This window comes from Psychrobacter sp. CX21 (assembly GCF_057396255.1).
Genome location: NZ_JBXYJG010000003.1, coordinates 173,014 through 230,684, shown reverse-complemented (window position 1 = coordinate 230,684; position 57,671 = coordinate 173,014). Strand labels below are relative to the sequence as shown.

52 protein-coding genes and 1 tRNA gene (2 of these 53 only partly in view) are annotated in these 57,671 nt (G+C 41.5%); 23 read left to right on the top strand and 30 right to left on the bottom strand.

Annotated elements, in window-relative coordinates; translation table 11 throughout:
• The 5 genes from AC2SLP_RS03430 to AC2SLP_RS03410 form a co-directional block, all read left to right on the top strand.
• On the top strand, positions 1–1,180 hold the 3' portion of the coding sequence (locus AC2SLP_RS03430; RefSeq protein ID WP_486535232.1) for an ABC-F family ATP-binding cassette domain-containing protein. It extends 815 nt beyond the left edge of the window; the window shows 1,180 of its 1,995 coding nt (coding positions 816–1,995); the start codon falls outside the window, past its left edge; its stop codon occupies positions 1,178–1,180.
• Between the two features lie 333 nt (positions 1,181–1,513).
• Complete coding sequence (locus AC2SLP_RS03425) at positions 1,514–2,005, top strand: DUF3015 family protein (RefSeq protein ID WP_486535231.1); 492 nt, start codon at positions 1,514–1,516, stop codon at positions 2,003–2,005.
• A gap of 338 nt (positions 2,006–2,343) precedes the next feature.
• Positions 2,344–4,470: an Lnb N-terminal periplasmic domain-containing protein gene (locus tag AC2SLP_RS03420; protein ID WP_486535230.1), complete on the top strand. Its 2,127-nt coding sequence runs from the start codon at positions 2,344–2,346 to the stop codon at positions 4,468–4,470.
• A gap of 150 nt (positions 4,471–4,620) precedes the next feature.
• Positions 4,621–5,655 (top strand): DnaJ C-terminal domain-containing protein, encoded by a 1,035-nt coding sequence (locus AC2SLP_RS03415; protein ID WP_486535229.1) that lies wholly within the window; start codon positions 4,621–4,623, stop codon positions 5,653–5,655.
• Between the two features lie 68 nt (positions 5,656–5,723).
• Positions 5,724–6,050 carry a chaperone modulator CbpM gene (locus tag AC2SLP_RS03410; protein ID WP_486535228.1) on the top strand — a complete coding sequence of 109 codons (327 nt, stop codon included), beginning with the start codon at positions 5,724–5,726 and terminating at the stop codon, positions 6,048–6,050.
• Between the two features lie 286 nt (positions 6,051–6,336).
• On the opposite strand, the gene sstT is transcribed toward AC2SLP_RS03410, so the two are convergent.
• The 3 genes from sstT to AC2SLP_RS03395 all read right to left on the bottom strand — a co-directional run bounded on the left by sstT (position 6,337) and on the right by AC2SLP_RS03395 (position 10,361).
• Positions 6,337–7,548: a serine/threonine transporter SstT gene (gene sstT / locus AC2SLP_RS03405; protein ID WP_486535227.1), complete on the bottom strand. Its 1,212-nt coding sequence runs from the start codon at positions 7,546–7,548 to the stop codon at positions 6,337–6,339.
• 432 nt (positions 7,549–7,980) lie between these two features.
• Positions 7,981–8,592, bottom strand: a complete 612-nt coding sequence (locus tag AC2SLP_RS03400; RefSeq protein WP_486535226.1) for a DNA polymerase III subunit chi — start codon at positions 8,590–8,592, stop codon at positions 7,981–7,983.
• A 95-nt stretch (positions 8,593–8,687) separates the two neighbouring features.
• Positions 8,688–10,361: a leucyl aminopeptidase gene (locus tag AC2SLP_RS03395; protein ID WP_486535225.1), complete on the bottom strand. Its 1,674-nt coding sequence runs from the start codon at positions 10,359–10,361 to the stop codon at positions 8,688–8,690.
• Positions 10,362–11,210: 849 nt separating this feature from the next.
• Here AC2SLP_RS03395 and AC2SLP_RS03390 point away from each other — a divergent pair.
• Positions 11,211–12,803, top strand: a complete 1,593-nt coding sequence (locus tag AC2SLP_RS03390; protein ID WP_486535224.1) for an LptF/LptG family permease — start codon at positions 11,211–11,213, stop codon at positions 12,801–12,803.
• Positions 12,800–14,299 carry an LptF/LptG family permease gene (locus AC2SLP_RS03385; protein WP_486535223.1) on the top strand — a complete coding sequence of 500 codons (1,500 nt, stop codon included), beginning with the start codon at positions 12,800–12,802 and terminating at the stop codon, positions 14,297–14,299. The genes AC2SLP_RS03390 and AC2SLP_RS03385 overlap by 4 nt, the downstream gene beginning before the upstream one ends.
• A 321-nt stretch (positions 14,300–14,620) precedes the next feature.
• Here the strand turns inward: AC2SLP_RS03385 and AC2SLP_RS03380 are convergent, their stop codons facing one another.
• The 5 genes from AC2SLP_RS03380 to AC2SLP_RS03360 form a co-directional block, all read right to left on the bottom strand.
• The gene (locus AC2SLP_RS03380) at positions 14,621–15,229 is read right to left on the bottom strand and encodes a class I SAM-dependent methyltransferase (RefSeq protein ID WP_486535266.1); all 609 of its coding nucleotides are present in this window, start codon (positions 15,227–15,229) and stop codon (positions 14,621–14,623) included.
• 122 nt (positions 15,230–15,351) lie between these two features.
• Positions 15,352–16,044, bottom strand: coding sequence for a phosphoglycolate phosphatase (locus AC2SLP_RS03375; protein ID WP_486535222.1), 693 nt, complete (start codon positions 16,042–16,044; stop codon positions 15,352–15,354).
• 130 nt (positions 16,045–16,174) lie between these two features.
• Positions 16,175–16,675: a DUF4385 domain-containing protein gene (locus AC2SLP_RS03370; RefSeq protein WP_486535221.1), complete on the bottom strand. Its 501-nt coding sequence runs from the start codon at positions 16,673–16,675 to the stop codon at positions 16,175–16,177.
• A gap of 197 nt (positions 16,676–16,872) precedes the next feature.
• Positions 16,873–16,948 (bottom strand) — tRNA-Phe (locus tag AC2SLP_RS03365).
• Positions 16,949–17,150: 202 nt separating this feature from the next.
• A complete protein-coding gene (locus AC2SLP_RS03360; RefSeq protein WP_486535220.1) occupies positions 17,151–17,585 on the bottom strand; it encodes a hypothetical protein in 435 nt (144 codons plus the stop codon).
• A gap of 314 nt (positions 17,586–17,899) precedes the next feature.
• Here AC2SLP_RS03360 and hisB point away from each other — a divergent pair, with 314 nt between their 5' ends.
• From hisB to AC2SLP_RS03340, 4 genes are all read left to right on the top strand, one after another.
• Positions 17,900–18,526, top strand: coding sequence for an imidazoleglycerol-phosphate dehydratase HisB (gene hisB / locus AC2SLP_RS03355; RefSeq protein ID WP_486535219.1), 627 nt, complete (start codon positions 17,900–17,902; stop codon positions 18,524–18,526).
• Between the two features lie 3 nt (positions 18,527–18,529).
• Entirely contained in the window at positions 18,530–19,165 is a 636-nt protein-coding gene (hisH, locus tag AC2SLP_RS03350; protein ID WP_486535218.1) for an imidazole glycerol phosphate synthase subunit HisH, read from the top strand.
• Positions 19,166–19,250: 85 nt separating this feature from the next.
• Positions 19,251–19,493 carry a hypothetical protein gene (locus AC2SLP_RS03345; protein WP_486535217.1) on the top strand — a complete coding sequence of 81 codons (243 nt, stop codon included), beginning with the start codon at positions 19,251–19,253 and terminating at the stop codon, positions 19,491–19,493.
• A gap of 218 nt (positions 19,494–19,711) precedes the next feature.
• Positions 19,712–20,449 carry an SDR family NAD(P)-dependent oxidoreductase gene (locus AC2SLP_RS03340; RefSeq protein WP_486535216.1) on the top strand — a complete coding sequence of 246 codons (738 nt, stop codon included), beginning with the start codon at positions 19,712–19,714 and terminating at the stop codon, positions 20,447–20,449.
• Between the two features lie 289 nt (positions 20,450–20,738).
• Here AC2SLP_RS03340 and AC2SLP_RS03335 read toward each other — a convergent pair whose 3' ends face one another.
• The gene (locus AC2SLP_RS03335; RefSeq protein WP_486535215.1) at positions 20,739–21,716 is read right to left on the bottom strand and encodes a DMT family transporter; all 978 of its coding nucleotides are present in this window, start codon (positions 21,714–21,716) and stop codon (positions 20,739–20,741) included.
• A gap of 354 nt (positions 21,717–22,070) precedes the next feature.
• Between AC2SLP_RS03335 and AC2SLP_RS03330 the strand changes: the two genes are divergently transcribed.
• Positions 22,071–22,403: a hypothetical protein gene (locus AC2SLP_RS03330; RefSeq protein WP_486535214.1), complete on the top strand. Its 333-nt coding sequence runs from the start codon at positions 22,071–22,073 to the stop codon at positions 22,401–22,403.
• A gap of 77 nt (positions 22,404–22,480) precedes the next feature.
• Positions 22,481–22,900 (top strand): PACE efflux transporter, encoded by a 420-nt coding sequence (locus AC2SLP_RS03325; RefSeq protein WP_486535213.1) that lies wholly within the window; start codon positions 22,481–22,483, stop codon positions 22,898–22,900.
• Between the two features lie 131 nt (positions 22,901–23,031).
• Here AC2SLP_RS03325 and acnA read toward each other — a convergent pair whose 3' ends face one another.
• The gene (gene acnA / locus AC2SLP_RS03320) at positions 23,032–25,866 is read right to left on the bottom strand and encodes an aconitate hydratase AcnA (RefSeq protein ID WP_486535212.1); all 2,835 of its coding nucleotides are present in this window, start codon (positions 25,864–25,866) and stop codon (positions 23,032–23,034) included.
• Positions 25,867–26,507: 641 nt separating this feature from the next.
• On the opposite strand from acnA, the gene AC2SLP_RS03315 reads away from it, so the two are divergent.
• A complete protein-coding gene (locus AC2SLP_RS03315) occupies positions 26,508–28,118 on the top strand; it encodes a GMC oxidoreductase (RefSeq protein WP_486535211.1) in 1,611 nt (536 codons plus the stop codon).
• Between the two features lie 47 nt (positions 28,119–28,165).
• Here AC2SLP_RS03315 and AC2SLP_RS03310 read toward each other — a convergent pair whose 3' ends face one another.
• A complete protein-coding gene (locus AC2SLP_RS03310; protein WP_486535210.1) occupies positions 28,166–28,339 on the bottom strand; it encodes a hypothetical protein in 174 nt (57 codons plus the stop codon).
• 276 nt (positions 28,340–28,615) lie between these two features.
• Entirely contained in the window at positions 28,616–28,984 is a 369-nt protein-coding gene (locus AC2SLP_RS03305; RefSeq protein WP_486535209.1) for a hypothetical protein, read from the bottom strand.
• A 171-nt stretch (positions 28,985–29,155) separates the two neighbouring features.
• Here AC2SLP_RS03305 and lplA point away from each other — a divergent pair, with 171 nt between their 5' ends.
• The gene (gene lplA / locus AC2SLP_RS03300) at positions 29,156–30,160 is read left to right on the top strand and encodes a lipoate--protein ligase (protein WP_486535208.1); all 1,005 of its coding nucleotides are present in this window, start codon (positions 29,156–29,158) and stop codon (positions 30,158–30,160) included.
• Between the two features lie 254 nt (positions 30,161–30,414).
• The gene (locus tag AC2SLP_RS03295) at positions 30,415–30,795 is read left to right on the top strand and encodes a hypothetical protein (RefSeq protein ID WP_486535207.1); all 381 of its coding nucleotides are present in this window, start codon (positions 30,415–30,417) and stop codon (positions 30,793–30,795) included.
• Positions 30,796–30,901: 106 nt separating this feature from the next.
• Here AC2SLP_RS03295 and AC2SLP_RS03290 read toward each other — a convergent pair whose 3' ends face one another.
• Positions 30,902–32,221 carry a hypothetical protein gene (locus tag AC2SLP_RS03290; RefSeq protein ID WP_486535206.1) on the bottom strand — a complete coding sequence of 440 codons (1,320 nt, stop codon included), beginning with the start codon at positions 32,219–32,221 and terminating at the stop codon, positions 30,902–30,904.
• A gap of 858 nt (positions 32,222–33,079) precedes the next feature.
• On the opposite strand from AC2SLP_RS03290, the gene AC2SLP_RS03285 reads away from it, so the two are divergent.
• The 3 genes from AC2SLP_RS03285 (at position 33,080) to AC2SLP_RS03275 (ending at position 35,908) form a co-directional block, all read left to right on the top strand.
• On the top strand, positions 33,080–34,213 hold the full coding sequence (locus AC2SLP_RS03285) for a hypothetical protein (RefSeq protein ID WP_486535205.1): 1,134 nt from the start codon (positions 33,080–33,082) through the stop codon (positions 34,211–34,213).
• A 352-nt stretch (positions 34,214–34,565) separates the two neighbouring features.
• Entirely contained in the window at positions 34,566–35,231 is a 666-nt protein-coding gene (locus AC2SLP_RS03280) for a PIN-like domain-containing protein (RefSeq protein WP_486535204.1), read from the top strand.
• On the top strand, positions 35,132–35,908 hold the full coding sequence (locus AC2SLP_RS03275) for a PIN-like domain-containing protein (RefSeq protein WP_486535265.1): 777 nt from the start codon (positions 35,132–35,134) through the stop codon (positions 35,906–35,908). Before AC2SLP_RS03280 ends, AC2SLP_RS03275 begins: the two co-directional genes overlap by 100 nt.
• 278 nt (positions 35,909–36,186) lie before the next feature.
• Here AC2SLP_RS03275 and AC2SLP_RS03270 read toward each other — a convergent pair whose 3' ends face one another.
• Positions 36,187–38,934: an ABC transporter permease gene (locus AC2SLP_RS03270; protein ID WP_486535203.1), complete on the bottom strand. Its 2,748-nt coding sequence runs from the start codon at positions 38,932–38,934 to the stop codon at positions 36,187–36,189.
• Between the two features lie 322 nt (positions 38,935–39,256).
• Here AC2SLP_RS03270 and AC2SLP_RS03265 point away from each other — a divergent pair, with 322 nt between their 5' ends.
• Complete coding sequence (locus tag AC2SLP_RS03265; protein WP_486535202.1) at positions 39,257–39,664, top strand: endonuclease domain-containing protein; 408 nt, start codon at positions 39,257–39,259, stop codon at positions 39,662–39,664.
• 53 nt (positions 39,665–39,717) lie between these two features.
• Here AC2SLP_RS03265 and AC2SLP_RS03260 read toward each other — a convergent pair whose 3' ends face one another.
• Positions 39,718–40,071, bottom strand: a complete 354-nt coding sequence (locus AC2SLP_RS03260) for a DUF1622 domain-containing protein (RefSeq protein ID WP_486535201.1) — start codon at positions 40,069–40,071, stop codon at positions 39,718–39,720.
• Between the two features lie 137 nt (positions 40,072–40,208).
• On the opposite strand from AC2SLP_RS03260, the gene AC2SLP_RS03255 reads away from it, so the two are divergent.
• Positions 40,209–40,778, top strand: a complete 570-nt coding sequence (locus AC2SLP_RS03255) for a GNAT family N-acetyltransferase (protein WP_486535200.1) — start codon at positions 40,209–40,211, stop codon at positions 40,776–40,778.
• A 95-nt stretch (positions 40,779–40,873) separates the two neighbouring features.
• Here AC2SLP_RS03255 and AC2SLP_RS03250 read toward each other — a convergent pair whose 3' ends face one another.
• Entirely contained in the window at positions 40,874–41,650 is a 777-nt protein-coding gene (locus AC2SLP_RS03250; RefSeq protein WP_486535199.1) for an SDR family oxidoreductase, read from the bottom strand.
• Positions 41,651–41,758: 108 nt separating this feature from the next.
• On the opposite strand from AC2SLP_RS03250, the gene AC2SLP_RS03245 reads away from it, so the two are divergent.
• Positions 41,759–42,118 (top strand): VOC family protein, encoded by a 360-nt coding sequence (locus AC2SLP_RS03245; RefSeq protein WP_486535198.1) that lies wholly within the window; start codon positions 41,759–41,761, stop codon positions 42,116–42,118.
• 258 nt (positions 42,119–42,376) lie between these two features.
• On the opposite strand, the gene AC2SLP_RS03240 is transcribed toward AC2SLP_RS03245, so the two are convergent.
• The 4 genes from AC2SLP_RS03240 to AC2SLP_RS03225 form a co-directional block, all read right to left on the bottom strand.
• Entirely contained in the window at positions 42,377–42,970 is a 594-nt protein-coding gene (locus tag AC2SLP_RS03240) for an HAD-IB family hydrolase (protein ID WP_486535197.1), read from the bottom strand.
• A gap of 50 nt (positions 42,971–43,020) precedes the next feature.
• Positions 43,021–44,901 carry an amidohydrolase gene (locus AC2SLP_RS03235; RefSeq protein ID WP_486535196.1) on the bottom strand — a complete coding sequence of 627 codons (1,881 nt, stop codon included), beginning with the start codon at positions 44,899–44,901 and terminating at the stop codon, positions 43,021–43,023.
• A 171-nt stretch (positions 44,902–45,072) separates the two neighbouring features.
• Positions 45,073–45,789, bottom strand: coding sequence for an ABC transporter ATP-binding protein (locus AC2SLP_RS03230; RefSeq protein ID WP_486535195.1), 717 nt, complete (start codon positions 45,787–45,789; stop codon positions 45,073–45,075).
• A complete protein-coding gene (locus AC2SLP_RS03225) occupies positions 45,786–46,628 on the bottom strand; it encodes an arylesterase (RefSeq protein WP_486535194.1) in 843 nt (280 codons plus the stop codon). Before AC2SLP_RS03225 ends, AC2SLP_RS03230 begins: the two co-directional genes overlap by 4 nt.
• A 155-nt stretch (positions 46,629–46,783) precedes the next feature.
• Here AC2SLP_RS03225 and AC2SLP_RS03220 point away from each other — a divergent pair, with 155 nt between their 5' ends.
• Positions 46,784–47,299: a hypothetical protein gene (locus tag AC2SLP_RS03220; RefSeq protein WP_486535193.1), complete on the top strand. Its 516-nt coding sequence runs from the start codon at positions 46,784–46,786 to the stop codon at positions 47,297–47,299.
• A gap of 156 nt (positions 47,300–47,455) precedes the next feature.
• On the opposite strand, the gene AC2SLP_RS03215 is transcribed toward AC2SLP_RS03220, so the two are convergent.
• From AC2SLP_RS03215 to AC2SLP_RS03170, 10 genes are all read right to left on the bottom strand, one after another.
• A complete protein-coding gene (locus AC2SLP_RS03215) occupies positions 47,456–48,760 on the bottom strand; it encodes a valine--pyruvate transaminase (RefSeq protein ID WP_486535192.1) in 1,305 nt (434 codons plus the stop codon).
• An 86-nt stretch (positions 48,761–48,846) separates the two neighbouring features.
• Positions 48,847–50,097, bottom strand: a complete 1,251-nt coding sequence (locus AC2SLP_RS03210) for an MFS transporter (RefSeq protein ID WP_486535191.1) — start codon at positions 50,095–50,097, stop codon at positions 48,847–48,849.
• 245 nt (positions 50,098–50,342) lie between these two features.
• Positions 50,343–50,588: a (Na+)-NQR maturation NqrM gene (nqrM, locus tag AC2SLP_RS03205; protein WP_486535190.1), complete on the bottom strand. Its 246-nt coding sequence runs from the start codon at positions 50,586–50,588 to the stop codon at positions 50,343–50,345.
• Between the two features lie 409 nt (positions 50,589–50,997).
• Entirely contained in the window at positions 50,998–52,503 is a 1,506-nt protein-coding gene (nhaD, locus tag AC2SLP_RS03200; protein WP_486535189.1) for a sodium:proton antiporter NhaD, read from the bottom strand.
• 120 nt (positions 52,504–52,623) lie between these two features.
• Complete coding sequence (locus AC2SLP_RS03195; RefSeq protein WP_486535188.1) at positions 52,624–53,808, bottom strand: FAD:protein FMN transferase; 1,185 nt, start codon at positions 53,806–53,808, stop codon at positions 52,624–52,626.
• A gap of 229 nt (positions 53,809–54,037) precedes the next feature.
• Complete coding sequence (gene nqrF, locus AC2SLP_RS03190) at positions 54,038–55,276, bottom strand: NADH:ubiquinone reductase (Na(+)-transporting) subunit F (RefSeq protein WP_486535187.1); 1,239 nt, start codon at positions 55,274–55,276, stop codon at positions 54,038–54,040.
• 65 nt (positions 55,277–55,341) lie between these two features.
• Positions 55,342–55,950, bottom strand: a complete 609-nt coding sequence (gene nqrE, locus AC2SLP_RS03185) for an NADH:ubiquinone reductase (Na(+)-transporting) subunit E (protein WP_486535186.1) — start codon at positions 55,948–55,950, stop codon at positions 55,342–55,344.
• Positions 55,950–56,624: an NADH:ubiquinone reductase (Na(+)-transporting) subunit D gene (locus AC2SLP_RS03180; protein WP_486535185.1), complete on the bottom strand. Its 675-nt coding sequence runs from the start codon at positions 56,622–56,624 to the stop codon at positions 55,950–55,952. Before AC2SLP_RS03180 ends, nqrE begins: the two co-directional genes overlap by 1 nt.
• Position 56,625: 1 nt before the next feature.
• A complete protein-coding gene (locus AC2SLP_RS03175) occupies positions 56,626–57,495 on the bottom strand; it encodes a Na(+)-translocating NADH-quinone reductase subunit C (protein ID WP_486535184.1) in 870 nt (289 codons plus the stop codon).
• Positions 57,479–57,671, bottom strand: partial view of an NADH:ubiquinone reductase (Na(+)-transporting) subunit B gene (locus AC2SLP_RS03170; RefSeq protein ID WP_486535183.1) — the 3' portion only. The gene runs 1,040 nt beyond the window's last position; the window shows 193 of its 1,233 coding nt (coding positions 1,041–1,233); its start codon lies beyond the right edge, outside the window; the stop codon is at positions 57,479–57,481. Before AC2SLP_RS03170 ends, AC2SLP_RS03175 begins: the two co-directional genes overlap by 17 nt.

Sequence of the window (57,671 nt, the reverse complement as noted above, 5' to 3'; positions counted from 1 at the left end):
CTTTAGAGCTAAAGCGTCCAAGGCTAAGCAGGCACAAAGCCGTATAAAGCAATTAGAACGTATGGCTGACCTCTCCCCCGTTATGGCCGACAATCCGTTTAGCTTTAGGTTTTATGAACCAAGTCATATGAGCTCACCGCTCATTTCATTGAAGTCAGCTGATATTGGCTACAGCGACACGCCTATCTTAACGAATGTGAATGTAGAGATTACGCCAGATACCCGATTGGGGTTGCTTGGTATGAATGGGGCGGGTAAGTCGACCTTAATCAAGGCCTTAGTAGGAGAGCTTGCGCCTTTATCAGGCACTTATAAAGTATCTGATACCCTGCACATTGGTTATTTTAACCAGCATCAAATGGACAGCTTGGATGCGCAAGCGTCCCCGATGATTATGATGCGACGTATTGCTGGCAAAACCTCAGATGCTGAGCTGCGTTCGTTCTTGGGTAGTTTTGACTTTCGTGGTGATCGTATTGATACCCCCAGTAAACTGTTTTCAGGGGGTGAACGTGCCCGTTTAACGCTCGCTTTGATCGTATGGCAACAACCTAACGTTCTGATTCTTGATGAGCCTACCAACCATTTAGACTTACAAATGCGCCAAGCACTAACCATGGCACTGCAAGGATTTGCAGGGGCAGTTGTGCTGGTATCGCATGACCGTGAATTGATCGCTAATGTGTGCGATGAATTGTATTTGGTACACAATGGCAAACTACAAGAGTTTGAAGGTGATGTCTCTGACTATGGTAAATGGCTGTCCGAGCAGCGTAAGTCAGATGCCAAAGAAGCGGCCAAAGAGACGCGGGATGCCAAAGCTGTATCAAATGAAGCTGCCAAGCAAGCAGAAGCGGCTAAAAAAGTAGCAGAAGCCAAGGCTCAAGCAGAGGCCCCACAGTTAAGCAAAGAAGAGCGGCGCAAATTGGCTGCCGAACAGCGCAAGTTGACCGCTCCTATACGCAAACGTATAGAGCAAGCAGAAAAAAAACTGGATAACGTGGCGGCTAGTTTGAACGAGTTGGAAGAAAAGCTTACCGATACATCGCTATATGATGAGGACAATAAGAAAAAACTACTCAAGCTATTAGAGGAGCAAGCAAGCTTTCAGCTGCAGCAAGCACAGTTAGAAGAGTCGCTTCTTGGGGCTATGACTGAGCTTGAACAGTATGATAGCTAGTATATGGTTGGCATTTTAATATTGGTTTTGATACTTAGTAAGCTAAATGTATTTATAAAACTTAAATTAAACATACAAGTATTAAACCTTATAAGGTTATAAGAAAATCTTAATAAAAAATACGTTATAATTGTTAGTAATTTTTATCAGTACGTTAAGCCAATATTTTTTTCTTGCTATCTGCTTACTATATTGTAAAATTGAAATACAGGTTAACAAAGTGTTAAATATTAGAACGACCGATATTAATGTTATTTAATCTGTTAAATATCATACATCTATCATTCATTTAATTAATGTGCGTAGTTTAGAGTGCATTTATAAGGAAATAATATGTTAAAGAAAATTGCTATCGCTTCACTTGTTGCTGCTATGCTTCCACTAGGCGCTGCTAATGCTGATTTAGGCTCAAAGTTTAAGTCAGAAGAAACGGGTCGTACGATTGAGCAAATCTACAAAGAGTGTGGTTTAGGCGGCGCTTTATTTGGTAATTCAAGCCCGATCTTAGCGATTATAAGTAACGTTACATGGGATTTAGGTACAACAGCGGCAATCTCTGACTCTATGTCACCTGACCAGTGTCAAGGTGGTAACGTAAGAGCCGCAGTCTTAATTAATGAAGCATTCCCAAGTGTCGAAAAAGACTTAGCTTCAGGACAAGGTGCGCATTTATCAGCCCTACAAGATGTTGCTAACTGTGATTCTGTAGCAGGTGTACGTGCACAATATGGTCAGTATACGCAATCATCTGCATACACCACTGCAACTCAAGATCAAAACGCACAAGCATTATATAGCATTGTTCAAAACAGCTGCACTATGTAATTTAACGAGCGAATATATTGGCGCTTTATAGATAGCTTTATAATGATATTAAAAGCACGTAAACTAAGTGGTTTACGTGCTTTTTGATGCTATACTTTTTGATGACATTGCTTTTTGATGACATTGTTTTTGATGTTTAAATGGTAAGATTTATAGAGAATACAAAATCTGACAATTAAATTATCAAGTAAAACGATAAATGATCGCAAACGCTACACATAGTAAGTCTAGCGAGTTTGACAAAAATAGGTTGTCTTTTAAAAAAGGTATAACAAGGCATAATGTTGGATAGGAACACTATATACCGTAATAAGGGAGTGGTAAGCAGTTTGATAGGTATGAATGTTTATAGAGTCGCCACAGTTATGCCATTTGTTGGTATTGTTATTTCAGGTATGATGGGGTTAAATGCGATAGCCGCTACTAATTTGCCAGACAAGACTGACGCTGTGCAAAGCACGCCTGTATATGACCATATTAGCAGTGTCAATAGCCATAATCATACCAATAGCCATGTCAATACCCTTAAACACGATCTTTCGCCTTCCATAGGCTCAAGCATACAAAGCAATAAAGTCGATGACAGCACCCCGTTACTCGGTCAACGTCAGTCGCTGCAAGAGCTTCAAGCGTTAAATCATATTAGCGTAAACACGACCAGACTAAAACAGCTCGCTGAACACAAACAGTGGCAACATTTACTGTTTTATAAAAACGGTAAAGCCGAGGTTATCTCCGATGGGTTTTATTTAACACATTCACAAGATACGGATGCTCGTGATTTTGATCCTTACAAAGAGTTAGTAGCCATAGTGGCGCAGCGCAATAATAAAGATGTGATATGTCAGTTTCCTGCACGCTATTTTTGGCTCAATCATCATATCGATTCTTTGAATATCGATCTTAGCCAATGTTCTCAATTGCCTAACCCCAATCAAAGTATCAGCTTAATGCTGGTAAGTAATTATTTAAAAAATCCTGCCTCCTCATTCGGTCACGTACTGGTCAAAACCAATGACCCTAGCCGCTCAACTATGACGGAATCTGCTATAACGGAATCTTCACACAGCACGCTATCAAGTAAAGACTTATTAAATAATTCATATAATTTTGGTGCCCGCATACCCCCTAATGAAAATGGGATGTTATATGCCATAAAAGGCTTGTTTGGTATATACGATGCAGGGTTTGCAGAAGCGGAGTTTTTTAAACAAGATGCGGTGTATTCCAAAAGTGAACAGCGTGATATGTGGGAGTATGAGCTTAATTTAGATGATTTTGACACGCAGCTGCTAAATTATCATTTATATGAAGCCAAGTCTGCACGCTTTGATTACTATTTCATCAAACAAAATTGCGGGTATCGCTCAGGTGAGATACTCGAACTGATTAGTGATATACAAACTACAGAGCGTTTGGGGCCGTGGTATGCGCCAGATTATGTGTTTGATCAGTTGATTGAGTATGATGCCACTGCATCAGACCCCTTAATCGCCTCGGTACGCTATTTGCCATCAGAGCAAACACAGCTTAGGCACACTTTTGGGCAACTGCCCAAGCCTGTACAGCAAAAAGTGAATGAGATTATAAGGATTAAGGACAAATCTTCAATTGATGTCTTGAATGCTTTGGATGACTTAGAGTCGTTTGATGACCATCAAAAAACACTCACGTTAGATTATTTAATATTGCACCAGACCTATAAGCTCTCTCAAGAAGATACGCCCCAAAGACAAGCGTTTAAGAAGCGGCTGATCAGTGAGCGTTTTAAATTGCCAGAAAGTGATGCGCTTGCTAACTTAAAGGTTCCCAATAAGCCGTCTCCTGCGCTGAGTAATAAAACGGCGCAAACTCAGATAACACTGTCAAAAGATTTGGCCCAAATTGGACTGTCCTTGTTTGTTAAAGACCCTTTAAATAGTTATACAGATATTAACAAGCGCTTTGAAGCTGTTAAGACCACTGCCGCGTATGATTGGGATAAACATGATTGGACGCTTAACGATTTTGTCTTTTTGGACATGCAGCAAATCGAAGATTTGGCTCAACCATTGGCAGGCGAGCCCAAACTGTCTTGGCAGTTAAAAACAGGGGCACGAACCGATCCTTTCAATAACAATGCTCATCGCCCTTATTTAAAAGGGGGTATTGGTGGCGGCGCTATGTTCGGCGATAAAGCATTAGGTTATGTGATGACCAATGCGGTATTTCATGATCAGCAGGATAAAATAGACGCCAGTATCGAATTTGGTATGCGCATCAAACGCGGTGGTCAGGCAGCAGAGCTTAGTTATCATCATACGATACGTAAAGGCGAAGACGCAGTTGCAAAAGCGCAACTGGCTTTGCGTCAACAGCTTGCAAAAAATGACGACGTTAGACTACGTATAAGTCATACTCAAAATGACAATCTACCTGATCAAGAAGGCATGAACGCGAATGTAGCCTGGCATCATTATTGGTAAAATTAAAAGTTTTAAAAATATAAAAACATGAAAAGTAAAAAATGAATAGGTACTAAATAGACCTCGTAACTACTTGTCACTTGAAATTACTTTAATGTATATCCATTCATCACTCATAATAAAAGCACAGTCATCTTAAGGATAAAAACAATGGCAGAAAAGAGTTTTTACGATATCTTGGGCGTGAGTAAAGATGCGACAGAAGCGCAAATCAAAAAAGCGTATCGCAAACTGGTGAGAAAATATCATCCGGATGTGTCCGATGCACCCAATGCCGATGAAAAGATTGCAGAGATTAATAATGCGTATGAAACCCTAAGAGATGAAGAAAAACGCGCAGAGTATGACGCTGTTCAATCCAGCCCATTTGGTAGAAGTGGCGGATTTACAGGCGGTTTTGGCGGCGGCGGTAATCAGTCTGGTGGGTTTAGATGGGAGGATATTAAAGATCAATTTGGTGAGGGGGCGCCCTTTGGTAGTGGCAGCTTCCGCTTTGATGATATCTTTTCTGCTTTTGGTGCCGGCGGTGCGCAGTCAGGTCCGCAATCTAAGCAGTCTGGCACTTCTGGCTTTGAAGGTTTCGAAGGTTTCGAGCAGTTTGGCGGCGCTTTTGATCAGTCTGGTCCAACGCCTGGGCAAGATCAACATGCTGAGATTTCAGTGAGCTTGGCTTCTGTGTATAAAGGTGATGATTATAGTATCAAATTAAATGTGCCTACCAGACAGTCCGATGGCACTATTGCTCAAGAGCAAAAGACGTTAAAAATAAAAATTCCAAAAGGTATTACCGAGGGTAAGCAAATTCGCTTAAGTGGACAAGGTGCTGCCAGTTACGCCGGCGGTAAAAATGGTGATTTATTTTTAAAAGTTACCATTGATCACCCAAGCAATATTCGCTTAGAAGGGGCCGATGTCTATCAAACTGTCAATATCACACCATGGGAGGCAGCACTGGGCGAGAAGATTAATATCAATACGCCTGCTGGCACGTTGGGCGTTAGCATTCCTAAAGATAGTAAATCAGGCAGTCACTTACGGGTAAAAGATAGAGGTATTCCTGCCAAAAACCCAGGGGATTTGTACCTAACGCTAAACATTGTTAATCCAAAAGTTTCGACAGACGCCCAAAAAGATGCATTTGATGCATTAAAAGCAAGCTTTGCAGGTACCAGTATAAAGCGTTAATAAGGTTTGCAGCTTAAAATATTATAAACCGATAAAACAGATAGCATAATAATAAAAAGGATGTGACCATGCGACACTCTAATGAATTTAATGACATTATCATGACCTTAGATGAGCTTATTCAAGCATGCGGACAAAATCCCGATTGGGTTATGGCCTTAATTGAAGAAAATGTGATCGAATATGATGTGCCAGACTCTCGTAAATTCACGGGGTATCAACTGGCTACCGTTCGCCGTGCATCTCGCTTAAGCCGCGATTTTGATGCCAGTATTCCTGCTATTGGCTTGATTCTAGAATTGTTGGATGAAGTAGAGCAGCTACGCCAGTTTAAGCGCCAATGGGAATCACAAGATAGTAGCCAGCAGATAATCGAGATTGATATCGATCAATAGTGGGTGCACAAGCCTATAGTCGATGCACAATCAATTCGATGTACAATCAATTCGATGTACAATCAAATAGTCAGTACAGTGTTAATGTTTTATACTTGTTGCACATAAAAGCCTCATCGACTGATGAGGCTTTTTATAGTCAGCGAGCTACTAAACGGTTACGGCGGTAACCTCAATAAGCCTACCCTCTCATGGTGGGGCATTACTTGCACTCGGTTGCCTTGTCACCATTTTAAACTTGTTTGACTATAGGTTTTAAGCGTGTTTGTTTATTTTTATAATAACGCTATCTTTTCATAATAGGATCAGCGGCCGCAGTAAAGAGTACATCGGTAGAGGAGTTAAGCGCAGTTTCTGCCGAATCTTGAACCACACCAATAATAAATCCGATGGCAACAACTTGCATCGCCACTTCGTTAGGTATATCAAATAAACTCGACGCTAAAGGAATCAGCAGCAATGAGCCCCCTGCCACACCAGAAGCACCGCACGCACTAACCGTAGCCACCACACTTAATAGAAGGGCAGAACCAAAGTCTACATGAATGCCTAGCGTATGCGCTGCAGCGAGGGTTAAAACGTTAATAGTGATTGCCGCACCTGCCATATTAATAGTAGCACCTAGGGGCAAGGTAACCGAATAGGTATCTTCATCCAAACCAAGCTTAGCAGCAAGGTTCATATTGACAGGAATGTTCGCCGCAGATGAGCGGGTAAAAAAGGCGGTAATTCCAGATTCTCTTAGACAGCGAAACACTAAGGGGTAAGGGTTTTTACGAATATTAAATGCCACAATAATTGGGTTTATCACCAGCGCTATAAATAGCATACAACCCAATAATATGGCCAGCAATCGCGCATAGCCTAATAGTGCATCAAAACCAGTTTCGGCGACTGTATTAGCCACCAAACCTAAGATACCAAGAGGGGCAAAAGCAATCACAAAACGCACCACACTAGAAATAGCTTCTGCCAAATCTGATACCATCATACGGGTGGTTGTGGACGCTTTGCGTAAGGCAAATCCTATCACTATCGCCCATGCTAATATGCCCATATAGTTGGCGTTGGCCACTGCACTAACCGGATTATCCACCAAATTCATCAACAGCGTCGTTAATACTTCTTGTAATCCTGTAGGAGGCGCTCGGTCAACAACTGCCTCAATCGTGTTGAGACCTATAAGTTCAGTTGGAAATAAAAAGCTCGCTGTAACCGCGGTCAATGCAGCGAGAAAAGTCCCAAATATATACATGATGAGTACTGGCTTAACATGAACCTTGCTTTTACTTTGGTGTTGGCTAATGGCGGCCATAACCAACACAAATACTAAGATTGGCGCCACTGCTTTTAAAGCACCGACAAATAAAGATCCAAGTAAGCCCAGTGCAATACCTACCGAAGGTAACAGCCACCCTACCAAGACACCAATCACCAGCCCAACAACAATAAGTGGCACCAGTCCTATACGTTGGTACATATTAACGATGGCATTCATAAACGCTCCGAATAAAGGGTATTATCTAAATGTTTAGAGGATGAATCGAATAAGCACTGATCGACACTCCTATAGGTCTCTAATAACAGGTTTTTAATAAAAGATGCTTAAGGATTCAATCTGTGAACCGATTATACAAAAGATGACCTTATCTGCAAAATTTTGAACGAGATATGGACAAAATATATGATAAATAGAGGTATTTTACTGATAGAGATATTTTGCTTATGTAAGTGTTTGCCTATTCCAGTCTATATCTATAGGTAATCTGTTTTAAATCACACTTTATTAAGATACTATAGTCAATGAAGTCTAAAATGGTGACAAGGCAACCGAGTGCAAATGCTACACCTGTAGGCTTAGCGAGATTAACGCCGTAACCGTTTAGGTGTTCGCTGACTATAATAACTAGCTTGGCTTACCACTAATACATCAGTTAATAGGAAAATACTTGAGTTCAAAACCCAAATCGCGATAAATTCGATATTTGTCACGGCCTTGCTGCTTGCTGGTTTCATCAGGCGTGATAATTTCTAACACTCGATCAGGTAATATAGATAAGTTAGTCAAAGGGAGTGCAGTCGCCGCAAGATTGAGTACAACACCATCAAATCCATTAGGAAAATTTGAAATGAGGGTTACAGGAGCGGACAATTGCTCAGCATCAATTTTAGGATCTGTTTCATCATTAGTTTCAGCATCAGTCGTAGCTATAGCAGCTCCATTATTTGAGGCGCTAGGGTGTCCACCGCTATCAAGCTCAATTGAGTTGTGAGGGAGAAATAAGTTGTGAGGGACGAAGCTCACTGGATCAAATGACCATAGCGCTGTATCAAGCTGATTTAGCCATTTAGTATCATCATCAACAATTACCAAACTCATCTCGCTTTTTTTAAGGACAGTCTGCGTTAATTTACAGACAAAATTAAGCACCGCCTCAGCATTAACCGCTGAAGCAGTGCTCTGCCCATTTGACTCAGTGTTAGCGCCTGTTTTATCTTGAGAAATAAAAGCATCGCTTAAGACATAGAAGCTAATTTGCATGTCACCTACTTAATAGGACTGTGCTCATAAAGCAAAGCTCATAGAACTCATTGAGCTTACTTTAAAAAAGAGCGGATACTAAGAATTAGCTTGCATTAAGAATGAGCTAAGTTTTTAAGATATTGCATAAATAAAGGTACAGGACGACCCGTCGCGCCTTTCTCTTTGCCTGATTTCCACGCCGTACCGGCGATATCTAAGTGCGCCCATGCTTGGTCATCTTTAACAAAACGAGATAAGAAACAAGCCGCTGTGATAGAGCCTGCAGGACGTCCGCCAATATTTTGAAGGTCTGCTATTGGCGAGTCAAGCTGGCTTTGATACTCATCATCAAGTGGCATATGCCATATCAGATCGCCAGATTGATTACTAGCATTTTCAAGCTCGAACAACACGTCTTCATCGTTACTATAAACCGCTGAGCGGACGTGTCCAAGGGCGATCACGCAAGCGCCAGTAAGCGTGGCGACATCGATAATAGCGCGCGGGTTGTAACGCTGTACATAGCATAGAGTATCAGCCAGTACCAAACGTCCTTCTGCATCAGTGTTTAGGATTTCAACCGTATCACCATTCATTGCGGTGACGATATCACCTGGACGTGTGGCTTCACCTGATGGCATATTTTCTGCACATGCCAGCGCGCCCACAACATTAATAGGAAGACGTGCTTCACATAACGCTTTTATGGTACCCAGTACCGACGCAGAGCCGCCCATATCAAACTTCATCTCATCCATGGCAGCGCCAGGCTTGATTGAGATACCCCCTGAATCGAAAGTAACGCCTTTACCTACCAATACGATTGGCGCATCTTTATTAACTATTGCAGCGGTGTTGCTATCAGTGTTTTGGCCAGCAGTATCTTGGCCAGTTTTTTTGTTAGCTTTACCTTTGGTGGCTTTTTTGGGTAATTTGTCTGCGACAGCTTTCACGTTTTTAGCCAAGGTGCCTGCCAGTCCAACAGGAGTATTATCAGAGGTTTGGTTATTACCTTGATATTCCATAATAACCAGTTGACCTTCACGCGCAGAACCACGTGAGACGGATAAGAAGCAGTCCATTCCTAGCGCTTCCATCTCGCTTTCACCCAGTACAGTAACTTTTAATAAATCCGGATAATGTTCTGCCAGCACGCGCGCTTCATCTGCCATAAACTCTGGGAAACAAACGTTACCTGGTTCGTTTGCAACGTCACGGGCAAGTGACTGACCATCATGTACGGCAAGGGCATAATCGACAGACGCTTGGTCAAACGAGTGCGATAAAATATTGACTTGATGCAGGGCAGGCTCTGAGCGTTTGGCTTTGTATTTATCAAAACGATAGCTTGCATTTAATAGTTCAAGAACAAACTGATGATTGGTCTCAGCAGAAATAACATCGGCGATAGCAAGCGTAAGCTCATCCACTCGTTTGTAAGCCGCATTGTATAGTGCTGAAGTAATTTTTTGTACCTTACTGTTGCTTAGCTTGTTGATATCACCGATACCAACTAATAATAGCTGTAACGGTGCTTTTTTGGCATCTGACGCCAGTGCAAAATCAGCGACAGTTTCACCAACTTTTCCTTTAAAATTCGCTGCTTCAATTAAACCTTTAATGCGGGGTAGATAGGCGTCAAACAAGCCTTCATCATGCCCCAGTATCTTGCCATCTTCGTCAATAAAAACAGCCAGCAATTGAGCGTTCTGGTCTACGTTTGGCGTCTTTTTTAATAGTTTTTTTGGTTTAGGTAGGGTATTTATTACAGATATTGATAAACTCATTATAAATCCTCTTTTTATTGTTAAATGACGTAGTGAGAGTTGAGCCGCTATCTATACATCAAGTTATATACAATAAGGTATATATTATTAGTATTATGAATGCATAGCATACGGTGTAAACCGCTCAAATTAGTACAAGATAGTTTAACATATCAGACATATTAGCAACATGAGCACTTAATCCAACCTCATAACAAACCCTCAAGAGGCTAGCTAATTTACTCTACATATTGACCTACATATTGACCTATACATTCATCTATATATGCTGCTACCTAATGCTCCTATATAGGTTGCTATCTAAATTCAGTCATCAAAATTGACATCTAAGCTACGATAATCTGATAACAGTCATGATAAAATATGCACCGAACTTAAGCTTAAACTTACTTGGACTTAATGCGCGTATTGATAGCTCTTATTTATGGCTTATATTGATGAAATGCTACATTTTTTGAACCACACGCTATAGGTCATATGTAGTCTAGTTAAGTTTTAACCGCGTAGTTTTATTAAGGGTAGTTTTATTAAGAGTAGTTTTATTCAGGGTAGTTTTATTAAAGATACGCTCTAGCATATCTTTAAATAGCATTTATAATGTACGCTTAGTGTTTTGGCTTAGTAGAAATATGATACCGATTTTGTCATTATGCCCTCTAAACTTATATGTTAATTGTTTTAAAGTGACTGCATTAAAGCGAGCAAGTTTAAGTAGTGCTCATGTAGCCTAGCATGATTAAAACCGTAACCGTTTAGGCGGTTGCTGACTATACAAAACGACTTCTAACAATAATCGTCAATCCTCAATTTTTATAATAACCGAGTGTGCCTGTGATCTTACGCCGTTATATGACCCAGCAAGTGGCTTCGACTACCGCATTAGTCTTGGGGTTTTTGCTTGTATTGCTATTGGGTGGACGTATGATTCGCTACTTTGGCATTGCTGCTGAAGGGCGTTTAGACGTAGGCTTACTGTTTGCTATTATCGGCTACAACTTACCTTATTTTCTAGAATTGGTATTGCCCTTATCCTTCTTTATTGGGCTTATGCTAGTGTTTGGCCGACTCTATGTCGATCATGAAATGGCGGTACTAAATGGAAGCGGTATTTCGCGCGGCCGATTGGCACGATTAATGACGCCGCTTATCGTTCTTTTAATTATAGTGGAAGCAGGGTTGTCGTTATATGCAAAGCCTTGGGGAGTGCGCAATACAGACACCATTTGGCAGCAGCAATCATTGAGTAGTGCTTTTGATTTGATAAGGCCGCAGCAGTTTGTTAGTAGTGGGAATTATCATTTATATGTCGGTGATATGAATGAGGATAGAACAGAATTACAAAATGTTATCTTAATACAGACTGCTGATGACAGCAGTAAAGACCAAGCTTTGGGTCCAAATGCAGCGAGTGACGACAATGCCAATCAGCAGGAACAGTTTCAACAGGAACAGTTAGAGGACCAGACAGCATCGGCACTACCCATTAGCGAGGCATTGTCAGAAGATTTAACCCATTCCTCTGCTATGAATGAAAAAAATGCTGAAGATCAGTTAGATTTAGAAAATAATAAGATTGTCACCAGTCTTACCAATCCTATAGCCGCTACCCAGTCTAATGAAGGTCATGCAGAAAATGGCGCAGTTAGCGACAATGAGAGCGACGTTGAGAGTGAAACGGTCATCTCAAATGAAGATGTAATCAGCAGCGACGACACGTTATCTGACAGTGCATCTAATGTAGTTAGTACCAGCTCAGATCCTAAGCGAGATACGTTAGTGATGGCCAAACGCGCGGTACAAGTTCAAGGTGTTGAGAACAGCAACAAGACACAGCTGGACTTGTATCAGGGTCGCCGTTATGAGGTAGATGCCGATAGCTTGGTTTATAATGAAGTGAGCTTTGAGCGCTATCGTATCAGTCTTGAGCGCCCACCAGCAGATGTTGTCAGTGAGGACAATGTGGCGACGCAGCCACTGACCGTATTATGGAAAGTAGCAACAGGAAGGGATTTACCTTTATCTGCGAACACTTCAACGCCTGAGCTTACTACCGACAATGCGGGTGGACCAGTAATAGCTGCTCAAGCTGAGCTTGGCTATCGGTTTGCCCTGCCGTGGCTGATACTCATTGCACCTATGCTCGCTGTCCCATTGGCTCAAGTGCGGCCACGGCAAGGGCGCTGGCTACGCATAGTACCTGCTATCATGATTTTTACCAGTTGCGCCTTGGTTATTATTTCTATCAAAAGCTCGGTGGCGAAAGGCAACCTACCCGTATGGATAAATGCCGTTGCCATCTTTGCCTTTATTGCACTGGCCTTGTATCTGAACTGGGCGAGCCGTATACATCACCGTGTTCGATTTAGATTAGGTCAACGAGAGTTAAATAAAAACATGAATTCATCAGTTCATGAGGATCAATCAAAAGGAGGACGGTCTTGAAAAACATATTTAAAGACCGTACGGCTTCTTTGGAATCAGTACGACCGGGAACAATTTTACCCCGATACGTTAAAAAAAGTGCCTTATTTGCGATGTTGTTTGCTGTCTTAGGCTTATGGGCATTGCAACTGGTATTTGCGTATCTTGCTGAATTAGAAGACTTTAGCGACAGTTATACTTATTTGGATGCGATAAAGTATATTTTTTACCGTTCGCCCTATTTTTTAGAGCAGTTCACGCCCACAGGCGCACTTTTGGGCGCCGTAATTGGGCTTGGTCTATTAGCCAACAACGCTGAGCTGATGGTAATGCGGGCATCGGGGCTAAGTATTTATCGCATTGTTGGCTGGGTATTGCAGCCCGCATTTATCTTTGTGTTTTTGGCGCTTGTCATCAATCAATATGTGCTACCCCAAACCAACCTTATGGCCAGTCAAATTCGTAAACCGGACACCGCATTACTGGCGTCGGTAAATGGGTACTGGACGATTCAAGAAGCCCCTCAAGTTACTCAAGCTCCTAATATTCCTCAGTCTTCACAGACGTCAGAAAATGGGCATAATGCGCAAGATAATGAGCAAGATAACGAGCAAGTTAATAGCGCCTCAAATAATAATGGCGTCTCCAATGGGCATAATATCCTATATATCGATTATGCAGATGCTAACGGTAATATCGGACAGGTAAAACGTTGGCATCTAAATGGAGACAATGACTTAACTGCTGTATCCAAAGCTTCCGGTGGCACCTATGTGGCACAATCTGATGCGCAGACGCTCCCGATAGGCGGACAAAACAGTGAAAGCTCTGCTGATCAATCTGCCCTTGAGGGATTAGATATAATTAATCATCAGTGGCAGCTAAACGATGTGACCACAGTGACTTTGGCCCAGCGCTCTGAGATTATGAATCAAAGTCAGGCTCAAAACTTACAAGAACCCATAAAGCCCACATCTACTGATGAGCAAAACAGTCAAGATGATCTAATTCAAGATAACCTGATTCAAGATAACCTGTCCCAAGACAGTACAGCGCAAACATTAGCGGGGGTTCTAACTGATGCCCCTCTCGTGGCACAGCATCATGAAGAACAAGGCACCATGATTTTACCTATTTCGCCAAGTTCGGTTTATTTATTAACCCGCCGTGCTGAAGACTTATCCTTAACTCAGCTCTATGATCATAAACGATTTAATGCCTCGCAAGGCACACGCTCGTTAGAGCATGAGGTGGCATTCTGGCAAAAGCTGCTGTCACCATTTGCGATCCTATCGCTGGTCATTGTCGCTTGCTCATTTGTGTTTGGTTCACTGCGCACCCACAGCTTGGGTCTGCGCATTGTGGTAGCGTTGATTTTTGGACTGCTATTTAGCTATATCCAAGATTTGACCAGCTTTGTATCGTTAGCCACAGGCGCATCTCCGCTGCTGATGGTGTTATTACCTATTATTGGCAGTGCAGCATTGGGCTTATATCTGATTAAGCGCCAAGGATAGAGCAGGATAGGTATGGGTATAGGCCGGGGGTTTATAGGGTCTGTTAGCTTTAAGCCTGTAATATAGTCAAAGAACTACTAAACGGTTACGGCGTTAACCTCGCTAAGCCTACATGAGTAGTACTTGCACTCGGTTGTCTTGTAACCATTTTAGTTTTCTTCAACTATAGTGTTAATCGTCTCTACACGCTGAATCGCCTAAATGATTTTTAAATGATAAAGCCCCGATCTTAAAATCGGGGCTTTATCAAAGGTTTGTCAGTATTGGGTATTTTGTGTTATTTTTCTCTTAACTGCTAACTCTTAGTTTTTTCCTCAATTTTTAATCTTTAATGGCACGAGTAATAGTGTAAGTTTTGCCTTGTTTAACCTTGTCCGCATTACCAAAGACTTCGGTACAAGCCCGTTTCATAAACTGGCGCAGACCATTGATAGTCACCACATAAAACCGACCGCCTGAGCGTAATTTGCTATAGGCATCAAGTAGGTATAAATAGTGCTGCTCTTTACCTACCTTTGCTGGCAGATTGGTCATTACCAGACTAAAATCTTTGTTAGAATCAACATGGTTAAATCCATTTGATAAATGCACATCAACATTGGTTAAACCATTTTTCTGACAGTTACGACGGGCATATTCGACCGCCATAAAGTCTTTATCAATCAAGGTATGCTGACCCTGTGGGCATTCACGCGCCGCCGCCATCCCAAGTACGCCATAGCCACAACCTAAGTCGATTGAATCATCATCAGGCTGAAAATCAATATAGTCGAGTAGCATCAAGCTACCTGCGTCTAGTTTTTCAGGTGAAAAAATACCCCATGTGGTGGTGAAGTGCATCGGTTTGCCCAGCACATCTTGAGTAAATGTGATGTCTTCGCGCCAATGTTTGGCTTTTTCTAATAAGTCAGCAGGGGGCTGGTGTGTCATCTGATCTGTCATTTAAAAACCTTTCGTATGAATAAAACTTATATAGATATAGATATAGGTATAGACGATAAAAAATTATAGTTAATAGTAGAGAGGGTAAGGGCTATTTGAAATAAATCGCATTATGCATAGCTTGTAATGACCCAATCTACCAAACTTTTAAAATCGTCAAACGCGGCAGTTGGATTTAGCTCACGGATATCTTGGCCGTAATTATACCCATATGACAGGCCCAATGTGTCGATGTTAGCGTTTTTACCAGCTTCAATATCATTTCTCGAATCACCAATCATGACAGCTTGCGCGGGCTTTATACTTAAGTGCTTACATACATGCAGTAACAGGGTAGGGTCTGGTTTTTTTACGCTTAGACTATCACCGCCAAGCACTTGTTCGAACGTGTCTTGCCAACCAAAGGTTTGCAATATCTTTGGCACGAATCTAATCGGTTTATTAGTCACTAAAGCTAACGTAAATCCCGCTTGTTTTAGCTGCTTTAATCCTGAATCAACGTCAGGATAAGCCACCGTGTTTTGACCGCTTATGTTGTTATAAGCTTCAAAAAATACCTGTTCGGCATGATCAGCGTCAGCTTTACTTAATTGGCCGTCTGTCACCTCAACATCACCTACCAAAGCACGCTCAACCAGCATACGAGAGCCATTACCTACCCAATTGCGGATAGTGTCAACTGCATAGGTCGATTTTCCTAAGGTTGTTAGCATTTCATTGACGGCTTGAGCCAAATCAGGAACGCTATCGATCAACGTACCATCAAAATCAAAAATTAGAAGTTGTTTGTCTAGATCTGTCATAAGATTCTCAGGTTTATATTGTTTTAAGCAATCAGTTTAATTGATGTGTGCAATGAATTTGCATTAATTTAGAATTTTAAGCGACTGTTTTTATTTTTAGAGACTTACATTATTGTATTTAAAATAGCCTTTATTCAACGTCTTTGTATTTCTCACGGTGTGCTTTTTTCATTTTCAAATAAGTCTTATTTTCTCGGCACAAATCCCATTTTTGTTTAAAGATACGTGCAGACTCGGCTTTGATAGGATCTTCTTCATCTCGTGGTAATTCTTCGCGTCCATGCGCACCACTTTGACCTTTTTTATCATCGGGTACAGGGCCCTTGTATTTTTTACCGCCCTTGTGATTGGCATAACGCCTAGCACGTGTATAGCCCATTTGTAAGAACTTACGCGCCATGTCTGCGCCAACAAAGTCATCATTGTCCAGATAATCTAAAAACATCTGATAGATGACATCGCTACTCTCTTGGGCGACATCAGGAGTAGCAAAGCGCCAGTGCGGTAAAATCTCAGATTTATAAGGCTCTACCAATAACACGCCTTGTTCACCGCGTCCTACTCGGTACAGTTCAGGCTGCTCACGAAGATTTAGATTTTTGTAGTCTAAGTCGTAGTCAAATTCACGCATAATAAGTCGCACATCATTAGATTAAGATCAATCGCTAAGACATCAGGATAGAAGCTTAGAACTATTTAGTATACCCAGTGATGTAGAACATTAAATATGGACTGTGTAACCCAAGCTTAGTTCATCATCTAAATATCAGCCATAAAAAAACCCCCAAACTATGAGTAGCTTGAGGGTTTCGCAATTTGGCAAAAAGATGGTGGCTCGAGGCAGAATCGAACTGCCGACACAAGGATTTTCAATCCTTTGCTCTACCAACTGAGCTATCGAGCCGTCTTTATGAGGACGCTATTAAACTAAATATTAGATGACCTGTCAACCTTTTTTTCAAAAATAGATGAAATAAACAAGATTTCGCGGTTGGATGATTGGTTTAAAGTTTTATATCATTTTACCTTATACCCTTTGTCTTAGATACGGACGGATACAAGTCTATTAGTTTTACGATAGTAAATTGACAGGCTTTTATTAATAGTTATCTCTTAACCCGAATCAGCTCATATTCGCTCATGATTTGATGAATTTGAGTATCAGCTGGCATAAATTGACACACACCCTTTTTGACTTCTTTGTCGTAGACCAGCTTAATAAATTTGGCGTCAATACCGCGGTTCACATTTTCTGGATGCATGGCTAGATATTGCAGTCGTTTGGTATCTGTCTGACCATCATCAAAGCAACCGACAGCAGCAATGGGCTTATCATTAAACATGCCCACATACATAAGGTTGCCACGTTTAAAGGCAGTTTCAAACATAGCCATCACTGCATGAGCATCCGATAAATTACCCATATTGGCGTTATCGGCTGCATATAGTTTGGTAATGCGCTCACGCAGCTCGTTATCGTGAGTGGTCTCACGCATAATGGGGGCGTCAAAAGAATTAATGGCAACGGCTTCTAAAGGCATAGTAAGGCTTCCAAAATTAGCGTAAATAAGGACTAAATTAAAATAATATCAGTATTTTAGCAAACTATCGGCGTTTATAGACTGTAAATATGGCTTAAAAGTGGTGTGTTTGTTATCATCCATATCATATTGTTTGACTTAAATTTTTATCTATAGTCAAAGAACTACTAAATGGTTACGGCGTTAACCTCGCTAAGCCTACATGAGTAGTACTTGCACTCGGTTGCCTTGTAACCATTTTAGACTTCTTTGACTATATTATTTATATTGGTTGTTCTTTATTAGCGAGCCAATGATTAGTGAGCCTTATTGCCATGACTACTGAAATAAATTCAAATCCAGCCAATCGTCCAAATCGTATTGCGAGTGTAGAGCGTAATACGGCTGAGACGCAAATTAGTGTGTCGGTTAACCTAGATGGTACCGGACAAGGGATCATAGATACCGGCGTGCCTTTTTTGGATCATATGATTGACCAGATAAAACGTCACGGGCTGTTTGATCTTGATATTACCTGCAAAGGGGATACTTACATCGACGATCATCACAGTGTCGAAGATACAGGCATTACGTTGGGTCAAGCCTTTGCTAAGGCTCTCGGTGATAAAAAAGGCATCCGCCGTTATGGTCATTTTTATGCCCCACTTGATGAGTCTTTAACCCGAGCAGTCGTTGATATTTCAGGGCGCCCTGGTCTGCATATGGACATTCCATTCACCCGTTCACATGTTGGCAGCTTTGATGTCGATCTATTCAGCGAATTCTTCTATGGGTTTGTCAACCATGCATGGATGACGGTACATTTAGACAATCTAAAAGGCGTTAATAGTCATCACCAGATTGAGAGTACCTTTAAAGCTTTTGCACGTGCGCTACGCATGGCCTGTGAGTATGATGAAAGAGCGTTGAATACGCTTCCTTCTACCAAAGAGGCGCTGTAGCTAATGACTAAAATTGCACTTTTAGACTACGGTATGGGCAATCTACACTCAGCTAGCAAAGCATTGGCAGCGGTGGGTGCCGAGGTGTCTATTACCAATGATCCTAAGATTATTAGAGCGGCTGACAAGATTGTGTTCCCAGGTGTTGGCGCCATGCGAGACTGTATGGCTCAAATGCGTGAAGAGGGCATTGATGAGGTGGTAAAAGAGGCGGTATTTAATAAGCCAGTGATGGCAATTTGTGTTGGTATGCAGGCGCTGTTTACTGAATCGCTAGAGTTTGAACATACTCAATGCCTAGATATCATACCGGGTCAGGTCGTCAGATTCGAAGATGACTGGACGAATGAGCAGGGCGAACGCATTAAAATTCCGCATATGGGCTGGAACACCATCTCGGGTATGGATGCAGCTCATCCGCTGTGGCAAGGTATCGATGAGCACGCACATTTCTACTTTGTACACAGCTATTACTGTGCCCCTGAAGATGAGTCTGTGACGGCTGCTGTTTGCGATTATGGTCAGCCATTTTGTGCCAGCGTAATTAAAGATAATCTATTTGCCACTCAGTTTCATCCTGAAAAAAGTCACAATGATGGTTTACAACTACTCAAAAACTTTGTTGAGTGGAACATATAGCTTCAAAAACAAAAAGCTTTAAAAACAAAAGGCTATAAAACCAAGGTTTAGGACTATCTGGTAGAAGAAAGCAGGATAAAGGTATATGCCAACTTATTATCTATATCTGGTCTTAGCCGTACTGCAAATTGTATTTGCTTTCACTTCCTATCCTGTCTCTTTTAAAAATAAGCAGCGGGTCATGATGATACTGCAATTTGTTCTAATTGCAGTATTGTTCTTTGATGGGTTTTATAGCCTATTCACCGCCACCTCCTACGATAGTTATATCACTATTCCTTGTGTACTAATTATCTTGCTATTACCTAGATTTAGACCCCTTAACTGACCTATTTTAGTTTACTCACCTCCTGTTATTAATTACATAAGCTTACTTCGAGGCCATACTCCGGTACTAGCGTCATTATAAAATCGTTGTTAATTTTGATATGGCATAAAAACTATATGACATAAAAAGCATATGACATAAAGAGCATATGAGAAGAAAACAACGAATAAGCGCTTATATATGCAGCTATTAAAATTAAATATAACAAGGAGCAACTTATGAAACTTCAGGATAGAGTAGCTATCGTGTTTGGCGGTACTTCAGGATTAGGGGAGGCCACAGCAAAAGCCTATGCCAATGAAGGCGCAAAAGTGGTTATCGTAGGTCTAGAAGAGAAGGCGGGTAATCGTATTGTAAATAAATTAAAAGATAATGATCAACCCTCCTTATTTATACAATCAGACGTTACTAATCAAGCAGACATAGACAAGGTTGTCGATAAAACATTGGAAACCTTCGGTCAGATAGATATTTTATATAATGGCGCGGGGATTCATGATGCCTATAAAACCGCCACAGAGCTTGAGCTTGATGAATATGAAAAATTAATGGCAGTCAATGTCACAGGACCCTATCTGGCCTCAAAAGCAGTTATTCCACATTTTATTAAACAAGGAAGTGGAGTAATTATTAATATTGGTTCGCAAGCGACGCAAATGGCAGGTCCAGGGGGCTCTGCATATGTGACTTCAAAGCACGCCATTGCTGGTTTTACCAAACAGTTGGCATTTGATTTTGGCTCAAAAGGCGTTAAGGTCAACCTGATATCTCCTGGGTTTATTGAGACTCTGATGACAGAAGGTATTGAAGATGAGCGTCTAAATAATATACCTGCCAAGCGGGCGGGCAAGCCAGAAGAGATTGCAGCGTTAGCGGTATTCTTAGCGTCTGATGACTCAAACTATATGCACGGTGCCAACGTATTTATGGATGGCGGTTGGACTTTAGGTCGATAGAAAGAACTGTGAAGCGCTCATATCGATGACATTTAAGATATTGATGGTATTTAAGATATTGATAGTGTTTAAACTTTTGTTGGATTAATTTTTTAGAAGATTAATGATAGAAAAAGTATTGATGCTATCAATCAAAGCTCATGCAAGCTCTTTGTAAGTAGGTAGTGGGGATTACTAACTTAACACCCACTTTTTTGGTTATATAATATAGTGCTGTATTTGTATTGTGTAACCAGTCTAAAGACTGTCTTTTTACTAAATTCGCGCAGTGTAAAAGAGACCAACTCATTTATTTAACATTATCTTTTGAGGCGACTAAGCCTTTAAGCGATAAGTTTAATGATAAATAAGTGCCAACTAGGATGACTATTGAGCCAACAATTGCTGCCATATCTAGTGCTTCGCCTAATAATAAAAAGCCAAGTAATATCGCAAAGATAGGGATGATCAGCGTTATGCTTGTGGCACGCATGGCCCCAATGCTTTTAATCAGTTGATTCATGAATATCAGGGCAATGGCTGTCGAAAAGACACCAATACAAATGACAGATACCCAAGCTTGCAAACTGATCTGCTGACCAACAGGAAACTCATAGATAGCTATCGGTAACATCACAATACCCGCTATGATCAGCGACCCAGACGTAATCGCAATGGGAGACAAATGCTCTAAATAATTGCGTGTCAAATTTGCACCAATAGCGTATCCAAGGCTTGCAAATAAAGCAATCAATATCGGTGTTAGCCCTGATTCAAAAGCTCCTGATTCAAGCGCTCCTGAATCTTCAGCTTGTGATGTTAATTCATGAGTTACCGAGCTTGAGACTGCGTATAGGTTAGGGAATAAGTGTTCGCTCATTAAAATGATTACGCCCATAATACCAATAATCAATCCGATAGACTGTTTGCGCGTTAATTTATCATTAAAAAATACACTGGCAATCAATCCGCTCATCATTGGAACAGACGCATTGAGTACAGCCAGAACGCCTGCGTTAATAGTCTGGGCGGCATACGAATATAATGTAAAAGGGATAGCTGCCGTACAAATACCTACGATGGCTAGCATTTTGATATGGTGTTTGATGCCTTCTCTGTTTTTAAAACTCATTAGTACAAATACCAGCATCGTAATCGCTGCAAAAACCACACGCAGACTGGCGAAAGAGAGTGAGCCAAATTCGGGCACACCTATTCTATAAAATATAAAAGACAGAGACCACATAAAGGCAAGCGAAATAAAGATTAGCAGATCACGTTTAGTCATTGTTAGCTCAAGCAGCATATAAAAAGGTATAACAGTAATACATGGATATTATGGTAAGAATGGGTACGATAAAGAGAGGCGGCTTAAAATGGATACGATTTAAATGTCAGTAGCAGTAGGATTTAGTGATAGAGGCAATGATAGGTATATGCTTTAAAGAATCAATCCCTTGCTCTTTATATATTTATTCATAAACAATCCACAGCCTAGTATAACAGTGTTACGTAGAATACCTATTTATTACTGAATTTTAAGCAGCTGCATTTAGAGTTTATCAATTATTCAAGCGTATCAATACGTGATAATAGAATCATAACCTGTTAAAAAAATCATATTTTGTATCGGATATTACCAGTGGACTTTCAACGGTTTAAATTAAAAATTATGGGAATGACAGGGCTTGAAAGAGATGCCCTGCATATCTATGTGGGTATAGGGGTGTTTGTTATAAGTTTACTACTTACCCGACCTATTATTCAGCGACATATCACAAGGTTAAATATTGCCTTATTCGTCTCCGTGATGTTTGCTTTGGCGGGTGAGTATTTAGACTTGAGCGTTAATTATCCAAATCTGACTGGCGACCATCTTCGAGCCAGTATTCATGATATTCTCAATACTTGTTTTTGGCCGGTTGTCCTCTATGTCATAAACCGCTGGACACCCCTATTTGATAAACATTATTAAAATCATTAAAAAGATGGGGTGTTACATTTGAAGATTGGTCCTCAATTATTGCAAGCCATTCACCATAAGATATAAATATGCGCAAAACGTCAGACCGGATCCGTCATGCTGTAGGCTTTGAAATTATAGGGCTATTGTTATTTGCTCCACTTGCCAGCTGGGCATTTGGCTTTCCATTACATGACATCGGAGTGATTACTATCGCCGCCTCTATCGTCGCCACAGTATGGAATTATTATTATAATATCTTATTTGATAAAGCCATGCTTAAGGCAAAAGGGTCCGTACATAAGACAATTCCCATACGTATCTTACACGCCGCCTTATTCGAAGGGGGGTTGTTACTATTCTTCTTACCTATAGTCGCTTGGTATCTCAAGATTAGTTTGTGGCAGGCCTTTATCATGGATATTGCCATGGCGATATTTTATCTGGTTTATGCGTTCTTTTATAACATCGCTTACGACAAGGTTTTCCCAATTCCAGACACACCCTAATATTAAAAAGACAGTGTTAAACTAAGACTATTGTAGAAACAGTATTAAAAGAACAGTAATGCAGACAAAAAAATGCCTGACAATGAGTCAGGCATTTTTTATTAGATTAAATTATTGAGTAATGTAATAATTTAAGCATGTTCTTGAGCAGCAAGTTGACGCAATACATAATGTAAGACACCACCATGACGCACATATTCACGCTCTTTTGGCGTCTGTAGCATCACGTTCACCTCAAAGCTTTCAGTACTACCATCGGCACGTGTTGCGGTGACAGTAGCCGTCTTACTTTCACCATTTTCAAGACCAGTAATGCTCAATACTTCTGAACCATCTAGGTTATATGTATCTGCATTTTCACCGTCTTTGAAGGTTAATGGCAGCACACCCATACCGACTAGGTTAGAGCGGTGAATACGCTCAAATGAGCCTGCTAATACTGCTTTTACGCCTAATAAGATAGTCCCTTTAGCAGCCCAGTCACGGCTTGAGCCAGTACCATATTGCTCACCGCCTAGAACGACTAAGGTACGCCCTTCATCCTTGTACTTCATGGCTGCATCATAGATGGCCATTTCTTCACCATCTTGTAACGTCGCTTTATCACCACTAAAGTAATAGGTATAACCACCTTCTTTACCACCCATCATTTGGTTTTTGATACGAATATTCGCGAACGTACCACGCGTCATTACTGCATCATTACCACGGCGTGATCCATAGCTGTTGAAGTCGGCTTCCAATACACCACGCTCCTGCAAGTATTTACCTGCTGGAGAGTCTGGATCAATATTACCCGCAGGTGAAATATGATCAGTGGTAATAGAATCACCAAATAGACCTAAAATACGCGCATTCTGGATGTCTTTAATCCCTTCAGACTGCATGGTCATATCATCAAAGAATGGTGGATTTTTGATATAAGTAGAAGCGTCGCTCCAAGGATACAACTGACTGTCGGCCGAAGAAATTGCGTTCCATTCTGAGCTACCATCGAAGACTTCGCCATAGTTCTTATGGAACATATCAGCATTGATATTTTGAGCAATCAGCTCGTCAATTTGTGCGGTGGTAGGCCAGATATCTTTTAAGAACACATCATTGCCGTCTTGGTCTTGTCCTAACGGATGTTCAGTTAAGTCAATATCAACTGTACCCGCAAGCGCATAGGCTACTACCAATGGTGGTGAGGCAAGATAGTTGGCTTTAACATGCGAGTGAATGCGCCCCTCAAAGTTACGGTTGCCAGAGAGCACCGAGGTCGCTACCAAGTCTTTCTCTTCAATAGCTTTTTCAATCACATCTGGCAATGGACCTGAATTACCAATACACGTGGTACAGCCATAGCCCACTAAGTAGAAACCGACTTTTTCAAGCTCGTTCATCAATTGGGTTTTCTCTAAATAATCGGTGACGACTTTAGACCCAGGAGCGAGAGACGTTTTTACCCATGGTTTGGCTTTTAGCCCTTTTGCAGCAGCATTTTTTGCGACCAAACCAGCGCCAATCATTACCGCTGGGTTTGAGGTATTGGTACAAGAGGTAATTGCCGCAATGACCACAGAGCCATCGGTGAGCTTGTGCTCTTTGTCATCGATACAGACGGTAGAGAACACGCTTTGCGAGTCTGCCTCGTCTTTAGCGGCATCGTCTTCGGTGTCTACTTCAATAGCAGGCTGCGCGGCGAGATGGTCGGCTTGCTCTTGTTGACCCCCTTCTTGATCAAAGCGTACTTTACCTTTTAGTTCTACCTTACGGTCTTGAGTCATCACATTTAAGGTGTCTTGGAACTTATCGTACATATCAGATAAAGCAATACGTTGATGCGGTAGTTTTGGACCTGCTAAAGAGGGTTCTACGGTGCTCAAGTCAAGTGTTAATGTACTTGAGTAAATAGCATCAGGCGTATTAGCATCATGCCATAGGCCTTGAGCTTTGGCGTATTCTTCAACCAGACTAATTTGATCTTCTTCACGACCAGATAAACGCAAATAATCAATAGCGACTTGGTCAATTGGGAAAATACCACACGTAGCACCATACTCTGGTGCCATATTAGCAATAGTGGCACGATCCGCAAGCGGTAGGCTATCTAAGCCTTCGCCAAAAAACTCCACGAATTTACCAACCACACCATGAGCGCGTAGCATTTCAACAACACGCAGTACTAAGTCAGTTGCCGTTACACCTTCGGATAATTTGCCAGTTAATTCAAAGCCAACCACTTCAGGAATAAGCATAGATGAGGGCTGACCTAGCATTGCAGCCTCAGCCTCAATACCGCCGACGCCCCAACCGAGTACACCTACACCATTAATCATGGTCGTATGACTGTCCGTACCAAATACGGTATCAGGATAAGCGGTAAGTTCACCATTTTGCTCACTTGCCATAACCACACGAGCCAAATATTCTAGGTTAACTTGGTGCACAATACCGGTGGCTGGAGGTACAACGACAAAATTTTCAAATGCATTTTTACCCCAATGCAGGAACTCATAACGCTCATTGTTACGTTTGAATTCAATCTTTTTATTTAAATCTAACGCATCCTCACGGCCATATACATCTACTTGCACCGAGTGATCTACCACCAATTCACTAGGGATAAAAGGATTAATCTGCTCTGCATTACCGCCAAGTTTAACAATGGCATCTCGCATAGCGGCTAAATCAACTACTGATGGCACCCCAGTAAAATCCTGTAAAACCACACGTGCCGGCATAAAGGCAATTTCTTTTGAAGGGGTGGCTTTAGCATCCCAATTGGCGACTGCTTCAATATGCTGTTCACCAACAGATTGACCGCCATCTTCATTACGCAGTAGGTTCTCTAATACGATTTTCATGCTGTATGGTAGGGTATTAATATTCGGGTACTTTTTATCAAGCTTTGTCAAGCTGTAGTAAGCATGATCCTTACCCGCAACTGTTAAGCTGTCTTTTACATTAAAAACATCACTCATAATGGCTCCCTTTTCTTTTTTTTACTTTCAAACAAAGCAGTAAGTAGGTGGCTAACATCCTCAAAAACAAAGTTTTAAGGTCTGTTATTAGTTGAGACTATTAATAACTAACGTCGAAACTGATTATTAAAACAAACAATCCTAGGCTACTATTAATATAGCTGACAATACTGCCACTTAAACCCCTATTTAATGACAGACCTAATAACCTTAATATAACTAATAAAACTAATAACGCTAAAAGATACGGCATTCATATAAACTCATAACCGTTTAAAACAATCGTATGTTCTACATTTATAGGGTGAATATAGAGCATAAAATATCATTAGGTATATGACTTATAACATATCAAATATGTGACTTTCACATAAGGGTTAGGCGTATTATCATCGTGGTTAAATCGTAACAACAGACCCTAATATAACTAAACGCGCTAAGCTTTAAATCAATGAGTCAGTACTATGAGCACTAAAAGCAGTTTAGCAAAGTGAACGTGCTATTTATTTACGTTAGTTAAGGAATACAGCAAATAAAAGTTGCTAGACTGATTAAAAATATCTACCTTTTATACCTCATGGCTTATATGTCATCAGGTGTATCTTTTTAAACCTCTTCCAATTCTACAAGTTAGGAATCGAATGAAGCGACGTAAATTTATTAAATCAATAGGTCTTGGATTAGGCGCAGCCACTACAGCGGCAACCATGAGTGGCTGCCAGACGTTGGCAAAACCCACTATTGACCCTATGCTGCAATCAAAGCCAGTAAAGCATGCAAGTCACTTTAGTAATATCGTCGTAGGTAGTGGGTATGGCGGGGCGGTTTGTGCGTTGCGTCTTAGCGAGCAAGGGCATGAGGTGCTGATTTTAGAGATGGGTATGCGCTGGGACAGAACACCTGAGCACGATACCTTTTGTAAGATGATTACCGCTGATGAGCGCTCAAGTTGGTTTAAAAACTGGCCTAGTGCGCCGATTCCGATTCCACGCCGTATCAAGAAGTATCCTGGCGTACTCGACCTAATTGAATATGATGAAATAAAGGTATTCGCTGGTCGTGCTTATGGCGGTGGTTCTATCGTTAATGGCGCGATTGCCATTAAGCCAAGACGCTCGCATTTTGAAGAAACCTTTCCTTGGATAGATAGCGATGAGATGTATGGCACTTTTTTTCCAAAAGCCATGACAGCGTTAAAAGTCAGCCAAATACCAGAAGACTTTTTTAATCACACCGAGCATTACGAATATACTCGAGCTGCCGAGCGTCAAGCAGATAAAGCCGGTTTGAAAACAGAGTTTTTCAGTAACAGCTACGATTTTGAGTATATGGAAAAAGAAGCCACAGGCGAGGTGTATGCTTCAGGGTTGGGCGGTGAGGTTATCTATGGTAATAATGCAGGCAAGTTCTCTCTAGATTTAACTTATCTAAAAGACGCTGAAGCCACAGGTAACGTTAGCGTCAAAACGTTGCGTAAAGTCAATAATATTGAGCAGCTAGCAAAGGGTAAGTTAAAGCTTGAAGTGCATGAGCTGAATAAAGAAGGCGGTATTGATACTATCGAACACTACACCTGCGACAAGCTATTTTTGAATGCAGGCAGCACAGGTACATCAGAGCTACTGCTCAAAAGTCAAGCCGCTGGCACGCTCAATAATCTCAACGAACATGTGGGTCAGCACTGGGGGCCCAATGGCAATATCATGACTGGACGCAATTTTGTCCATGCAGCGGGAGAGGCTCAATCCTGTATCCCCGTCAAAGGCATTAACATGTGGGATGGCGATAGAGACGGCTCTAAGTACAAGATATTTGCCGAGATTGCGCCACTACCTATGGGGCTTGAGACGTGGACTACCTTGTATTTAGCAATTACGGATAACCCCGAACGTGGCAATTATTACTACGATAAAGCGTCTCAAGCGGTCAAACTAAACTGGAAACGCTCACAAAACCAATATTCAGTCAATGCCGCCAAAGAGCTGGTTGAAAAGCTGGGCAAAGCCAATGGAGGACGCACCTCGAGCCTATTGTTCAACAAAGGCTTTGGCGACGATTTTTGCTACCATCCCTTAGGTGGCTGCGTGTTAGGCAAAGCGACCGATGAATTTGGACGAGTCAAAGGGCATGAAAATATTTACGTACAAGACAGCGCCTTGATACCGGGCAGTGCAGGCGTTAATCCCTATGTGTTTATCACTGGGCTTGCCGAGCGCAACATGAGTTATATTTTGCAGCAGGATTTTGGCTAACAATAAAGCCACTTCTTTTAAACCAGCACCACCACCGTATAAAGGTTTCATAAAACCAGCTCATCAAAAGGCGCCCAAGTTGCAAATAGCTGAGGGTAGAAGGCTGAGCTGAGGGAGCTAATCTCGCCATCCGCTTGTATCTGCCTCGTCACTGGCGTGCGGACTATCGTGACCAGAGGCGTTGCTGTTACCTCGACACCCCCTCTAGTCACCGTCCGCATCGCCATTGCCGTCAGCAGGATACCGCTGCTGTCAAGGCTAAACCGCACCTCCATTTTACCCTCAATACAAAAACCTCAAAATGCAATGTAATTCTGTGAAACAATCAAAGATTATGTGTTTTCTTAATCTTCAAGGGGAGGGCTAGAGAGGGGGTGTCGCTTAATGTCATGTAAATTGGCGAGTAGGGTGACGCCATGCGTACCAAACAGAACCCGATAATCAAATTAAATAATAAGTTCTAGCCCAGAGTTTAAATGAATAACATGGATGGATTGTCATTCATGTATCGGAGTGATAGCAACATCTGTTGAGCCTTTACCATCCTCTTTAAAGGTAATGGCAAAGTAGGCAGGATGCTGTTCAGGAGTAGTCACCCATAGTTCACGCCATGTTTTTTCGCCAGTAGAACCAGTTGGATGTTCGATAACAAATGGAGTAATATCATCCAATGGTGTGATGTAACCATTTTCCACCAAAATCAATGCTGTGTCTCTACGTAAGACGTCATTGGTAAATGAGCCTGGTGTTAATTCGGATGATGTGGATGCAGAGAGCGTTTGTGAAGGGGGTTGAGCCATAGCAGGTGTCATTACCACCCCTACCAAACTGACGATAACTATAGCGGATGAAAGAGCAAAATTCATGGTTAGTCCTACATGATTGGGCCTAATAGCGGACGGAGCTTTGGGTAGATTGAACTAAAGTCGCTACTCAACAGACCTTTGAATATAAGTTTTAAAAGTATTATTGAGCTTAATTAAACAACATCTTCCTGATAAAAACAACTCAAGATAAAAACAAAAAAGGAATCCATCATGAAACTTCGCATCTTAAAATCAGAAGTCACCAACCCTTGGTTTAATCTGGCGACAGAAGACTGGATTTTCCAAGAGCTTGATCCAGGCTCGCACACCTTATTTTTATGGCGAAATAGCGAAACTGTGGTTATCGGTCGCTCGCAAAACCCTTGGGTCGAGTGCAAAACTGATAAGATGGAACAAGATGGGGTTTACCTCGCTCGCCGTCAAAGTGGGGGCGGGGCAGTGTTTCATGATTTGGGTAATACTAACTTTACCTTTTTATCTCCAAAAGAAGACTACGACCAAGATGCCAATTTCCAAATCATTATCAATGCCCTAAAAAAGTTGGGTATCGACGCCACTCAGTCGGGTCGAAATGACATGCAAGTGGGCAACCGTAAAATATCAGGCAGTGCATTTAAGCATGCGGTTGATCGCAGTTTCCACCACGGTACGCTATTGGTGGACGCCAATATGCAAAAGCTTGGTGACTATTTACATCCGCACCCATTAAAGCTAAAAGCCAAAGGTATCAAGTCAGTACGCTCACGGGTAGCTAATCTGGTTGAATTCAATGAGACTATCACTCACGAAAGCCTGTCTCAGGCGATTATAGAGGCGTTCTGTGAGTATTATGGGCAAACTGCTGAGGTTGAGGAATTAGATGAAGCCTCATTAAAACAACAACCTCACTTAAACAAATATTATGAGCAAATGGCAGATTGGCACTGGCGATTTGGCAAAACGCCACAGTTTAGCCATCACATCGAAACCCGTTTTGATTGGGGCATTATCGATCTTCATATGGATGTTGAACAAGCTATTATAAAAGAAGTGGTCATCTTCTCTGATGCACTTAATGTCGATTTAATCGATGCACTAAAGCAGGCATTAACTCACATCAATTATGGTACCGCTTCAGTAAGATCAGCTCTTGATAAGCTAAAACAAGTCAAGCCTGAGATGGCAGATCAGGTTACTGATTTTGAAAATTGGCTACTAAGCGAGATGCAAACCTAATTACATAAACCAAAAGCAATACATATTAAATGGTAGGGCTTTGCTAATTTTAAACGAAGTCTTACACATAATAACTTAATAATGCGCAGTAGTTCTTTAAAATGGTTTGTAAGCGTATAAATATAGTCGGTAACTACATAACCAATAAGCTTTATTTATCAATGGATTGGGCTATAAATTCGACTATATTTGTAATGAAATAAGATGACTATTAATCATATTTATTAAAATTTAAAATAATAAAGGAGACGTATATGTTCGATATTAAATCTTTATTAACAAGATCTGTCGAAAAAGAGCTACTGGATGTGGATGATTATATCTTTATTCCTGAGCGTTACGATTTAGAAATTGATGATGGCGTTTTAAGCTGTGTGCTAAATAGTGATGGCCGTGTAGATATCTTCTTTCAAAAGCATGGTATTACCGATGTACGCTCAGCTGCTCGTAAGCATGCGTATACAGGGTTTGATAGAGAGCTACACTTAGGCCTCTATGACGATGTCATTGAAGATCTAATCAATGACGTTAACAAAATATTAGATGGCAAGTCACGTTATTTCCAACAAGAAGTCGTATTGCCCGCTACAGCAGCATTAGATAACAAACCATATGTAGATACTGACCATATGTAATACTGTTAATATCTCATAAACCTACCCTCTAGTTTTTCATATTAAAAAGCCAAGTACTTAGCTATGTACTTGGCTTTTATTATCTTAAAGTTTCAGAACGTTGACGTTAATCTTTACACAGTTCCAATGTAAAGCAGGTATCATGCCGCTGTACCAGTTTCACCTCAAAACACAAGCCTTCGACTTTAATCTGATACTTACCGCTTCTGGCACCACGGGTGCGAATAACAATCTCACGAGACACACAGTTCGTACCGCCTTCTTCACAAGGTTCAACGTTACCAAAACATAATCCACCTTGAGGAATCACCTCAACTGACGGCGTGCCATCTGGCAATAAAGGTACGGGCGAACCATCCTCCATTAAGACCGATAGCTGAGCGATACGCACCCCACTAAAAGTAATATTGGAATAGCAATTGCACACTGAGATGATAGCCGTTTCAACGTCATCAGTCTCAAAGCAGTCACAGTCACTGTCGCCCCATTTTAGGGAGACGCAAGGGTTAATTTTTGGTATGTCCAACACTTTACATTCTGACCCGCATGCATTACAAATGGCGTTGATCAGTAATTCTACGTATTGCTCTTCACTGACCGGGCCATGATAGGTACTACCCCCAGTTGGATCGGTCATGTTGTCATAGGATGCGACAACACCGGGGCTATTGTCACTGCCGGGCGTTATTTTATGAGCAAATACCACCACGCCATTGGCAACAGCTGCCGCAGTGGCATTGGTTGCAGCTGCATCATAGAATGCCGAATAACCATCAAGTGCCGTATCACTAATATAAAATATTGATTTACACGCCCCCTCTCGCCAATCATAAAAATTACTAATATCAGCAATCGAATCGGCGCCCTCCTCGCCAGGGTAGGTTAAGTCTCCTGCCGGCTGCGGCTCGTCTTGTTTAAAAGGGCCTAAACTGCCGATACTCTCAAGATATTGTTGATGAGTTTGGGTAAAATTGGTGCCGGCAAGGGTCGAGGTGATATCTCCCAAATACCCTGGTGGATTGGCTCCAGATTTTGAACCATCGACAGCAAGCCATGTAACTCGTAAGTCTGATGGACATTCATCAGCGGCTTTGCGCAACGCTTCATCGGCGGCTTCTGCAACGGCTGTCGCAGCAGTGGACATCGAGCCACTGGCATCAATGAGTATGACCAAATCTACTTTAGGCGTGCTAGAGGACGACGAACCGCAGCCGCAGCCTGCCAAGCTTTCTTCACAATGAGTTAAGGTATTAAGCTTGTCTTCATTAAGCTGATATATGGCCTCATTGACATCTTGTAGCAGACGCTGACAGGTCTCATCGATGCGAGCCACATTGCTGTGTTTGCCAGTGTCTTTGGCTTGATTACCATCGGCCCAGTCTTTAGTGACACCTCTGGTGGTGTTTTTTTCAGTACGCTCCTTCATAGTGTTCTCCTTGGTTGCATTAGAGTCCGTCATATTGAGGGATACAACTAAAAAACATATGAAAGACGCTGTGGGTCACTATTTGAGTATACGACTGTAAATTATCAATTAAAAGTGAGTTAAGAGAGACTTTTGTAAATGGTTTTTATGAGTGCTCCCATGAATAATAGTGCCAAATCTTGGCGTATTTGAAAGCTGTAAACTTATAGTCTTAATTTAAATACCCTTAATACTAATTGTGTATTATATTAATACCTATTGAATAATACTTTAATCAAAGTAGAATTTTATTGGGTCAAAGATAGAGACTATTGGCGCTTGGGTCGCTACCAATATAATTAATAAAGACCTACGGTCTAAGCCAATTTATTCTATTCTGTATCAAGATGACTATTCGGAGTGTTTATAATTAAAGCTGCTTTGTGCGATTCAGAGTTCACAGGGATTGGGTTTTGAGTAGCCAATCGCGCCATTCGCTACTATCTTGGCTTGATTAGGGGCGGGCGCTTGGCAAGCGTCGTTCCTGACTCAGCGATAACGACTCTTACCAAGCGCCTGCAACCCTATGCTTCACCAACTATATCCGCTCAGAAAATGCCCGTTAAAGCATTTTATCTTGCGAACCTAAAATTGCAGTGCAATTTTTAACGGTTCTAATGTCACGGCTAAACCGCTCCTCCAGTTGACGTTGGAGATGTTAAGTAAGGATTGACACAATATACACGCTCATAGAATTATCAAATCGTGGGTGATAACCTGCGTTAATATTAACCTTCGTGGACTCCGCTTCACTGCACTACGCTACGCCTACTTAAAACTATTTTAAACCAATAGCCATCAAGCAGAGAAATAACCCTTATGAGTAATCTATTAACAAACCGATACCTCATCACCTCATTATTATTACTCGCTATTAGCGCCTGTGAAACGAAGTCCGACGAGTTTACGCAAGCTGAACTAACGACTACCAAAGCTAGTCAAGCCGAGCCAAAGCCAATAGAAATTGCTAATGACAATAAAAGTATTGAAAAAGAAGGTACTGTAGAAAATGAAACGGAAATGGCGATAAACGTCGATACAAGTAAAGCGAACTGCGACATTGTACGTGAGATAATGGCGCAAGTTGGCATAAACAGTAAGATAGAGTCTATCTATCAAGTTAATGAAGCGCTTCCTGTTTGTTTAGAACAAACGGACAGTACAACCGCACTCATGCTACTAACACAATACAATGAGATGTATTACCGTTTTTTGGATGACGGCTTGCGGGGTGAGGACAACCTTGACGTTTTTAATAACATAGCATACAAGGTAGACACTGGCCAGGCCCTCTCAAAGACTCAACAGGAAATTCTAAATCCCCATCTTAGATACTTACTCACGTTATCACAGAGTGATGAAGATGTTTATCTTAAGTATTTGGGCGAAGGCTACTATACTTTTAGCCATGATTTATCAGCAATGGTGTCTCGGTTTGCCCCTTATTTGACCGAACAAGACCGTACCTTCTTTGAGCGTATGGCAAAGGACAATCAGGATATTTTTTGGAATGATGCGGCTATTAACGTCTCTTTAGAAAACCTCATAGAGCGCGCTTTGTTTTGGGAGGATTATTTAAAGCGCTATCCAAATGGACGCCATAAGCAAGAAGCCCAGCAGCTTTATAACATTTACCGGTTCTCTTTATTTTACGGTTCAGATAATACAGATTGGACAGACGATGCCATGCATTACTTCTATGAGCCAGAAGATAATTTGGCAATGATTGAGTTGTCGCATCAGCCCAACAGCCAACTGGCAAAAGACGCCAAGAAATTCTTACAGTTTATGCAAACCTCAGACATTGAGCGCCGTGGTGACATCGAACCCAATGGTGATGACTATCAAGATATTTCTATTGCCAGACAGCGAGTTGATGAAGTGTTACAAATCCCTAATCCTTGGCAAGCAGAAACCTCAATAGATTGCTTTGCGGGTATATTCTGTGGATAGGATTTTGTAGCTAATCCTGCTTTAAGCTAAAATCTTGGTTTATACAGGGGCAGGCGCTAATAGCAAGAGTCGTTCCTGACTTAGCGATACCATCTCTAGCCAAGTGTCTGCACCCCTGTGGTATACCAAGTATATCTGTTTCAATCAGGGCTAAACTTCTCCTCCGATGCAAAGTTCACGTGAAAGCAAGGTTAGCTAGGGTTTTAAACTCAATAGGCTGGTCGGTAGGGTGCATTCTACGCACCTTTAAAGTCCTTTATGTAAACCTAAAGCCTTTGATTTTAAAGCATGTTTGAGCTAATGTAGTACGTAATTAAATAATACCTACATTCCTAAGTTTAGAGGTTTAAAGATGAAAGATAAGTTTAAGTGTTTTTATCAATTGAACGATGAAGAGCTAAGGGGTATTTGGTCTGACGAGAACACTATTTATATATTCGATACGAATATTCTACTAAATTTATATCAATATTCTGAAGAAACAAGAGAAGAGTTTTTTAAGGTTTTAGATGAGCTAAATGATAGGATTTGGATACCTTTTCATGTCGCTTTAGAGTATCAAAACAAAAGACTAAGTATAATTAGAGATGAAAAGTCAGTATTCAATAATATTAATAAAAAGCTTAAAAGTATAATAGATATAGTCGAAAAGGATTTTGCCGATTTCAATCTTAAAGATAGAAATCCGAGCCTTTTTAAAGCAAAAGAGAAATTTAAAGAAGATATTTTAAATTTGGTAGAAAGCTTTAGAGAAGATGTTAGTCATCATGACTCTGCACAACCTTGCGTTAGAAGTCATGATGAAATTAGAGAAAGATTAGATAAGATTTTCAAAGGCAAAGTTGGAGAAGAGCCAAAAGAAGAGTTTATAAAGAAGGTCAATGAAGAAGGGAAGGATAGGATAGGTACAACGAAAAAATACCTCCTGGTTATAAAGACATTAATAAAGAAAAAAATCCAGACAAAGCAACCTTTGTATTTAATGGTATTGAGTATGAACGCAAGTATGGTGATTTGATTATTTGGAAACAGATAATAGAATATGCTAGTAACAATGATTCGTTGAAAAACATAGTATTTATAACTAATGATACCAAAGAAGATTGGTGGGAGTTGATTGAATCACGTGGAGAAAAAGTGATAGGTGCTCGACCCGAACTTAAAGATGAAATTTATAGAAAGGCTATGATAACTAGTTTTAAAATGTATTGTACTAATGACTTTCTTCTTGATGCTAGAAATTATCTGGGAATTTCCGTTGATGATAAAGCTATTAATGAAGCTAAAGAACATTTTACGAGTATCAGTTTAGATAGACTAAACTCTTTAAGTTCTAATCCAAGCCTAGAAGCGATACAAAGTATTTCAGACAGAGTGGCATCTTTAAATAACAATCCAAACCTAGAGGCGACACGAAGCATTCCAGACAGAGTGGCATCTTTAAATAACAATCCAAACCTAGAGGCGATACGAAGCATTTCAGACAGAGTGGCATCTTTAAATAACAATCCAAACCTAGAGGCGACACGAAGCATTTCAGACAGAGTGGCATCTTTAAATAACAATCCAAACCTAGAGGCGATACAAAGTATTTCAGATAGAGTGGCATCTTTAAATAACAATCCAAACCTAAAGGCGATACGAAGCATTTCAGATAGCTTAACTTCAATAGAAAGGGCTTTAAAAAATGATTAACCCACTCTCAACTCTTTTTTATAAACCTTTGATTTTAAAGGGCTTGAAAGATTTACCTTTAAGGCTCAATTTTATAAGCATTTAATTATCAATAACTTATAAAGAGTTGAGAGGGGGGTATGATTAATAAAGACATATTTCAGATTAAATTAGTAGAGTTTAACAAAAAAATTTTATTCATCGATATATCTATTTAACAGAGAAGCAGTTTAGTCACTGCGTCAGCGGGTGGGCAAGATACAAGCGCGTAATGGGATTGGCTTAAATATCTTCAAACCCTAAACCATCCCCCGAACCCTCGCCATAATCCCACGCCCAATCACCAAACGCACATACCCAATCGCAATAATCAACAACACCGCTATCAGTAACGCAGCACCGAGCGCAAAGCTACCCCAAGGCACACTAAAGCGCAGATTAAACCACTGGGTAATAATCACATACGCCGTGCTACTTGCCAGCACGACGGCGAACGCACCCGCACTAATCCCTAATAAGCCAATCTCTAGCATATTAATTTTATACAAATCACTGGTTTGCATACCCAATAAGCGAAACGAAGCACTGTCCCGTAGGCGGTCTTGCGACGTCGATAATAAGGACGTAATCAGCACCATAATGCCCGTAATCATCGCCAGCAAGGTAAACACTTGTACCAAGCGGCTCATTTGACTCACAAAGCCCTGTACTTGCTGGGCAATCGCCCCGCCATCAATGGTAGTAATCGCAGGAAACGCACGCACAAGGTCGGTTTGAATTTGCGGTATTTGCTCGCTATCTACCTTGGTCGTCGCAAACTGAATTTGCGGGGCATCTGCCAGGACGTCAGGCTCAAACAAAAAATAGAAAAACGGACTAGGGCCACGCTCGTAACGCTCACGAACACTGGTGATCTGCCCGACAATCTCGATACCTTGAATGTTAAAGCGGACTTGATCGCCCATATCGACATTTAATAAATCGGCTGCGGTATCTAAAATGGATAACGGCACAACATCTAACGTTGTAGTCTCACTTGGCGTTTGAGATTTGGCATCAATAGAGGTATAAAGCTCACCAGAGTCGATCGATTCGGTAATAAATTCAGTGTCCATGACACTATCGGCATAGCTTAGATTAAACACCCGAGTGGGGTCATCGCCCGAGCTACCCCGTGGTTCGACATCCTCAATAGGCACACTGCCTGCCTCGGTGACTCTTGCGCGCACCACCGGATAGTAAGTAATGGGCGAGTCAATCATGGTGTTTAATTGGTCATGCTGGTCACTTTGCACATCGAGCAAAAACAGATTTGGGGCGTCTTCAGGATAGGCTTGTACAAATTGCTCATTTAAGCTGTGATTAAGTAGGGTAATCATGGTAAGTACCGCCACCGACAGCGCTAATGTCACAAAAAATAGCGCCGATTGATTGCCCTTACGGGATAGGTTATGCACCGCGATACGAGCCATCCATCCTGACGACTTACCGCCGGCGCCGCGTGCAATAATCTTCGCCAGTAGCCACAACCACCCTTTACCAAGTAACCAGAAACAGCCTGCCAGCGCCAGCATACCGCCCAATACCTGCAGGCCTGTCAGCCATGAGCCAAACTCATAAGCAAGCAGTCCATAACTTGCCAATAGTACCAGTCCGTACCAATACAAAGGCGGATGTTGGCGGGTATTGCTTGCCGACTGTTTAAGTACCGCAGATGGTTTGGTGTGGGTCACTGCATATAAGCTTTGCTGCACCACCAATATGGTAATGACCAGAGCGACAATGCTGATTTTTGCCACACTCACCCAGCGAATCGACAGTGCGATATCAGGCGGTAAAATGGCGGTCAAATATTGTGCGCCGATATGAATCATACCTAAGCTTAAAAGACCAGAGGCGACACAAGCGAGCACCGCCATGCCCAAAAACACCTGATAATAACTGCGTTTAATCGCTTGCACCGACTCACCAATGGCGCGGCGAATGGCATTGGACTTTTGTTGCATGCCAACAAAGGCTTTGACCACACTAAGTAGCGCCACCGCAGACAAAAACAGCACCGCAATCACCAATAGCTTCAAAAAAATCAACACATTATCTGACACTGCGGTGACTGACGTGTTGGATTCATCAGCAGTAGTCAGCTCAACATCTTGCGAATCGGGCAGGGTGTCAATAATTTGCTCAAGCTGCCTATATAAATTGGCACTGGCATCCGCTTTTGTATCAACGTTACCTGCCAACTCAATACGGTAATTGACTCGGCTACGTTGCCCCATCAAATTGGTGGCGTCTAAATCGCTATCAGTCATCAGTACCCGAGCACCAAAGCCAAATGCCGTTAACGGACGGTCGGGTTCTGCCACCAGCTCATCAGCAATGGTAAATACTGCATCGCCAATCTTAATCTTATCGCCAACAGCCACCTCAAGTCCTGTTAAAACTTGCGTTTCTACCACCACGGTTTTGGGTTGTAGTTGCTCCCATAGCGGTTTGCCCGATGCCAGCTCGACTTCACCATATAGCGGATATTGATTAGATACTGCTTTGATACGAGCGAGTAAAGCACTGTTGTCTGCACTGACATCTGCACTGACATCTGCACTGACGTCAGCGCTGTCTTCATTTAAAGCGTTGTTTACAGAGCTGTCATCATTGATGCTTGAAATCATGGCGTTAAATTGATAATCGTAAACCACGCCAGTTTTATTAGTCGCCTCACTATTAGTTGCACCACTATTAGTCGCGTCACTATCAGATGCAAACGCTTCTACCGCTTGTAATACATCGGGTGTCCATGCCTGCTTACTGTTCAAGATGATATCCCCACCCACCAATGCTCGTTGATTGTCGGTCACATAATCACGCACCGATTGCTGAATGGAATCAAGGGTCAAATACGTGGACAGTGATAACACCATCGCCAACAAAAACAGTAGTGGATACACCCAATGCCGCCACCAGCTACGTTGTAGGGATTTACTACCGAGGTTTGAGTAGGCTTTGGATGGCTTTTTAGATGATTTGGGTGTGGTGTCTGAGGTCATAGCGATTTTTACTGGGTAGAATGAGAGGTTATTTTATTCTACCTGTTTTAGACATAAGGTTAAGTTAAATTTCGTTTTTAGCACTTCAACTATTCTCTATATCTTTAATACCACTCCCAGCTCTTATTTAGAACCACCCCCAGCCCCTCCTTGAAAAGGAGGGGGGTCAAAACAATGCTTTTATCAAATGTAGACTTGTGGAATAATCAGAATGTTGTGTTCCCTCCTCTTACTAAGGCGAGAGTAAGGGTGATTTTCCCTCCCCTTATTAAGGGGAGGGCTAGGGAGGGGTATATAAACTAATAATAAAAAAGGATGGCAATTGACAAATAAAATCTTCAACAAACGAGTTTACAAGGAGCGACGACAGGAGTTACGAAATGAAGCGACAGAGGCTGAACAACTTCTATGGCGTAAGCTAAAAGGTAAACAGTTAGGCGTGAAGTTTCGTCGTCAACATGGTATAGGCGATTATATTGTTGATTTCTACTGCCCTGCATTAAAGTTAGTTATTGAGATTGATGGTACTCATCATTATGTAGCTGAACGGCTACTGTATGATCAAGTACGAACTAATTTTTTAAATAGCTTAGGTATTCAGGTGCTTCGTTATAGCAACAATGACGTATTTATAGAGTTAAATGATGTGGTAGAGAATATTTTAAGTGTAATCACTACTTATAATGAACAAGATTTTGAGAAAAAGTTAACTAACATAAACAGCACATAAATTGTTTTGATCCTTGAGTGTTTTATTTCTGTTAGTTTTATTAGTCTTAGATATTATTCCTCCTTTTGCCAAGGAAACCGCCCCTCAAGCTCAACTTGTAAAGATAAACTTAAGAACGTTCTGATAATGACAATAAGGCCAAGCACGACCACGCTGCGTAATGTCGGTTCGGTCACCACGGTTGCCATAATATCAGCAGCAATTAGCACCTCTAGCCCCAATAAAATCGACTTTCCAACGTCTTGTCTAATACCTATATAGGTATCATGACTGAATTTATCCGATGACATTATTGCCTTCGTAAATGCCATGACTAGCCCTAAAAACATAATCATCACACCAATAAATTCGACAACTTTGGCAATGACATCAATCCATTCAATTAAATGTTCCATTAACGAGAGCATGGGTAAACCTTTAGGCTAATGATAAGTTTAGTTAAAATAGTCTAGCCAATATACAAAACAAACCCTATATCTTGTGTCTTATTTTGTTGATAGTCTGTTGAAAATAGACGACCACTTGATTAATAACGACGCTCAAAATGAAAACTATGACCCTAGAAACGAAACGTCTTTATCTGAGTCAATGGCGCAATGATGATCTACCTATTTTCGCTGAACTAAATGCTGACCCTAAAGTGATGGCGCATTTTCCAAAGCCATTAACACGGCAGGAGAGTGATACGATGGCAGAAAGGCTTAAACAGCTGATAGCAGATAGAGGCTGGGGGTTTTGGGCAGTTGCACTAAAAGACAATGTAGAAGAGAATGGTAAGTTTATTGGCTTTGTTGGACTGCATGAGCCAAGTGCAGAGCTACCGTGCTCGCCTTGTGTCGAGATTGGTTGGCGATTGCATTCTGACTATTGGGGTAGGGGCTATGCTACTGAAGCAGCAACCGAGGCGTTACGGTTTGCCTTTAACAAGCTTAATTTGCATGAAGTCGTGTCCTTTACCACAACTACCAATTCAGCCTCACAAGCAGTGATGCAGCGTATTGGCATGACCAATACAGGTAAGAATTTTTATCACCCTAACCTTGAGCCAACACATCGGCTAGCCGAGCATGTATTGTATAAGATGACTAAGAAGATGTGGACGTCCCCTTTGTGAGCGTCGCGCACTTAACCATTCATTAGCAAAACATCACTGATAACGGCCTCATTGTTAGACCGATTTTTCGTGTCTAGGATTTAAATAAGTTTTATCTACCAATCTATACGCTTACCTGACCAATCCACAAAGCAGCCAGTATCCTTAAAGGTTAGCTGTACCAATACGGACAACAGATTATCAGCGCATTGATTGGGTTCGAATAACGTGTCTTGAGGGACATTGGTTTGATACGGCTTAGACAACGACGTATCAACCGTACCGGGCTGCATCACCACAACACAGACGTTTTTAAGTGAGCGCTGCCATTCAATCGACAACGTTTTCATACCCATATTGAGTGCCGCTTTACTCATGCGATAGCTGTACCAACCACCGAGTCTATTATCGCTAATACTGCCGACCCGAGCCGAAACCGTCGCATAAATAGCGGGATGCACCTCACTGGATTTACCTGCTTTTAATAACGGTTTGATATGCTTGGCAATCAGTAGGCTAGGTAGGGCATTAATTGTCATATTTTCTATAAAAAAGTCGGGGTCAAGTTGGCTGATTGCTTTCTCTGGTTGGTGCGTCTCCTTGTGCAATAATCCCACCGCATTGATAACCCAATCAATATGGCTGACGTGCTCACCAATTTGAATAATGGCATTTTTTATACTACGCTCGCAAGTCACATCCATCGCAAGCCAAATTACTTTGCTATCTGTGCGGCGCCCATTATCGCTTGTATTAAAGTTGGCAGGTACTCGATTATGATACGTCGCAAAGATTCGCGCTACTGATTCGTCGTGGTATAGGCGGTTGAGTAGCGCTTTACCTATACCGCCCGTACCACCGATGATAAAAATATGCTTTTTATTAGTTGTCATAAGGTTTGATTAACACCGTCGAAATCTAGCAATTTATTGTTAAACGTCATGATGAAGGCTTAGATTAAGGGTACTCTATAACTATAAACATAAAAAATGGATTTAAATATGAAACAGCACGAGAAACTAAACTATGTCGAATTTGCCTCAACAAACTTATCAGCGACGAAAGCCTTCTTTCGCACAGTATTTAATTGGCAGTTTACTGATTATGGCGAGCACTACACCGCATTCGAAAATGAAGGGTTAGATGGTGGCTTTTATCAGTCGGACAAGGTGAATCTAACCGATCATGGTGGTGCTTTATTGGTATTTTATAGTGATAGTCTGTTATCAACTTTGGATAAAGTGATTAATAATGGCGGCACTATTATTCAAGATATATTTGAGTTTCCCGGTGGATATCGTTTTCACTTTACCGAGCCCAGTGGTAATGAGTTTGCGGTATGGTCGGAGTCGGATGAGTAGTGGTCTGATTTAAGAATAGGACAAAATGATTATCAGGCTGTAATCACACTCTTTCTACAGCAGGGGTCTAGGTCATGTCTCTATTTGAAACTTCAGAATTTGTAGTCTCAAAATAGCTATATTTTTCACCAAATTTTGACTAATTTCCAACTAACATGTCGATATTATCTTGTCAATTATTCGTATTTGACGACAGTTTATCTCATTTGTAACTTCATAATCTAATAGCAAATAAGGCCTAATGCTGGATTAATATTATTACTCAAAATAACAGTAATACCGTTTATTATCCGACGCCAACGATAACAATTCATTATCCTCTACCGTATCACCATAGGCATAAACCTGTTCAAAGTCATCAAGATTATAATGTTTGCAAACCATCATTTGTTTCTGATGTGAGCTACAATCCCCTTGTTTAGTATAGCCAGTCAGCACACCGTCTTTAGTAGCAACTTCAGTGCATATCAATGCTAGCCCGTGTATCTCACACCAGGGTTTTAAATATAAATCTAGTGACGCGGACACAATGACGACTGTGTCGCCTCTATCTATATGCCACTGTATCCGTTGCATTGCTTTAGGGCGTAGATAATTAGGTAGCTCTTGTTCCGCATACGTTTTACCTTTGGCTTTTAAATTTTTCTCACTGGTGCCTCGAAACGCAGAATGTAATACTTTGGCACGAATATCTTGACCTTTTACTAAGCCTAGTTTGTATTTTATAAGTGTCGGCAATAGTATAAAACGACCAAGGCGCAATCTATTTTTGGGTGTGGCATATAAAATAAAGTTACTAAAAGTATCTTTGCGAGTGATCGTGCCGTCAAAGTCGAACAAGGCTATATTCATACAATCTGCCCATCATGAATGGTAATCACCTGATCTGCTTTTTGGGTAAGCTACTGTTTAGCCGCAGGTTTAGTAGGATTATGATAACCGCCATAATACTTAACGGGTGACCAGCTTGGGATAATCGCAGGCAGTTGCGGATTTAGCGTATTGTACTCACCAGCACCATAAACCACATCACCGCCAACCACTGTTAATACCGATTCAATGGTTTTGATTTTTTCGTCGGGTACAGTGAAATAGTCATCAGATAACAACACAAAGTCCGCATATTTACCCTTCTCTAGCGTCCCTTTAACGTCTTCTTCCTGAGAGAACCATGCACTGCCGCTCGTGTACACCTCTAGCGCATCGTCACGGTCTAAGACATTGTTCTTATCGTACAACTGCATACCACCGACCGTCTTACCCGTCGTCATCCAATACAACGACACCCAAGGGTTGTAACTGGCGACGCGTGTTCCATCTGTACCCGAGCCTAGCGGAATACCCATCTCGTAAATTTTCTTAAACGGTGGGGTGGTTTTGGCGGCAGCGCTTCCGTAACGCTCCACAAAGTATTCGCCAGCATACGCCATACGGTCTTGTACCGAAACGCCACCATTCAAACGTTTGATTTCACGCAAGGTCTCATCAGTAATGGTTTCACCGTGGTCAATTGCCCAGCGCATCTCATCACGAATCTTATGGTCGTTTTCACGGTCAATCTCATCGACCAAATCAACAATTAGCGCAGTATTCTCGCCATAGGTAGAGTGCTGTCTAAACGGCCAGCCTTCGTTAACGTGCATTTGGATAATCTCTTTGGTACTCTCACGCCAACCCTCGTTATTTTTGATAAGTGGCTTTGGTGCCAAAAAGTTTTCAAAATCACCGGCCGCCCATGTCATATACTCACCACCGCCTTTTAACTCATAGCCGTGTTCAAGGTGGGTATGCTCGTTAACAGAGGCGGTATTATTTGCCATCCATTGTTCAAAGGCTTGTTTTTCTTCACCTGCTTTTTGTGGGAATAAGTAGTAAGAGATCCGCAGTGAAGCATCACCGTTTTTTGCCAAGGCTTGCGAGGCGTCATAGTCTTGCGGGAAAGTATGCCCACCGCCGCCAGCATCAATGGCACTGGTCAAGCCAAAGCGATTTAATTCATGGTTAAAATGCGCCGTTGAGTTAATCATCTCTTGTTCAGATAACGGTGGCAATTTACCAATAACTTGATACAGAATCATGGCATTAGGCTCAGCGAGTAGCACGCCTGTAGGATTGCCGTCTTCATCGCGCTCATAACGACTGTCATCATTTGGCGGTTGGGTATCTTTATCAATCCCCAAGGCGTCAAGTCCCGCTTGATTCAACCAACCACGGCTGTATAGGTATAATACGAAAGCAGGCGTGTCACCCGTCGCCTCGTTAATCTCCTCTATAGTCGGCATCCGCTTTTCTTCAAATTGATATGGCGACCAACCGCCAATCACGCGCACCCATTGACCCTTAGGCGTTCTGTCCGCTTGCTCTTTGAGCATACGTAGGGCTTCTTTTAGTGAGGTGACGCCGTCCCAGCGCAGTTCGGTATTATAAAAGCGACCACCCCGAGTTATATGTAGATGTGAGTCATTTAACCCCGGTATCAAGGTGCGACCATGTGCATCGATAACTTGAGTATCGTCATTACGCAAACGCAAGATGTCCTTAGCGCTACCTGTCATGAGTACCTTACCGTCCTTAACAGCTATTGCTTCAGCAGTGGTACGTGCGTCGTCCATCACCGCCACTTTAGCATTGGTGACAATCATATCTGCTGATTGCAGCGTTGCATAAGGAGCGTTGGAGGTGCTTTTCGAGGTTGGCGTAGCACAGGCGGTGAGAATACTGGCTGCACCAGCGAGTAGAATAAAATTTTTGATTGGTTTCTTTATGGTTATATTATTAGTCATAAAAGTCTCTTAGTTAGAATAAAAACTTAAAAGTTACATATGTTGAGTTAGTTTTCCTTAATTTATCACAGTTACTTTTAAGTTCTCATTTTTAGCAAACTTTTATAAACATCAGAAACAGAAACAAACATTATTTAGAGATAGGTTGGCTATTTAATCCTCAATCAATCCTCAATCTTCAATCTGCCCATCATGAATGGTAATCACCTGATCTGCTTTTTGGGTAAGCGCTGGGTCATGGGTCACCACTACCAGAGCGGTTCCGGATTGCTGTTGTAATTCCAGTAATAAGTTCATCACCTGCTGGGCATTTTGTTCATCCAAATTACCTGTCGGCTCATCAGCAAAGATGATTTTAGGACGCGCAACCAATGCCCGTGCCAATGCGGTGCGTTGTTGTTCGCCACCAGAGAGTTGATGCGGTAAGCTGTCACGGCGATGGGTGAGTCCAACTGCCACTAACAGTTGTTCAACTCTATCCGGATCAGGCTGGCGCGCTATGTCCAAAGGGAAAGCTATATTCTCGCTAACGGTTAACGTCGGCAACAGATGAAACGACTGAAACACAAAGCCCATGTCTTGCTGACGTTTTTGCGCCAATTCATCTTCAGACAAATCGGTTAAATTCTGTCCATCTAGCCAAACCTCGCCCGTATCAGGGTAGTCTAAACCTGCGAGCAGTCCGAGCAGTGTTGATTTGCCTGATCCCGATTTACCCATTATCACTGCAAACTCACCTGCTGCAATACTCACATTAACGTCTTTGATAATGTCAGTCTTAGTCTCGCCAATAATAACGCTTTTAGATAAATTTCTGGCGTACAATAGGGGTTTGCTCGTTTTATTCGAATGGGGGTCATTTACTGTTTTACTTATCGACTTGTTCATTGTACGGTCTCATTTGGCTCAGCCTCTTTACTATCCACAAATTTTTCAAGCGTCGGCTTGAGTACGGGAAATATATTGTTATGAACTATCTTGGTATATCCGTCAGCTGTGGGATGAATGGCATCGGATTGATTTAACTTAGGATCACCGCCCACACCTTCTAAGAAGAAAGGTATGAAGGCAATATCGTATTCTTCGGCCAGTCTCGGATAGATGTTTGAAAAAGACTGTACGTAGTCATCGCCTAAGTTGTCATAAATCTTCATACCACCAAGTATCACCGTACTGCCTTCACTTTGTAAACGCTCAATAGCGGTACGTATATTATCTTCTACCGTCGCTACATCGATACCGCGCATGGCGTCATTAGCACCTATAGTCAAAATAGTGATATCAGGTTTGGTTTTAAGCGCCCAGTCGAGACGATTGACCAGTCCACTGCTGGTCTCACCGCTTAAACCAGCATTTACTACTTTGGCATTAACATAGCCTGCATCCTTCACAGCTTGTTCTAATTGGGCAGGGTATGCCTGATTTTCGGGGACACCGAGACCCTCAGTGAGAGAATCACCAAGAGCTAGGATGGTAATGGGTTGTTCGATAGTTTGGGTTGGTGAGGTAATCGGTTGTGACGCTGTTGTATCGGTAATTGGCACAGTCATTGGTTGTTCTACAGGCATAGTTTCACTTTCGAGTGCAATCGTATTTTCGGGGTTTTTAGCCGTGTCGCTGGCAGGTTTGCAGGCACTAAGTGCAAATCCAAAAAGAATAGACAAGCTAAGTACCTTTAAAGAGGACATTGTCTTTTTTTTTGATAAAATAGGGGTAAAAACTGACATGAATCATCCTTTTAAACACTAAAATTAGTAAAGGGGTATAATGGTAATTGTAGCAAAGTCTTAGTTACTAAGCTGTTTGAGATCAGTTATGCATTGATTTAGTAAAGGATCAAAGAGTTTGCTATGCTTAACTAGATTGAATAAATGAGAGATTTATGAATAAAGCATTTGTTACTACAATTATTGTCCTTATAGGCCTACTAAATTTATCTGCTTATTCGAATGATACTGATCATGTTAATAATATCCAGGGTGTCATTAGTAAAAGCGAATTACGTAGTATGACCTATAATAGTTGTATCAATACAGCCTCAGAAGCAGAGGCTTACTATATGGGGTTTATAAAATCAGAAGATGACTTTAAGAATTATTGTGGCTGCGCAGCAGATAACACGGTCGCCAAATATGATTCAGGGGTAACTTCAGTAAAAGAAGTAGGAGTTAATGTTGAGCAAAGTGCTTATCAATGCTTAAAACCTTATATACAATCTTCAGTCATCAATATGTGTTTAAATGCTGCTAAAATTAACCATAAAACAAATGCTGCTCAAAAATGCCAGTGTTTTGGTGAGCAGGTAGCAAAGCATGCATCAAAAGATATAAATAAACTTTTCGCTGATACAAAAAGATACCTTGATTATTCAACGCAGTATTGTCGTTTGAAAGAGTGAATAATTTTGAAATTAATTGTGTTGACCGAAAGCTTTAAAGCATCTTTGTATATGACCATTTAAAAAGACTAACTTTGCATTTAAGATGCTCAGATAGTCTTTTTTGTGAGCAATAGGCAATAATTCATTGATTAAGCACAACTTAACTTAAACCCTTTAAGCATTATCATAAAGCTCACGCACTACCTCACCAATTACTTTGATGCCCGCTTCTAAAGTATCATCATGAGCGGCAATACTCATACGCACGCATTGATGAGCGTGTGGGTAGTCACTGGTATCTAAACCAGGATAGAAGTGCTCACTGGGTACAATTAAAGTGTTTTTCTGTTTTAAGCGATCGTATAGCTCTGTGGTCGAAATCGGTAAATCTTTAAACCATACCCATAAGAAAATAGCGCCTTCTGGTTTATGTACCAAGACCGGATAGTTACCCATTTCTTTTTTAATATGAGCAATGGCCTTTTTTGCTTTTCGCGCATAAAACGGCTGGATGGTCTTATCACAAATCTGTTTTAGACGATCGTCTTTTAGCAGTGGCGTAGTAATGGCAGCACCAAAACGAGTAGGTGCTAGATTGACTACCGCATTCATAGCACTGACAGTTTTAACCACCTCTGGCGCGGCGACAATAATACCAGTACGCGCGCCTGGCAGACCAATTTTTGATAGGCTGAAGCATAAGATGGTATTGCTGTCCCAGTTTAAATTGACATCAGGGTAAATAATATTGGGGAAGGGCTCGCCGTAGGCGTTATCAATGATTAGCGGCACGTCATACTGCTTAGCGATTTGGGCAAGATGTGCCATTTCTTCGTCGGTTAACACGTTGCCAGTAGGATTAGTTGGGCGAGAGCAGCAAATAGCACCAATCTCACCATTTTTCAATGCGGGTAGGTTCTCTAGTGTTTTAAAATCAATCTTGTATTTAAAAAAGCCGGTTTCAGATTCATGCTCAACCTCTTCGATTTCGGGCTTTATCGAAATAAAGTGTTCACCATCAATTTGTACATCGCTATAGCCGATATATTCAGGAGCTAGTGGCAGTAAAATGGACTTGGTACTCAGGTTGCCTTTATCGTCTTCAAATTTCCCACCAAACAAGTTAAATAAATAGAAGAAGGCATTTTGCGAACCATTGGTCAATACGATGTTATCGCTAGTTAAGTTCCAGTCATAATGACGGTTAAAAAAGTCAACCAAAGCATCAATAAATTTTGCGTCCCCTTGTGGGTTTGAATAGTTACCCACGGATTCTATCGCACTGCTCTCAATACCACCTTGTTGTAGGGATTGATATGCTTCAAAAAATGCCTCATTTACTTTATCGATACGGGCAGGGTTACCCCCGCCTAGCATGTTAACCGGAGTAGGGCTTTTTAAAGCATCACCTAAATCATCCATGAGCTGAGAGATAGCGCTGGTTTTAGTGAACTGTTGACCGTATTTTGAAAACTTCATAAAAGGACCATTTGTTATGTGCTTAAAAAGGGAGTTGCTAGCTTAGACTGAGTAAGGATTAGTAATGTATTGCCATAGAATAGTGCTTAAGCAGGCTTGCCGTCAATCATAATAGGACGACTGGCGAGCCAAGCAATAATGATGTTAATGACAGTCAATACCAAAATAAACAATAAAGGGGCATCCCAATTATCCGTAATTTCGTACAACCAACCTGCACCAAAAGGTCCTATAAAAGCCACCAGATAGGCAACTGTTTGCGCCATACCCGAAAGTTTACTCGCTTGATTAGGGGTGTAGGTGCGCAGTGAAAACAACATGATACATAAGGTAAAAATAGCCGCGCAACCTAAGCCAAGAAAAGCCGTCCATAGAATCGGCATGATAGACGGCAGGTATGAGATACCGATCATACCTAAAACAATAAGAGTGCTGGCAATGAGGGCGACTGTTTGTATTTTCATGCCCCGCTTACGAATCAGCCACGTCATACTTATAATAGCAATCGGGGCCATAAACTGAAAAATAGACGCCATGCTACCTGCCTGAACCTCATTCAGCCCTCTACTAATCCATATTGATGGTAAAAAAGCAGCAAAGGTATAAAACACCAAAGACTGTAAACCCATGAATATGGCCAATTGCCAAGCTAGGGGCGATTTCCAAACCGAAGTCGCTTCTTGAGCCGCTTCATTTTCTGTCAGCGTTGCAGCGGGTATGTTATGAGATGAGCCTAGCTTCAAGCGTAAAATAACCCAAGCGACAATTGCGGCTACGCCAAGGATGGTCCAGCCGCCAAGTGCCCACTGCCAGCCGACTTGTTCAGAAAGTGGATAAACCAGCCCTGATACTACGCCCGCCATGATAGACATCGTCAGACTAAATATACTGGTCACCAAGGCAATATGAGCTGAGGTATGCAGTTTTATTATTGGTGCAACCAGCGTATTAGCAAAGCCAATGGCTAAAGTTAATAGAACCGTCCCCAATAAAAACCCATACCAATCTAGCCATGTCGAACGAATAATAATGCCTATAGTCACCGCTATAACAACGCCGATTAGCGTGTTTTCAAGCCCATAACGTTTGCCTATTGAAGGTGAGATCAGAGCGCCTAGCGCAAACATTAACATTGGGATTGCCCCTAGCCACCCGATATGCGATGCATCAAGATTTAAAGCGTCTTGCACTACAGGCGCGATAGACCCCAGTGCCACGATTGGCGAGCGCATATTACTCGCCATAAGCACAATAGCAATAATGACGAGCCAAAATGTGGTACGTGATGCAGGCTCTTTGTGCGAATTATGCTGGGTAGCGGCAGCGGGGTTTGACATAAAAAATACCTACTAAAAGCAAAGCGATGACAAGATATCCACTAAAAAAACCACCGCCTAAACGATGGTTCTATTAGTGTACAACTGGCTAATCTGATACTTAGAAACTGGCAACTGTTAATTAACAACCGCCACTTAAGAGCATTCACTTAATAGCTGCCACTTAAGAAACAAGATTTAAAAGCTTAGAATTAAAAAAGGTATTAAACTGAAAGTTAAAAAGCTGCTGGTTAAAAGTAAGTAAATCAGACAGCTGATTTACCAAGTTCTGCCGCTTTTTCATTAAGGTTAGCATCATCGTTCATCTTGTCGCATTTATTGGGATCATCCCCACAAAATGAGCAGGTCTCATCCCCCATTAGATTAGCCACACGACCGCAAGAACCCCTTAAGGGTTCTTTTTTGATCATATATCCAATACCCATCATCAAAAAGAAAAGAACAAATACGCCAAACGTAATGGCGAGCATAGGAAGTAATTGAGCGAGCATAATAACCTCACTTAGTCTAAAAAGCTTGAGCAGTCATTATTTAGAATTCAGATATTTGAATCTACTGTGTCTAAAATGCTAATTTTTACACTACAATATTCGTGTCACAGATATCAACGTCAAATATCAGTGTTATGAAAGAACACCTAATTCATAAAAAATGATTCAAGCTTTATCTATCATTAATTATTTATAACTATTGTAGCATAACTAGGGTAAATAAGCGTTTTAGAGCGGTATAAGTGCTGTAAAGCTTCCATAAATAAGAAAAAGTTAAAGCCCTTAAGCTGACTTTTATTCTGCACAAGGTAGACATTTAATTTCGACGAAAAAGCCATAAAGATAGACTCTTTATGGCTTTAAATAACACGTTTGGTTTTATTTAGTTTTGCTCTACTAATCGCGGGGTCTATATGACATGAATAGCAATATAGGTTGCAGCCCCTGCTAGGTAGCCAACTAAAGCTAAGATACTAATGCGTTTTAAATACCATATAAAAGGTACTTTCTCCATACCCATAGCGGCCACGCCTGCCGCAGAACCAATAATTAAGCAACTACCGCCTGTACCCGCACAATATGCTAAGAAATGCCAGAACGCGCCATCTTGCAGGAACATACTTTGACGCGCTAAATGGTCGCCTGTCATTCCTGATAAAGCAGCCTGATCAAGTAGTGGATACATTTTCATGGCACCTGCTACTAAAGGTACGTTATCTACTAACGAGGACAACAAGCCAATAAGCACATTGATCACATATAAATTGCCAAAGGTATTATCTAACCATAAAGCCACATCCGTCAAATGACCCGCTGTCGCTAAACCAGCAACCGCCAATAATATACCTAAGAAGAATAAAATACTGGGTATATCCACGCGTGATAAAACGCCAACTACCGTCAACTGTTCTTTAACATACCAGTCATGATGGCGATGCATCACTTCGGTATAAACCCATAACACACCCAGCCCAAACAATATGCCCATGTATGGCGGTAGATGAGTTACCGTCTTAAAAATAGGGACAAAGGCAAGGGCTGATAAGCCTAATATCAATACGCTTAATCGCATTCTTCTTGTAATGGTACGCTGTGCCATCAAAGCCAACTGATCTTTGGGGAGTGTTTCAGGCGCACTGGTTGGCACCGCTTCCATAAACACAGGTCCTCCTGCTAACGCAGGGTTTTGATCCACAGGTCCTAAATAGTTACTACTTGAGGACTTGGGCGCAGGTTTATCTTCTACAGGGCGAAGAATCTTTTTACCTTTTAGCGACACGCTCAATATAATGAGTGGCACGACAGCTGCAATAATACTAGGTACAATAAGATCAACGATAATCTTGCTGGCGGTAACCTGATGACCAATCCATAGCATGGTGGTGGTTACATCACCAATAGGGGACCATGCACCGCCTGCGTTTGCACAGATAACGACCATGCCAACGTACAACCAGCGCATTTGCTGTTTGGTAATCAGCTTACGTAGCAAAGACACCATAACAATGGTCGTTGTTAGGTTATCGAGTAGAGCGGAGAAGAAAAAGGTCAGAATTCCGATTGTCCACAACAGCTTAACGGCGCTTGTGGTTTGAATACGGCTAGTAATGGCATAAAAACCATCATGCGCATCAATAAGCTCGACAATCACCATTGCACCCATCAAGAAAAATAGAATTTCTGCAATTTCTGCCAGATGATGCCTAAGCTCTACATTAATAAATTGACTGACATTTAATCCTTCAGCATGTACCATTTGGTCCGCCAATAGGGTATCAGAGCCAATAACTAACAATGTCCACACTAAAATGGCAGTAAGCAGCGCCGAGGCCGCTTTATCAACATGAATATTATGCTCTAGAGCAATCGCGATGTAACCTATTACAAAGACTAGCGCCATCAATGTATAAATCATTGCTGATAAATCCTTAATATTAGTAAACGCTTGCGGTTTTAAAAAAATTGAGTCATTTTAGAACATATATACTAATTAATATAGTTTTTAATTAGGCTTTAATAAAATAGTAGTGAGTTATCACAAGCCTTGTTTTTTTAGCTTATCAGCGCGCAGCATCTGCATTGATGAGGTTTGCTGTATTTGCCAATAATCAAGTGGGTCTTGACTGCTTTTCTTAATCTCCTGAGTGGTAGGTAATTCATTATGTATCTCTCCTTGTTTTGGGATGATAAACAAGGCAGCAATATTCTTATCATGGGCAAGCTCATATGCTCTTTTATAAGGCATCGCAGTAAGAGCGGTTGCCCACGCATCAGCAATGGCAACGCTATTAGCCACCACAGTTACCGAAGGTGCGCCGCCCACAATGGGCTGTCCTGTTGTAGGATCAATGGTGTGACTATAGCGTTTGTTATCAAAAATAATGGAATTACGATAATTGCCTGATGTCGCCAAATGCAATTGATTGGTGGATGTAGGCTGCCTGATAGCAGCAATGGTTAAGCGATCGCTGACACTACTATCGAGCACGGGCGCATCAATGGCAATTTGCCATGGCTGTGAGTTTTGATTGACACCTGATGTTGCCACCTCTCCCCCAATCTCGACCATATAGTTATTGATGTTATATTGACTGTTTAAAACCTCTGCAATCACATCAACCCCATAGCCTTTGGCAATGGCTGAAAAGTCGATCTCAACCCCATCTTTGGACTTAGTTAATGAACTTCCCTCTAAGATGATGCTATCAAAATCAATATATTGTTTTGCTGCTAATATATCTTTATTCGGTGGTGGATTTTGTAGTCTATCCACGGTAATTACACTGCCAAATCCCCACAAGTTTATAAGCGGCATCACGGTGGGATCAAAAGCACCCCCTGATTGAGTATAAACCTGTTTAGAATCTTGTAGCACCTGAATAAAGTCCGGGTCAACCGTGATACTTTCGCCTGCTCCTAAAGTATTAAATTTAGATATGGTCGAGTCATCTTGGTACGTCGACATACTGTTATTAATCTCTTGTAATCGACTATCGATTGCGGCTTTTATCATATCAGCGCCTGCATTTTCTGGCTGCCGATAGGTAATATGATAGCTGGTACCCATCGTTTGACCTTCCAGATATTGATACTTTGGTGATTGATCGCAGCCACTTAACATCAAAGCGGATAACATGATGACACCAACCGTTGTACCGACAGACGTTTTGGTGATTAAGTACGCAGTAAAGTGAAGGGTAGGGGAGGATAAGTTTTTCATAGAATGGCTTTAAAGTTTAATAAAGTCGGTGTATAAAAGGGTTAACCTTTAGAAGAACTCTATTTTAACGTTTATGTGACTACTTTTGGAGTTAATTCACATTCAACTTCAAAATGAGTTTCGTTTATATATTCCTTATTTTTATGCTGTGCAACCTGAGTTATAAACATAAAAAAAGAGCCTCAAGCGAGACTCTATTTGTTTACAATATATTTATATAAAAAGTAACTTAGCCGCCAAAGTCATCAAGTAAGATGTTTTCATCTTCTACGCCAAGGTCATGTAGCATATCGATAACCGCAGCATTCATGACAGGAGGCCCACACATGTAGTATTCACAATCTTCTGGGTTTGGATGGTCTTTTAGATATTCTTCATATAAGACATTGTGAATAAATCCAGTATAACCTTCCCAATTATCTTCAGGTAGTGGGTCTGATAAAGCCACATGCCATTCAAAATTATCATATTGTTCTTGAAGCATGTCGTAATCTTCAACATAGAACATCTCACGTACAGAGCGTGCACCATACCAGAAGCTGATCTTACGCTTAGACTCTAAGCGTTTAAGCTGATCAAAGATATGTGAGCGCATTGGTGCCATACCTGCACCACCACCGATAAATACCATTTCAGCATCAGTGTCTTTAGCGAAGAATTCACCATAAGGACCAGAGACGGTAATTTTATCGCCTGGTTTTAGGTTAAATACATAAGACGACATTTTGCCTGGTGGAATGCCTTCAGGGCCACGCGGTGGGGGACTTGCGATACGGATGTTAAACTTAATAATACCTTTTTCATCAGGATAGTTCGCCATAGAATAGGCACGAATAACTTCTTCATCTACTTTGGATACGTATTTGAATAAGCCAAATTTTTCCCAATCTTCAAGGTACTCTTCTTCAATATCAAAGTCTTTATAATGCACCTCATGTGGTGGCGCTTCAAGCTGTACATAACCGCCAGCACGGAAATTAACTTCTTCACCTTCTGGGATTTTTAGCACAAGCTCTTTAATAAACGTTGCCACATTTTCGTTTGAGATGACTTCACATTCCCACTTCTGCACATCAAAGAACTCAGGATCAATCTCAATTTCCATATCTTGCTTAACAGAAACCTGACAGGCCAGACGCATGTTATCGCGGATTTCACCTTGGGTAAAATGACCTTCTTCGGTTGGCAGGATAGAGCCGCCACCTTCAAGAACTTTACACGTACACTGACCACAAGTACCACCGCCACCACAGGCAGATGATAGAAATATACCTTCGCTAGCAAGGGTTTGTAGTAATTTACCACCAGCTGGGGTTACCACATCGTTGTCAGGATCATCATTAATATGAATGGTGACATCCCCTGAACTGACCAATCGAGAGCGCGCAACCAAAATAATGGCAACCAAACTCATTATAATCAGGGTAAACATGGCGACGCCGCCAATGGCGGTACCAAATAACTCCATGATTTTTGTCCTTATTTAAATATTAAAATCGCTTGATATTCATCTATATAGACTTTGTCAGCCGTTCAAATTGACATACCACCGAATGACATAAATCCAAGCGACATCAATCCGACAGTAATAAAGGTAATACCTAGACCACGTAGCGGGGCAGGCACATCAGAATATTTTAGTTTCTCACGGATTCCAGCTAGTAGAGCAATGGCTAGCGCCCAACCAAAACCTGCACCCACACCATAAGTCAATGATTCGGTGAAGTTATAGTCACGCTCTACCATAAATAATACCCCACCTAATATAGCGCAGTTTACAGTGATGAGTGGCAAGAATACCCCAAGTGCGTTATACAGTGCAGGGACGTACTTATCTAAGAACATCTCTAATATTTGTACAGTTGCGGCAATCAAAGCGATATAACTTAACAAACCTAAAAAGCTCAAGTTAATATCAGGAAAGCCTGCCCAAGCGAGCGCACCATTTTTCAAGATGTATTGATATAACAAATTGTTCAAAGGCACGGTAATGGTCATAACGGCAATAACCGCAACACCAAGGCCAATAGCAGTAGATACCTTTTTCGATACCGCTAAGAAGGTACACATGCCTAAGAAGTAGGCAAGCGCCATGTTTTCAATAAAAACAGACGTGATAAATAGACTGGTATAATGTCCCATTAGTGTCCTCCTCCATGCGCCATACCTTTAGACTGAGGCTTCATAACAAACTCTGGCTCTTCAACCTGCTCAGGCTTCCAAATACGAATAATCGCAATAAATAAACCGATGATAAAGAACGCAGATGGTGGCAATAACAATAGACCATTTGGCACATACCACCCACCATCAGTAACGGGGTTTAGTAACGTTATCCCTAAAATACTACCACTACCGATAAGCTCACGAATAACCGCTACGAAAATCAAGACCGCTGAATAACCTAGACCGTTACCGATGCCATCTAAAAAGCTTGGTACGGGTGGGTTGCTCATTGCGAAGGCTTCCGCGCGCCCCATCACAATACAGTTAGTAATAATCAAACCTACGAATACAGATAGCGACTTACTCACATCGTAAGCAACAGCTTTAAGTACTTGGTCAACGACAATAACTAAAGAGGCAATAATTGTCATCTGTACAATAATACGGATGCTCGATGGAATCTTATTACGAATGATAGAAATAAAGAAGCTTGAAAATGCGGTCACCAATGTTAATGCAATACACATTACCAGTGCATTCTTTACGTTAGTGGTTACTGCCAACGCCGAACAGATCCCTAGAATTTGCAGTGCAATAGGGTTGTTATCAAAAATTGGCGTGGTTAAGATCTTTTTAGTATCTGTTGCCATGTTATGCCTCCTCGCCTATAGATAGTGATGGCTGTTCGGCTAACTTCGCCGTTGCACCACTATTGTTCGGCTTAATATTGGTGCTACTACTACGCAGCTGATCCAAAAATGGTTTGTATCCACGGTCACTTAACCAAAACTGGACAAGGTTGTTAACACCACGGCTGGTCAGGGTTGCACCGCTGATACCATCAATAGGTTTGCCTTTACCAACGCCAATGTTCACATCACCTTGATCGTCGTACGCTTCTACACCTTGCCACTGATCGCGCCATTTCTTCTCTTCAATACGGGCGCCGAGACCAGGGGTTTCTTTGTGATCGTACCAACTGATCCCTTTAACTGTGTTCAAATCACTCTCTAACGTTAAGAATCCATAGATAGTACCCCAAAGGCCATAGCCATGAACTGGAAGTACAACCAGTTCCGGGTTACCATCGGCATCATTCTTAACATACACTTTCGCAAAATTTGGAACTGCACCAATACTGGCGGGATCATCGTCACCTAGATCTTGGCTAAGTGCTTTATTTTTGGCAGCTTGGTTAGCATCATAGTCGTTAATATCAGAGATACCTGCTTCTGATAGTTGTCCTTCAGTAGCATAGGCGCCACTATTAATATCAATTAATTTGACGTCGAAATCTTCAAATCGTTCGGCGACGTCATCATTGGTATCTTTTGCTGGATCGAATAATCCAGCAGCAACTAGAATGTTTTTGTTACGGTCAAGAAGCTGGTTCTTCACTTGTGCAGATTTTAAGCCAACTGCGACTGCTGATACTAAGACTGAACACACCAAACACAAGACCAAGGCGACCATAATGGTGCGCATGTTTGAGTTTGAATTCTTTTTAGTCTGCTGGGACATGACGCATCCTCCGAGCCGTTTGACGTTTGATGTTTGCCTGAGTGACAAAATAGTCAAACAATGGTGCAAACAAGTTAGCAAATAAGATCGCTAGCATAATACCTTCTGGGAAGGCTGGGTTTATAACGCGGATTAATACGGTCATAAATCCAATCAAAATACCATATGCCCAGCGA

What these genes read in the sequence shown, in the direction of transcription:
- AC2SLP_RS03240 (WP_486535197.1), bottom strand. Translation starts at nt 42,970, where the DNA reads ATGAATATAGCCTTGTTCGACTTTGACGGCACGATCACTCGCAAAGAT.
- nqrF (WP_486535187.1), bottom strand. Translation starts at nt 55,276, where the DNA reads ATGGAGTTATTTGGTACCGCCATTGGCGGCGTCGCCATGTTTACCCTG.
- AC2SLP_RS03380 (WP_486535266.1), bottom strand. Translation starts at nt 15,229, where the DNA reads ATGACACACCAGCCCCCTGCTGACTTATTAGAAAAAGCCAAACATTGG.
- AC2SLP_RS03425 (WP_486535231.1), top strand. Translation starts at nt 1,514, where the DNA reads ATGTTAAAGAAAATTGCTATCGCTTCACTTGTTGCTGCTATGCTTCCA.
- AC2SLP_RS03215 (WP_486535192.1), bottom strand. Translation starts at nt 48,760, where the DNA reads ATGAAGTTTTCAAAATACGGTCAACAGTTCACTAAAACCAGCGCTATC.
- lplA (WP_486535208.1), top strand. Translation starts at nt 29,156, where the DNA reads ATGAAACTTCGCATCTTAAAATCAGAAGTCACCAACCCTTGGTTTAAT.
- AC2SLP_RS03395 (WP_486535225.1), bottom strand. Translation starts at nt 10,361, where the DNA reads ATGAGTTTATCAATATCTGTAATAAATACCCTACCTAAACCAAAAAAA.
- AC2SLP_RS03270 (WP_486535203.1), bottom strand. Translation starts at nt 38,934, where the DNA reads ATGACCTCAGACACCACACCCAAATCATCTAAAAAGCCATCCAAAGCC.
- AC2SLP_RS03410 (WP_486535228.1), top strand. Translation starts at nt 5,724, where the DNA reads ATGCGACACTCTAATGAATTTAATGACATTATCATGACCTTAGATGAG.
- AC2SLP_RS03225 (WP_486535194.1), bottom strand. Translation starts at nt 46,628, where the DNA reads ATGTCAGTTTTTACCCCTATTTTATCAAAAAAAAAGACAATGTCCTCT.
- AC2SLP_RS03375 (WP_486535222.1), bottom strand. Translation starts at nt 16,044, where the DNA reads ATGACAGATCTAGACAAACAACTTCTAATTTTTGATTTTGATGGTACG.
- nhaD (WP_486535189.1), bottom strand. Translation starts at nt 52,503, where the DNA reads ATGATTTATACATTGATGGCGCTAGTCTTTGTAATAGGTTACATCGCG.
- AC2SLP_RS03340 (WP_486535216.1), top strand. Translation starts at nt 19,712, where the DNA reads ATGAAACTTCAGGATAGAGTAGCTATCGTGTTTGGCGGTACTTCAGGA.
- hisH (WP_486535218.1), top strand. Translation starts at nt 18,530, where the DNA reads ATGACTAAAATTGCACTTTTAGACTACGGTATGGGCAATCTACACTCA.
- AC2SLP_RS03360 (WP_486535220.1), bottom strand. Translation starts at nt 17,585, where the DNA reads ATGCCTTTAGAAGCCGTTGCCATTAATTCTTTTGACGCCCCCATTATG.
- AC2SLP_RS03235 (WP_486535196.1), bottom strand. Translation starts at nt 44,901, where the DNA reads ATGACTAATAATATAACCATAAAGAAACCAATCAAAAATTTTATTCTA.
- AC2SLP_RS03280 (WP_486535204.1), top strand. Translation starts at nt 34,566, where the DNA reads ATGAAAGATAAGTTTAAGTGTTTTTATCAATTGAACGATGAAGAGCTA.
- AC2SLP_RS03400 (WP_486535226.1), bottom strand. Translation starts at nt 8,592, where the DNA reads ATGCAAATTAGCTTCTATGTCTTAAGCGATGCTTTTATTTCTCAAGAT.
- AC2SLP_RS03310 (WP_486535210.1), bottom strand. Translation starts at nt 28,339, where the DNA reads ATGCGGACGGTGACTAGAGGGGGTGTCGAGGTAACAGCAACGCCTCTG.
- nqrE (WP_486535186.1), bottom strand. Translation starts at nt 55,950, where the DNA reads ATGGGACATTATACCAGTCTATTTATCACGTCTGTTTTTATTGAAAAC.
- AC2SLP_RS03260 (WP_486535201.1), bottom strand. Translation starts at nt 40,071, where the DNA reads ATGCTCTCGTTAATGGAACATTTAATTGAATGGATTGATGTCATTGCC.
- acnA (WP_486535212.1), bottom strand. Translation starts at nt 25,866, where the DNA reads ATGAGTGATGTTTTTAATGTAAAAGACAGCTTAACAGTTGCGGGTAAG.
- AC2SLP_RS03415 (WP_486535229.1), top strand. Translation starts at nt 4,621, where the DNA reads ATGGCAGAAAAGAGTTTTTACGATATCTTGGGCGTGAGTAAAGATGCG.
- AC2SLP_RS03195 (WP_486535188.1), bottom strand. Translation starts at nt 53,808, where the DNA reads ATGAAAAACTTATCCTCCCCTACCCTTCACTTTACTGCGTACTTAATC.
- AC2SLP_RS03315 (WP_486535211.1), top strand. Translation starts at nt 26,508, where the DNA reads ATGAAGCGACGTAAATTTATTAAATCAATAGGTCTTGGATTAGGCGCA.
- AC2SLP_RS03250 (WP_486535199.1), bottom strand. Translation starts at nt 41,650, where the DNA reads ATGACAACTAATAAAAAGCATATTTTTATCATCGGTGGTACGGGCGGT.
- AC2SLP_RS03305 (WP_486535209.1), bottom strand. Translation starts at nt 28,984, where the DNA reads ATGAATTTTGCTCTTTCATCCGCTATAGTTATCGTCAGTTTGGTAGGG.
- AC2SLP_RS03390 (WP_486535224.1), top strand. Translation starts at nt 11,211, where the DNA reads ATGACCCAGCAAGTGGCTTCGACTACCGCATTAGTCTTGGGGTTTTTG.
- AC2SLP_RS03420 (WP_486535230.1), top strand. Translation starts at nt 2,344, where the DNA reads ATGAATGTTTATAGAGTCGCCACAGTTATGCCATTTGTTGGTATTGTT.
- AC2SLP_RS03325 (WP_486535213.1), top strand. Translation starts at nt 22,481, where the DNA reads ATGCGCAAAACGTCAGACCGGATCCGTCATGCTGTAGGCTTTGAAATT.
- AC2SLP_RS03180 (WP_486535185.1), bottom strand. Translation starts at nt 56,624, where the DNA reads ATGGCAACAGATACTAAAAAGATCTTAACCACGCCAATTTTTGATAAC.
- AC2SLP_RS03295 (WP_486535207.1), top strand. Translation starts at nt 30,415, where the DNA reads ATGTTCGATATTAAATCTTTATTAACAAGATCTGTCGAAAAAGAGCTA.
- AC2SLP_RS03230 (WP_486535195.1), bottom strand. Translation starts at nt 45,789, where the DNA reads ATGAACAAGTCGATAAGTAAAACAGTAAATGACCCCCATTCGAATAAA.
- AC2SLP_RS03335 (WP_486535215.1), bottom strand. Translation starts at nt 21,716, where the DNA reads ATGACTAAACGTGATCTGCTAATCTTTATTTCGCTTGCCTTTATGTGG.
- AC2SLP_RS03345 (WP_486535217.1), top strand. Translation starts at nt 19,251, where the DNA reads ATGCCAACTTATTATCTATATCTGGTCTTAGCCGTACTGCAAATTGTA.
- nqrM (WP_486535190.1), bottom strand. Translation starts at nt 50,588, where the DNA reads ATGCTCGCTCAATTACTTCCTATGCTCGCCATTACGTTTGGCGTATTT.
- AC2SLP_RS03370 (WP_486535221.1), bottom strand. Translation starts at nt 16,675, where the DNA reads ATGCGTGAATTTGACTACGACTTAGACTACAAAAATCTAAATCTTCGT.
- AC2SLP_RS03175 (WP_486535184.1), bottom strand. Translation starts at nt 57,495, where the DNA reads ATGTCCCAGCAGACTAAAAAGAATTCAAACTCAAACATGCGCACCATT.
- AC2SLP_RS03255 (WP_486535200.1), top strand. Translation starts at nt 40,209, where the DNA reads ATGAAAACTATGACCCTAGAAACGAAACGTCTTTATCTGAGTCAATGG.
- AC2SLP_RS03220 (WP_486535193.1), top strand. Translation starts at nt 46,784, where the DNA reads ATGAATAAAGCATTTGTTACTACAATTATTGTCCTTATAGGCCTACTA.
- AC2SLP_RS03210 (WP_486535191.1), bottom strand. Translation starts at nt 50,097, where the DNA reads ATGTCAAACCCCGCTGCCGCTACCCAGCATAATTCGCACAAAGAGCCT.
- AC2SLP_RS03290 (WP_486535206.1), bottom strand. Translation starts at nt 32,221, where the DNA reads ATGAAGGAGCGTACTGAAAAAAACACCACCAGAGGTGTCACTAAAGAC.
- AC2SLP_RS03245 (WP_486535198.1), top strand. Translation starts at nt 41,759, where the DNA reads ATGAAACAGCACGAGAAACTAAACTATGTCGAATTTGCCTCAACAAAC.
- AC2SLP_RS03285 (WP_486535205.1), top strand. Translation starts at nt 33,080, where the DNA reads ATGAGTAATCTATTAACAAACCGATACCTCATCACCTCATTATTATTA.
- sstT (WP_486535227.1), bottom strand. Translation starts at nt 7,548, where the DNA reads ATGAATGCCATCGTTAATATGTACCAACGTATAGGACTGGTGCCACTT.
- hisB (WP_486535219.1), top strand. Translation starts at nt 17,900, where the DNA reads ATGACTACTGAAATAAATTCAAATCCAGCCAATCGTCCAAATCGTATT.